Below are 56,754 nucleotides of genomic sequence, written 5' to 3'. Positions count from 1 at the left end.
GAGGAGACCCGGACGACGACGGCGATGAGGATGGGGATCAGCGCCAGTGCGCCGATCATCGCCCAGGTGCGCAGCCGCCGGAACAGGACGGTGATCTCGGACAGGACGAGCGAGAGGCCCAGGGATCGGTCAGCCGGCAACGTCGAACCCCTCTCCGGTGAGTGCGACGAAGCGGTCCTCGAGCGAGGCGCCGCTGGCCTCGAAGCCGCGGACCCGCACGTCGGCGCGGACCAGGGCGGCGTTGACCGCCTCGGGCAGGAGCCCGGGGACGGCCAGTTCGGCGGCGACGACGTCGTCCCGCCCGTGGGGTTCGGGGCGGAGGCCGAGGCCGGTGAGGACCCGGCGGGCATCGGTGACATCGGGGGTGGTGACGCGGACCCGGACGGTGCCGCCGTCCCTCAGCTCGTCCAGGGAGCCCTGGGCCACGAGCCTGCCCGCGCTCATGACGGCGATCATGGTGCACATCTGCTCCACCTCGGCGAGGAGGTGGCTGGAGACGAAGATGGTGGTGCCGTCCTCGGACAGGGAGCGGATGAGGCTGCGGACCTCGCGGGTGCCCTGCGGGTCGAGGCCGTTGGTGGGTTCGTCGAGGATCAGCAGGTCCCGGGGGGCGAGGAGCGCGTTGGCGATGCCGAGGCGCTGCTTCATCCCGAGCGAGTAGGCGTGTGCCCGCTTCTTCGCCGCGTGGCTCAGCCCCACGCGCTCGAGGGCGGCGTCCACGCGGCGGTTCCGGGTGGCGGGGGAGGTGTGGCGGTCGGCGGCGTCGAAGCGCTGCAGGTTCGCCCGCCCGGAGAGGAACGGGTAGATGGCGGGACCCTCGACGAGGGCACCGACGCGCGGCAGGACCGTGCGCGCGTCCTTCGGCATGGCGCCGTCGAGCAGCCGCACCTCGCCGCTCGACGCCGCGGCGAGGCCGAGGAGCACGCGGATGGTGGTGGTCTTCCCGGACCCGTTGGGGCCGAGGAAGCCGAACACCGTGCCGCGGGGGACGGCGAGGTCCACACTGTTCACGGCCTTCTGGCGGCCGAACGCCTTGGTCAGTCCGCGCGTCTCGATCGCGAGCCCGCCGCCACTCACCCGCGGACCTGCACCGGCTGTGCGGGGTCCGCGGGGTTCCTGCCGGTCACCGCTGGGCTGCGGCGACGAGCTGGTCCACGCCGACGGCGCCCGCGAGGATGCGGCCGTCGTCGGTGACGAGTACCGAGACCAGTGAGGTCTGCAGGGCGCTGCCGCCGTCGACCTCGGTGAGAGCCTGGTCCAGCATCGCCTGGGCTCCCGCGACCTCCTGCGGGTCCATGCCGGGCTTGATGTCCATGATGTCGCCCATCCCGGCGGCCTCGCCGCCGCCCGGGGTGACCCCGAGCTTCGTGGCGGTCCCGGCGGGCAGTTCCACGATGGTGCTCCAGCCCTCGCCGAGGACCACGGGCTCGTCCGTTGCGACGGGTGCGTCCTTCGCTTCCATGCGGGCCCTGGCGTCATCCACCGGGGCCTCGGTGACGGTGGCGTCGGCGGGCGGCGTGAACGCGAAGATGTCGGCGTCGGGGGTGCTGAAGTCGACGGCGCTGAACCCTGCCTGGAACGCGGCGTCCTCCTGGCCCTCGGCCTGGACGGTGACGCTGAGCGGGACGCCCGTCTCGGAGTCCACGGCGATGGCGATGGAACCGATGAGGGTCGCGGTGTCCTCGGGGGTCAGCAGCAGCTCGTACGCGCTGCGGCCGGCCACGCGACTGGTGCCGTCGACGGTCACCTCGGTGGTCGGGTCGATCGTGGAGAGGAACACCTCGGCGAGCTCCGCCGGGGTGCGGGGGACGTTCTGCAGTTCGGGGTATTCGGCGGCCTTCTCCTGCAGCTTCGCCTCGACCTCCGCCTTCGCGGACTCACGGTCGGGCAGGACGGCGTGCGTGGCCTCGTTGGTGCTCGAGTCGTAGAACCAGACGTCGTCCTGGTTGACGACGACGTCGCGCTGGGCCAGCTGGTCGAGCACCTGGACACGCGCCCGGTCCGGTCCGTCGACGTAGACCTGGGCGGTGTGGTCGGCGGTCAGGAGTTCGAGCGCGGTGGAGGTGGGGTCGGAACCGGAGGTGGCCCCCGGAGGGGTCGCCATGCTGATGTCGGGGAGGCCGAGATCCGAGGACTGCTCGACGGTACCGGAGTATGCGTCATCGGTGCTCGTGGCCACGAACTCGAGCAGTTCCTGGGCGGTCTTCGCGGGGAGCTGCGGTTGGGCCTCGGCGACCGCGGAACCACTCACGGCTGCGGTGACGATGACGACCGGGACGATGCCGGCGGGGAGCCAGCGCCAGTTCTTGTTCATGATTGAGCCTTCCGAACGAATCTGTGCCCCATCTGGTACCTACGCTACACCCGCAAGCTGGACGTTCTGCGGGCACGGGTACTGGGTGAACGAGCGGACGGGCCGACACGTGCCGGGCACGAAAAAGGGGCGGCCGCAGCCGCCCCTTCGTCCGTGCCCGGGAGGAATCAGCGGGTGACGCGACGGCGACCCGAGAGGCTCTCGGCGACGCCGATGAGGAGCACGGCGGCGATGACCGAGACGATGAAACCGAACACGTTCAGTTCCATGATCTGGCCGGTCCCGACGAAGCTCGCGATGGTGCCGCCGATGAGGGAACCGACGATCCCCAGCAGGAGCGTGGCCACCAGGCCGAGGTTCTGCTTGCCCGGCTTGATGAGTCGAGCGAGTGCGCCGATGATGAGACCGGCGATGATGAATCCGAACACGATGAATCTCCTTCTGAGGACCCGCGCTGCGCGGGAAGTATGTGGTCCTGCCGATCGGGACCGTCTGCCGGCCATGCGCCGGGCGGTATGGCAAGCCCGGGATGCGCAGCCGTGGTCCTTGCCGCCGGCATCGATCGCTGTCCATCATAGAGGAATGCCAAGCTTACTGAATAATTCGAATGCATCGACCTAGGCACCGGAGGAGGTCGAACGGCTCCAGTTCCGTCGGACGGACCAGGCCCCAGGGCGCCCATCGGGTCCTCGGCCTGGTGGTGGGCTGGCTGCTGGTGCTGGTCGGCCTCGCCGCCCTCGTCCTTCCGGGCCCGGGCCTGCTCGCGCTCGTCGCGGGCCTCGCCGTCCTGGCCCAGCAGTACGAGTGGGCGCGGCGATGGCTCCGGCCGGTGAAGGAGAAGGCCTTCGCCGGTGCGGCGCAGGGGGTGAAGACCACCCCCAACATCGTCTTCAGCTTCTCGGGCGCCCTGGTGCTCGTGCTGCTCGGGGTCCTGTGGGGCGTTCAGCCCCCGGCCCCGGGGTGGTGGCCCGTGAGCGCCACGTGGTGGATCCCGGGCGGCTGGAGCGTGGGTCCGGGCCTCGCCCTGTCGGGCGTGCTCGCGGCCGTCTTCATCGTGTACAGCATCCGCCGTTTCCGGCCCGGGCACCGATAGCGGCGTCACGCACAGCGCGGCGCCGCACCCCACCGGGTGCGGCGCCGTCGTTCCTCCTACCTCCTGTCGTAGTCCAGCCGGGTGCGCTCGAGGGCACCCTGCGGCTCGGTCGGAAGAGCGCCAGGTTCGGGATTGCCCGCTACCGCGTTGGTGGTCGCGTAGAGGTATGTGCCGTCGACCTCCACATCGGCGGGCCGGGGGACCTCACGGAAGGGCACCGCCTCGTCGGATCCCGCCGCGATGATCGAGATCCTGTCGGCGAAGAGCTCGGCGACGAACAGGTTGCCGCGGCGGTCGAAGGCCAGCCCGGTGGGCGAGGTCAGGCCGGAGACGACGAGCTCGACGTCTCCCGACCTGGGATCGAAGCTGCGCACCGACCCGAGCGTCGGATCCTCCGGAGCCCCGGGCAGCGACGTCAGGTACAGCAGATCGTCCGGACCGGACTCGATGTCCGTGGGGACGGGCTGGGAGTTGTAGGTCAGGCCGACGACACACTCGGGCAGATCGATCTGTTGCTGATCCTTGAGGTAGACGAGCAGTTCAGGCGTGACCGGCGTGGGCACCGGCTCGAGGACCGTCGCGTCGACCGTCCCGCGCCGCGTGTCCACGGTCCAGATGACGTTGGCCCCGGCGTCCGCCACATACACGTAGCGTCCCGAGTGGGACGCCGCCGTCGCATAGGGGTGCGAGTAGACCTCGCCTCCGTGCGGGAGCAGGAAGGGGAGCAGATCCTTGGGGAGCTGGGCCGCGCACTCCTCGGGGAGGTCCTGGAACCCGTACTCGCTGTCGAGGTCGTAGTTGTTCTCGGTCTCGAGCGCGGCGAAGTCGGCGAGTTCGCGCGTCTCGCCGTCCTCGAGGACGCTGACGTTCGCGACGAACGGGTCGGGACTGCCGGGGCCGCCGGAACTCTCGGTGTAGTACACGCGGCCCTTGGTGGTGGACACGCCGCCGATCTCGATGCCGGGACGATCGAGCACCGTGGCGATGGTCTTGTTGCGGTCCACGCTGGTGAGCTTGCCCGCGAAGTTCTGCGAGACGTAGGCGATGTTGTCCCGACCGATGGCCACGCGGAGCGGGCTGACGAGTCCGGTGGCCAGCTCGGTCGTGTCGCCGGCCGTCACTGATCCGCCGCGGTGCGCGGAGATGGTCACCGTGGGGGACGCCGTGGCGGCGCCGGCGGTGGACAGGAGGGCGACGGCGAGTGCCGCCGCCACGATGGGCGTGTTCTTACCCTGCATGATGGATGTCCTAGGGGGTGCGTTTCATCACGAGACGCTGTGACCGGCCCCAGCACCGAGAAGCGGCAGGTGGGCCGCTTTCCGACGAGCGCGGCCCTGACGCCCAAGGGCATTCGCGCACCTGCCATGGTAGGACCACACCGGGCCGGTGTCGACGGTCCTACGACCCTGAAGCATGGCCCGGTGGCTACCCGGGCGCGGCGTCGGGGAGTGGCTCGGCCGGTCAGTCGGAGAGCGCCCGGATCCGGTCCGTGAGCTCGCGGGCCTTCTCGTCCGCCCCGGCCTCGGAGTGCAGCCGTGCAGCGGCGGCCAGATGGTGGGCGGCCTGCCGGGGGGATTCTCGTGCCACGTAGTACAGGCCGAGGCTCTCCTCGAGGTCGGCCTCGGCCTCGAAGTGGAGCAGGTGGCGCTGGTCGATCAGCCGTTTCAGCAGCTCCTCGGCGGTGTCGAGGTCCGCCGTCAGCAGGGCGAGCTTGGCCTGCGCGAGTGCGAGCTCCAGCCTCTGGACGTCGGTGCCCACGAGCTGGAGCCCGAGTTCTGCGTTGGCGATGGAGGCCCGCACGGAGTCGTCCACGAAGCCGGCGAGCAGCCTGTAGATGGCGCTGGCGCAATGGAATTCCGTCCAGGCCTGCAGGTCCGCCTGAGGCAACAGCAGCTCGCTCGCGAGCGCGTAGTACTTCTCGCCGACCTCCGAGTCCCCGCGGCGGAAGGCGACGTTGCCGATCGCCCAGGCCCCCCGGGCGATGAGGAGCGACGGAGCGGGCGATACTCCCTCGGTGATGTCCAGGTTCGTCGCCACCTCCCACGCCTCGTCCAGTTCGCCCTTGACCGAGAGTGCGGCGATGAGGATGAAGGCCGCGTGCAGACGGGTGGGGGCATGGTCCGGGAGCTCGGCGGCGAGCTCCACCGACCGGCGTGCAAGCTCCACGCCTTCCGCCAGCCGTCCTGCACTCCGCGCGATGGTGGACAGCCGCCCCTGGACGATCGACTGCAGCTCGGGCGTGGCGACCATCAGCGACGACCTGTCCATGGACCGCAGGACGTTCTCCGCCTCCTCGAGCCGGCGCAGGTTGATCAGGGATTGTGCCTGGAGCATGGACATGTCCCACCAGGCCGGGGCGTTCCGCTGCTCGTAGGCGATACCCGCCGCGTGTTCCGCCTCGGATGCGGCCAGGGCGTCGTCATGCATGTCGCGCGCGTAGTTCGCGGCGAACATGGCGGACGTGAGGCCCGGCTGGTCGTCGGCGGGGGGCTGTTCCACCCACCAGGTCAGGGTCAGGGGGTCCATGCGGAGCCGCACGGCGAGATGCTGCACCATCTCGGGCGTGGGCTGGCGCAGGCCGCGCTCGAGCAGCGAGATGAAATGGGGGGAGTAGACCCCGTCTCCCAGTTCCGCCTGTGTGAGCCCTGCAGCGGTGCGCGCCTGGCGCAGCATGTCCCCGAATCGCATGTCGTCCATCCCCCAGAAATACGCCACGGCGGCCCGCCCCATGCAAAGGCCTGTCCGTGACTCCACTTGTCTAACAGATGCCGCGGACAATCCGGAAAACCGCCGCCGACTTCCTTCAGCCGAGCAGGCCGAGGTAGGTGGCGAAGCCCGCCGGGACCCGGCCGACCGTCCGCGACGACGTCGTGACGGTCAGCGACCCGGAGGCGGTCCACCGTGCGCCGGCTGCCTTGGCCCGCTCCACGAGGCCGACGTCCTCGTCCTGCTCCAGCGGCCCGAAGCCGCCGAGTTCCTGGTACGTGCTTCCCCTGATGCCCAGGTTCGCGCCGTGGACGTGGTGGTGTCCGTCGTCGGGCACGTAGGCGGCGGACCACAGTCGGAACCGTTCGCCGTTGTCGGGGGTCAGGGTGGGCCGGACCGTGCCGAGGACGAGATCGTGGTCGCTGCCGAGACGGTGGTGCCGGACGAGCCAGTCGCGCGGCACGGTGGTGTCGGCGTCGGTGTTCGCGATCCAGGTGCGGACGGGCAGGCTGCGGGACTTGGCGAGCGCGAACCTCGCGCCCGCGTCCCGGGCCGCACCCACGGAGCCGAAGCTGCCCGCGATGACGGAGATGCCCGGCACCGTGCGTGCTTCCGCGGCCGACCGGTCGGTGCAGCGGTCGAGGACCACGGTCACGGAGACGAGGATCCGCGGAACGGTGCGCAGGAGGTGCAGCCGAGCGGCGTCGAGCGAGGCGAGGCATGCGGCGAGCCGCTCCTCCTCGTTGCGGGCGGGGACGACGACCGCCACCTGGCCGGGGATCACACCAGGCCCTCCCGCCGGGCGACGGAGGCGGCGGGCGCGGGGACGAGGACCTCGAGGAGGAAGTCCTCCTCGGTGTGCAGGGAGAGCGTGGTGAGGCCGGACCGGTCTCGGACGCGCTCGTGGACGGTGTCCCCGTCCAGCTCCCAGCCCTCGATGGGGTGGCGCCAGTGGCACAGGACCAGCACGCCGTCGTCGTCGAGCGATGCGCCGATGAGCCGGATGACGTCGTCGAGCTGGTCCGAGGACAGGAAGTACCCGGTCTCCGAGAGCACGATCAGGTCGAAGGGCCCGTCCTCGTGCGGCCAGTCCCGCGGGACGGTGGCGAGCCGCGCGCCGGCGGCGGCGTGCATGATGACCGCCTCGTTGGTGCGGCGCACCGCCGTCTCGCTGGTGTCGAGCGCCAGCAGGTTGTCCGACACCGCGGCGAGGTCCTTCGTGAGGGCGCCGACGGAGGAGCCGATCTCCAGGGTCCGGCAGAAGCGGCGCCGCGGCAGGCCGGCGATGGTCAGGGCGCGCTTGCGCTGCTCGTAGAACCGCTCGGCGACCTCCCACGGATCCGCCCGGTCGCGGTGCAGGCGCTCGAAGGTGGACGGCGCGCCGGTGACGAAGAAGGACTCGAAGCTGCGGGCGAAGTGCTCGAGGACGCCGGGTGTCAGCAGGACCTCGTCGCCCGGCGCGTCGGAGAGGGGCAGGGTCTGGGACACGTGGGTGGCGAGGGCGGAGCCCTTGCGGGCGTGCTCGTCGGCGCCGAGGTGGTGCAGGGACAGGTCGGCGAGCTGCTCCGCCTGCTCCTCCGCCGTTCCCCAGTGCCAGAGCCAGATGGGGTATTCGAGCAGCGTGATGGCGCGGTCGCCGCAGAACCGCGCAGCGGCAGCACCGACGGCGTCGTGGTCGGCGTGTCCGTCGTGTCGCCACGGTGCGGCCACCAGGGTGCGGGCGGTCTCGCCGTCGGCGAGCTCGCGGGCCAGGACCGCCGTGACGTCCTCCGGCGTGATCCCGCCGTCGGGCAGGCCCTCGAAGACGAGCCGGGCGGCCGGGGCCAGGACCTGCAGGGCGGTGGTCACCTCGCTGCGCCGCAGCTCGGCGAGCTGGTGCGGTGAGTAGGTGGGGGAGGACGGGTGGGACGCCTCTCCGTCGCTGAGGACGACGACGTCGCACCGCACGCCGTCGCGTGCGAGCCGGGAGAGCAGGCCTCCGGCGCCGAGCGTCTCGTCGTCGGGGTGCGCGGCCAGGAGGACGAACCGGGAGGGGAGCCGCCCGTCGAAGAGCTCCTCGACCTGGAGATCCCGTGGTGCGCGGTCCTGCTCCCAGGTGCGCCAGTGGCTCTCCGGCGTCCCCGCGCCGTCGTGCGTGAACCTCACCACGCCGCACCGTCCTGCGGCGTCCCCTCGAGGACGCGCCGGCCCAGCGAGGCGTCGTCGCGCTCCGCGTGGTGCTGCCGCAGGTAGAGGTGCAGGTCGGCGACGCGGGCGGCGTGGCGCTCGTCGAACGCCAGGGGCGCCGGGCCGAGCCCGTGGGCGGCTGCCTCGAGCACCCGTTCCGCGCAGTCGAAGGCCAGGGAGCGCACGCGGGCCGCGAGCAGGGCGCCGTCCTGTCCACCGGCGCGTCCGTCGTCGACGGCGTCCGCGGCTGCGGCGAGTGCCGTCCGGGTGGCGTGCAGGGCGGCGTCCACGCGGCCGAGGTGCATGAGCGCGATCTGGTCCGGGGTGCGGTGCCGGGACGCTGCGAGGAGGGTGCGGGCGACGCCGAGGGCGCCCCCGAACCAGCAGGCCGCGACGCCGATCCCACCCCACGCGAAGCCGTCGCGGGTGAGGTACCAGTCGGCGTCCCCGACCGGGACGGCTACGGCGGCGTCGAAGCGCACCGAGCAGCTGGTCACCGCCGCGAGGCCGTGGCTGATCCAGGCCTCGGCGGGCTCCGGCGTGACGCCGTCGGCGCGGAGATCCACGGCGAAGGCCCGGCGTCTCCCCTCGCGCACGTGGGCGGTGACGATCGCGGCGTCGAGGTGGTCGGCGAGGGAACACCAGGGTTTGGTGCCCGTGAGGGTCCAGGTGCCGTCCGGCCCCTCCGACGCCGTGAGCGCGACGCCGGGCCCCTCCGCCGCGAACACGCCCCACGTCCCGGCGCCGTCGTACCGGCCGGTGGATCCGGCCGCTCCGGTGGGTGGGCCCATCCCGGCCTGGTCGAGGATGGCCAGGGCGTCGAGGTGGGGCTCGACGACGCGCGCCGCGGTGAGGTCCGTGGCGGCGAGGGTGGTGAGCAGCTGCCAGGTGAGGGCCGTCCTGCCCGATCCCGGCAGGGGCACCGCGGCGCCCAGCTCTCCGGCGAGGACCAGGGTGCGCGGGAGGGAGCCCCGCGCGGCATCGACGCGGTCGGCGAGGAAGTCCAGCGGATCGGCGTTGGTGGGCCGGGGCGCGCTGTGCTGGGGCCCGCTGGTCCGGGTCCCGGTGTGCTCCGGGGACGGAACTGCGGGGGATCGGTCGTCGGAGCGCAACATATCCGCAGTCTACTGAGATCCCGGCAGTCACTTGCGCACCAGCGCGGGGGTTGACGCCGTGAGCGCCACCGATGCCCCTGTCACCTCGCGCGGGTGACGCGAGGCGGCAGCACCTGCAGGACCATTCCTGTGTCAGCCCTGACAGGAGGATCATGATGCCGCGCTCGGAGACTGCACACACTCCTGCGCCGACCACCGGGGCGGGGCGGTCGACCGCGCCGGGAACCGGTGGCGGAGCCGGAGCCGGAGCCGGAGCCGGTGTCAGAGCCGGCGGCAAGGATCTGCGGAGGCGCGCACCCCGCAGGAGCCATGGCGGGTGGTCTGCCGCCCCGGACCGGGTGAGCCCGCTCGAGATCCTCCACGAGCAGGAGAAGGACCGCGTCCCCGGGCTCATCCCCCTCCGGCACGAACGGATGGCGGCGTCCCCGTTCGCATTCTTCCGCGGCGGAGCAGCCATCATGGCCGCCGATCTCCGCGACACCCCGACCACCGGGCTGGAGGTCCAGCTCTGCGGAGACGCCCACATCAGCAATTTCGGCGGCTTCGCGTCCCCGGAGCGGCGCCTGGTCTTCGACATCAACGACTTCGACGAGACGCTGCCGGGGCCGTGGGAGTGGGATGTCAAGAGACTGGTGGCCAGTGTCGAGATCGCCGCCCGGGACCGCGGATTCGCCGGGGCGGAGGGACGGGCCGCCGTCCTCGAGACCGCCAGGGCCTACCGGGACGCCATGAGATCCTTCGCGGCGATGACCCCGCTGGACGTCTGGTACGCCTCGTTCGACATCCAGTCCCTGCTCCCGGCCATCAGGAAGACCCTGGGCGGCCACGCCGTGAAGGAGACGGAACACGAGATCGCCCGGGCGGGGAGCAAGGACAGTGCACGGGCCGCCCGGAAACTGACGGAGATCGTCGACGGCAGGCCGAGGATCATCGACGATCCGCCGCTCGTGGTCCCGCTCCATGAGCTGCTGCCGGGCCTCGAGGCGCAGCACCTCGAGGACGGCATCCGCGCGGTGATGGCCGACTACCGGCAGAGCCTGTCCCCCGACCGGCAGTCCCTCCTCGACCGTTACGAGTACCAGGACGTCGCCCGCAAGGTCGTCGGTGTCGGCAGCGTCGGGACGCTCAGCTGGATCGTGCTTCTGGTGGGCCGTGAGCACGCGGACCCCCTGGTGCTGCAGCTCAAGCAGGCCGACACGTCGGCGCTGGAAGCCGGTCTGGGCCCGAGCCGGTACGCGAACCACGGCGAGCGGGTGGTCCAGGGCCAGCGCCTGATCCAGGCCTCGAGCGACGTGCTGCTGGGCTGGCTGCGGACCACGGGCATCGACGGCGTCGAGCGCGACTTCTACGTCCGCCAGCTCTGGGACTGGAAGACCTCCGCGGATCTGACCACCGCCTCGGCGTCGAGGCTCACGGCCCATGCCCGCCTGTGCGCATGGACGCTCGCACGGGCTCACGCCCGCACCGGCGACCCCACCGCGATCGCGTCCTACCTGGGGTCGGGAGAAGCCTTCGACCACGCGTTGGCCGTCTTCGCCGCCGTCTACGCGGACCGGAACCAGATGGACTTCGATGAGTTCACCCGGAGCCGGGGCGACGGCCCCGGGGGGCTTTGACGCGGCTGCTCAGGCTTCTGGCGGGAGCGCCTCGTGGTGCGGCCGGCCCTTGGTGCGGCGCTCCTCCTTCATCTCCGCTTCGAAGAGGTGGCGTTTGCCCCCGACGAGGGAGTCACGGGCCTCCTGCTCGAAGGACTTGAACGCGGAGAAGTAGTTGTCGTCGTAGTCCTCGACGATCTGGAACGTCCATCGGCCCTCGATCACGTTGCGGCCGATGATCTCGGTGGCGAGCCGGTCCGCGATCCCGGGGTGGCCGGCCTTGCGGAACAGCTCTTCGGCCTCGGAGAGGTTGAGATCGGCCTTGCCGGTGAGGCGGTGGAACCCGTACAGGTAGCCGCGGGCGTGCTCCGCGACCTCGAGGGCCTCGGAGAGCTTGCCGAGCGCCTCGACGGTGAGGTCGGAGACGCCGTCGGGACGCTGGTGGTTGGAATCGGGACCGGGGACATCTGGGATAGCCATACCGATCACGGTACCCAGATCCACCGGCATCCAGACAGTACTTTCGGGACGCGGTCAGCCCAGTTCGGGCTTCGCGATCACCGCGATGTCGTCGTCGCCCGCGCCGGCGCGCTGGGCGTCGGTGAGGGACTGCAGGACTGCCGTCACCGCAGGCAGGGGATCCGGCGTGGAGCGCAGCATGAGCCGGGCGTCCTTGGCGAGCAGGTCCGCGGAGAACCGGGTGTCGCCGAAGGTGCCCCCGGTGATGATCGGCCCCTTCAGCGCGGCGACCCCGCCCAGCCCCGTGCCCTGCAGCAGATCGAGGACCGCGGCGGCGTCGAGCCCGTTGGCCCTGCCGAGGCGCAGGGCCTCCACGAGCCCCTGGAGCGTGACGCCCAGGGCGAGGTTGGCGAGCAGCTTGCCGGTCGCGGCGTCCCACGGCGTCGCCACGCGGCGCAGGCGCCCTGCATCACCCCACAGCGCGGCGAGCGGCTCGACGACGTCGACATCCCCGGCCGCACCGCCGAGCAGGACCCCGAGCGTGCCTGCCCGCGCCGGGGCGAGGCTGCCGGTCACGGGCCCGTGGACGTAGCGGACACCGGCCGCCGCCGCGTAGTCGGCGAACTCACGGGCGTCCTCGGGGGACACCGTGGTGACGTCCAGCCAGACGGCCTCGGCCGGAATCCCGAGCCCGGAGAGCACCACCTCGCGGACCGCGTCCGGTCCGAAGAAGACCGTCATGACGACGTCGGCGTCCTGCACCGCTGCCTGGGCCGACCCGGCCCGGGCAGCACCGGCGTGGTGCAGGCGGTCGACGGCGCCGGCCGTCCGGTTCCAGGCCGTGACCTCGTGGCCGGCCTGCAGCAGGTGCAGGCCGAGCTCGTGGCCCATGCGTCCTACGCCGAGCAGTGCGATCTTCATGGTGGTCCTCCGGGTAGCTGTCGGTGTCCCCAGGCGGGCGAGGCGTCAGTCGGCGCTGATCTGGTGGCGGAAGGTGTCCCGCCGGGCGTGGAGGCCCCAGATGGCGTCCGCGAGGACCGTCGGGTCCTTCTCCGGATCACCCTCGATGATGCGGCCGCCGATGATCAGCTGCGAGACGTGGATGCCCTCCTCGCCGAGCACCTCGTGCAGCAGTTGCGCGTAGGCGGCCTGGCCGGCGAAGGCCACGGAGGTGCCGGTCACGGTGCGGCCGGGCTTCACGGCCGAGCCGCCGTTGATGAAGAGGATGGTGCCCCGGTTCTTGCCGAGGAACCGCATGCCGGGCAGGACCTGGTGCACGGCGGCCACGGGACCGTAGATGGAGAACTCCACCGGGCCCACGAGGTCCGCCGGCGTGGTCTCGAGGACGGGCCGCATGAAGTCCTTCTGCGGGAGGGGGCTGTACTGCAGCACCTCGATGGGGCCGAGGGTCTCGGTCGCCGCTTCGAGGGCGGCGGCGAGCGATTCCGGGCTCCGGACGTCCGCGGCGAAGCCACGGGCCTGGATGCCCTCCTTGCCGAGGTCCTCGGCGAGGGCGTCCATCTTGCCCTGGCTCCGGGAGATGAGGGCCACAGAGAAGCCCTCCGCTCCGAAACGACGTGCCACTGCGGCGCCGAGGCCGCGTCCTGCTCCGATGATCGCGATAGTAGTCATACCCGGTGCAATTCATCAGGGTGCTGAATAATTCCGGGCCGGGCGCGGCGTGCGTCAGCGCAGGGTCCCCAGGATGGTGCGCTGGATGACGACGGCGGCGGCCCCGCGCGCCCACTGCGCGAAGTCGGTCGGCTGCCGGCGCAGCCGGACGGGGGACGCCTCCGGGTCCCGGTAGTAGTCGATCGCGGCATGCAGTGAGGGGCCTGCGGCGTCGGCGAGGTCCATGCCCTCGCCGGAGAGGATCACGAGGTCCACCATCGTCAGGTTCGCGACGGCGGACACCAGCAGGCCGAGGGCGGCACCGGCGGCCTCCACCACGCCGCCCGCCACGGGATGCCCCTGGCCCGCGAGCGCGAGGATCTCCTCGTAGGAGCGCTGCTCGCCGGTGGAGGCCGCGAACTGGGAGCAGATGGCCGGGATGGTGAGGACCGCCGACGAGCAGCCGCGGTGGCCCTCCATGCAGCGCGGCCCGTTGGGATCGAGCGGATAGTGCCCCACGAGGCCCAGCCCGGCGTCCGGCGGGGCGATGACGACGTCGTTGATGACGAGCCCGTAGCCCACGCCGGCGCCGACCGTCAGGACTGCGAAGTCCTTCTCGCCGCGCCCGGCGCCGAACCACTGCTCCGCGATGGTGAGGGCCACGACGTCGTTCTCGACGACGACGGGCAATCCGGTCCGCTGCTGCACGAGGTGGGCAAGGGGGACGTCGCGCCAGCCGAGGAAGGGCGCGCGCAGCACCGAGGAATCGGCGTTGACCCTGCCCCCGATGCTGATGCCGATGCCGCTGAACCGGTCGATCGGGCCGAGGTCGGCCACGGCGTCGACGATGGCGCCGACCACGTCCGCCACGGCGTGCCCCGGCAGCGTGCGCTCGCCGGCCCCGACGACGTCGGCCTTGAGGTTGGTGGCGACCGCCGAGGCGGTGTCGCCGGTGAGCTTGATGCCCACGAAGCGGTGCGCGTCAGGGCTGATCTCGAGGGGCCGGACGGGGCGCCCGATCGAGGCGGCCCCGGCCTCCTCCGACTCACGGAGCACTCCCGCGTCGAGGAGCGGTTTGCTGAGGCGGGTGAGGCTGGCGACCGACAGGCCGAGCCGCGTCGCCAGGTCCCCGCGGGAGATGGGTCCGTGGATCAGGACCTCGCGCGCCAGCGCCCGGGCGGGACTGGAGGGGGCGAGCGACGTGACCGCGTCCATGGCTTCCGTTCCGGAGGGAGTAGTTATTTCCAAAGTACAGGTAAAGGTGCGGCGCGGGCGTCCGCCACCCGAGCGGCCTCGGGGAAAATCGCGTCGAAGGTGACGGTTGACACAGTTGTTATTTCTGTCGTAAAAATAACTCGTGTCGCTCGAGGGTTGTCCAGCCTGCGGCCGCCCATCACACCGCACGAAGGAGAGCCTGTTGTGAAGCTTCCCCCCGGCCCCGCGCTGCGAGCCGTCCGATGCCTGGCCGGAGGGACGGCCCTGGCGCTGGTCCTGTCCGCCTGCGCCCCCCAGGACGACGTCGTCACGCTGGACTTCTTCCAGTTCAAACCCGAGGCGGTGGCGAACTTCGGTGCCATCATCGACCGGTTCGAGGCGGCGAATCCCGGCATCCGGGTGGTGCAGAACCACGTCCCCGACGCCGACACGGCGATCCGCACGCTGCTCGTGAAGGACAAGACGCCGGACGTCCTGACGCTCAACGGGAACGGACGCTACGGCGAGCTCGCCGAGGCGTGCGTGTTCGCGGACCTCTCGGACCTGCCCGTCGTCGAGCAGGTCCGGCCGGCGGTCAGCGACATCATCGGCGACCTCGGTTCCTGCAGCGCCGACGAGGTGAACGCGGTGCCCTTCTCGAACAACGCGAGCGGCATCCTCTACAACAAGGACCTCTTCGAGCAGCACGGCGTCGAGGTCCCGACCACCTGGGACGAACTGCTGGCGGCGGCGCAGACCTTCGAGGACGCCGGCGTCACGCCCTTCTACACCACCCTCAAGGACGCCTGGACGGTGAGCCCCGCGTTCGTGAACCTCGGCGGGGCCCTCCAGCCGGAGGGCTTCTTCGACCGGCTCCGCGCCGAGGGACCGGACGTGGCATCGGGGGAGGTGTCCTTCTCCCAGGACTACCCGGAGGCCATGGAGAAGCTGACGACGCTGTACGGCTTCGGGCAGGACGGCGCCGCCAGCCGCGACTACAACGCGGGCAACGCGGCGTTCGGGGCGGGGGACTCCGCGATGTACATGCAGGGCAGCTACGCCATCCCCGCGATCCGTGCCTCGAACCCTGACGCCAACATCGGCTCCTTCCCCTACCCGGCCACCAACTCACCGGAGGACACCGTCGTCGTGTCCGGCGTCGACGTCGCCGTGTCGGTGGGACGCGACACCGAGCATCCCGAGGAGGCCAGGCGGTTCGTCGAGTTCCTCATGTCGCCGGAGGTGGTGCAGCAGTACGCGGAGGAGCAGAGCGCGTTCTCCCCCCTCGCCAGCGGCGCCGAGACCACCGACCCGGCCCTGGCCGGCCTCGCCCCGTACTTCGACGACAACCGGATCATCGGGTTCATCGACCACCAGCTGCCCGCGAGCCTGCCCCTCCCGCAGTACCTGCAGGAGCTGGCCCTCGGCGGATCGGTGGAGGACTTCCTGTCCGTCATGGACCGCGAGTGGAGCAAGATCGCCGCCCGCACCATCCCCAACGAGAAGGACTGACATGAGCACCGACGTGAGCCGACCCGCCCGCCCGGGCACGCCACCTCCCGCGCTGCGGCAGGACCGGCGGGTGCCGCGGGTCTTCTACCTGATGGTCCTCCCCGCGGTGGCGCTGTTCGCCGTGTTCCACACGCTGCCGCTGCTCACGGGCATGTTCTTCAGCCTGACCAACTACGCCGGGTACGGCGAATGGTCCTTCGTGGGCCTGCAGAACTACGCCAACCTGTTCGGCGACGACCGCATCTACGGGGCCTACGGGTTCACGTTCCTCTTCGCGATCGTGTCCACGATCGCCGTGAACATCATCGCGCTCGCGGTGGCGATCGCCCTCAACGGCAGGATCCGCTTCAAGACCGGGTTCCGCGGGATCTTCTTCATCCCGAACATCCTGTCCATCCTGATCGTCGGGTACGTCTTCAACTACCTGTTCTCGAACTCCGTCCCGGCGATCGCCGAGGCCCTGGGCATCACCTCCCTGACCACGAGCATCCTCGCGAGCCCGGACACGGCCTGGATCGGCGTCGTGATCCTGTCCGTGTGGCAGGCGGCGGCGTTCAACATCATCATCTACCTCGCCGGGCTGCAGACCATCCCGACCGAGCTCTACGAGGCGGCCGCCCTCGACGGCGCCTCCCCGTGGAAGCAGTTCACCTCGATCACCTTCCCGATGATCGGCGCGTTCTTCACCATCAACATGGTGCTGAGCCTCAAGAACTTCCTGCAGGTGTTCGACCAGATCATCTCGCTGACGGCGGGCGGGCCCGGGACGTCGACCGAATCGATCTCCGTGCTGATCTACCGCGGAGGCTTCCAGGGCGGGGAGTACGGCTACCAGACCGCCAACGCCGTGATCTACCTGTTCGTGATCATCGCCATCTCATTCATCCAGCTGCGCATCCTGCAGCGCAGGGAGGCCTCGTTCTGATGACTGCCACATCGCAATCCGCGGGCCGCGTGCTCGTCGACACCCCCCGGCCCGACGACGTCGGACCGGTCTACCGCCCCGACCGCCGCAGCGTGAACTGGTGGCTGACGGCGCTCGTCGCGGTCTGCGCCCTCACGGTGCTGATCCCGCTCTACTTCACCGTGGTGACGGCGCTGAAGACGCCGGACCAGCTCGGCGGCACGGGGTTCGGACTGCCGACGTCGGCCCGCTGGGAGAACTTCGCCGAGGCGTGGACGCTCACGAGCTTCCCCCGGGCCCTGCTCAACACCGGGCTGGTCACCGTGGGGGCGGTGCTGCTGACGCTCCTGACCAACTCCATGGTCGCCTACGCGATCGCCCGCAACCTGCACCGGCGGTTCTTCAAGGGCCTCTACCTCTACTTCATCGCCGCCTTGTTCGTCCCGTTCCCGATCATCATGCTGCCCGTGGTGAAGCAGACCGCCATCCTCGGGCTCGACAACCAGCTGGGGCTCATCCTGCTCTACACGGTGTACGGGCTCTCGTTCAACATCTTCGTGTACGTGGCCTACATCCGGTCCATCCCCCTCGAACTCGAGGAGGCCGCGCTGACCGACGGCGCCACCACGTGGACGGTCTTCTGGCGCATCATCTTCCCGCTGCTGGGCCCCATGAACGCGACCGTCGGCATCCTCACCTGCCTCTGGGCCTGGAACGACTTCATGCTGCCGCTGGTGATCCTCTCCGACCCGTCGGCGCAGACCCTGCCGCTGGCACAGTTCATCTTCCAGGGCCAGTTCAATACGAACTATTCGGTGGCATTCGCCTCCTACCTCATGGCAATGGCACCGTTGTTGATCGTGTACATCTTCGCGCAGCGCTGGGTCATCTCCGGCGTGATGCGCGGATCCTCGAAGTAGCCCCACCGACCGACCAACGAAAGGGACCACCTTCGTGACTTCCACCGTCAATCCCGACGTCGACTCCGCCGTGGACGCCGCCGCCGAGCTGCCCGCCGAGGCGCTCGCCGAACGCATGCAGGACCCGGACTGGTGGCGCCAGGCCGCCGTCTACCAGATCTACCCCCGGAGCTTCGCCGATTCCAACGGCGACGGCATCGGCGACCTCAAGGGCATCACGTCCCGCATCCCGTACCTGAAGTCGCTCGGCGTGGACGCCGTCTGGCTCAGCCCCTTCTACCCGTCCGCGCTCGCCGACGGCGGGTACGACGTCGACGACTACCGGGACGTCGACCCCAAGCTCGGCACGCTCGAGGACTTCGACGAGATGGTCGCCGCCCTGCACGCCGCGGGCATCAAGCTCGTCGCGGACATCGTCCCGAACCACACCTCCGACCGCCACGAGTGGTTCCGGGAGGCCCTCGCCTCGCCGAAGGGGTCCGCCGCCCGTGACCGCTACATCTTCCACGACGGCAAGGGCCCCGACGGCTCGGAGCCGCCGTCGGACTGGGACTCCGTGTTCGGCGGTCCCGCCTGGGAGCGCACGGAGGACGGCCAGTGGTACATGCACATCTTCGCCCTGGAGCAGCCGGACCTGAACTGGGACAACCGCGAGGTCCGCGACGACTTCCTGAAGACCCTCCGCTTCTGGTCCGACCGCGGCGTCGACGGCTTCCGCGTGGATGTGGCCCACGCCCTCACCAAGGACATGACCGAGCCGCTGCCGTCCAAGGCCGACCTCGGCCCCGAGGGTGGGAACAACCAGGGCAAGCACCCCTTCTGGGACCGCGACGAGGTCCACGAGGTCTTCGCCGAATGGCGCCGGGTGTTCAACGAGTACACGCCGCCGCGCACCGCCGTGGCCGAGGCGTGGGTCCACGCCGATCGCCGCGCCCGCTACGCGAGCCCCGAGGGGCTCGGCCAGGCGTTCAACTTCGACCTCCTCAAGGCCGACTGGAACCCCGGCCAGTTCCGCGACATCATCACCAAGAACCTCGCCGAGGCGACCTCCTCGGGCGCGTCGTCCACCTGGGTCTTCTCCAACCACGACGTCGTCCGGCATGCCACGCGCTACGGCCTGCCGCCCGCCGCTGCCGGCAGCGAGGACGGCCAGGACGGCTCGGCCTGGCTCATGAGCGGCGGCCAGGAGCCCGCGCTGGACCACGCGCTCGGCGAGCGTCGCGCCCGCGCCGTCTCCCAGCTCATGCTCGCCCTGCCCGGCTCCGCCTACCTGTACCAGGGCGAGGAGCTCGGCCTGCACGAGGTCGCGGACATCCCCGACGAGCACCGGCAGGACCCCACGTTCTTCCGCAACACGGGCGTCGACGTGGGCCGTGACGGCTGCCGCGTCCCGCTGCCGTGGACGCGCGACGGCGAGTCCTTCGGCTTCGGGTTCCAGGGTGCGCACCTGCCGCAGCCGGCGTGGTTCGGCGAGTACGCCGTCGAGGTGCAGGAGGCGGACCCCGCCTCCCACCTCAGCTTCTACCGCCGCGCGCTCGCCCTGCGCCGCGAACTGCAGGGCGAGGAGGACTTCGCGTGGGTCGACGAGCCCTCCGCCGACGTCCTCCACTTCACGCGCCCGAACGGCTGGCGCTCCGTGACCAACTTCGGGTCGACGCCGGTGGACCTGCCCGAGGGCAGGGTGCTGCTGAGCAGTTCGCCACTCGAGGACGGCAGGCTGCCGGGCGACACGACGGCCTGGCTCGTCTAGCATGCCTTCGTGCGGGTCACCCTCCCGGGGGTGGCCCGCCGTCGTCGTTCCTGCCCGCGGGAGTGCCGCGGCGCCCGTTCGTCCGCAGGGGAATCGGTTGCGGCCGGATTCGGCGCCTCGGAATACTGGAGGGACGGCACGGGCGAGGGAGGGCAGCGGCATGGGCGGGTCACAGGAACACGAGGAGAGGCTGCGCAGGGCAGCCCAGTACCGTGCTGCCCAGGGCGACGAGGGCGCCGCCATGGCCGAAATGGAACGCCAGAACGACGACGGCCGTGAGGCGGACGGGGAGATGGCGCCGCTGCGCCGGGGCGAGGACGAGACCAGGCGGGCCCGGCTCATCGTGGACCGCGCCGTGGCGCGCGGCGACTTCGACAACCTGGCCCTCGCGGGCAAGCCGATCCCGGGGCTGGGGGAGGCCCACGATCCGGACTGGTGGGTCAAGGGCCTGATCCAGCGCGAGAACATCACCGGCCTCGGCCCCCGCGCCATCCTGCTGCGCACGGAGGACGCCGAACTCGACGCCCGGCTCGACCGCCAGTACACCGAGCGCCAGGTCCGTGAGGTCCTCGAGGACTTCAACCACCGGGTGGTCGACGCCCGGCGCCAGCTCCTCGGCGGCCCTCCCGTGATCACTCCGCTCCGCGACGCGGACGCCGAGGTGCAGCGCTGGCGCGACCGCCGGGAGGCGGCCCGCCGCGCCGCCGAGGTCGAGTCCCCGCCGGACCAGCCCCCGACCTCGTTCTGGCGGCGTCTCTGGCGGGGCCGGAGCTAGCTCCCGGCGCCCTTCGCGGCCTGCCGGGCCTTCGCCGCCGCGATGTCCGCCTGGTAGTGCTCGTACCCGCGGTAGCGGACGGCCTCGATGATGACGCTGAAGATCACGAGGTCGAAGATCACCCACACGATGTTGACGGACGTCCCGAGGATGTCCGCCTGCCCGAGGACCATGCGGATGATGCCGACGACCGCCGCCCCGGCCAGCAGGCCCATCGCCCACAGCTGCGGCTTCACGAGGTCCCAGCGCAGCGTGGCGTCCTGCTGCAGGGTCTTCGGCGTCACGGCGAAGTCCAGGTCGCGGCCCAGGTAGACGTTGCCGAAGGCCGAGGTGATGGATCGGATCCAGACGGGGAACAGGGCGAGGGAGTACTGCTGGCCGCGCCACGTCCTCACGCCCTTCCCGACCACGAGGAACAGGAGCTGGTTGACCACCAGGAACGGGATCAGCCGCAGGAAGAACTCGGTGCTGATCGAGTCCACCGGGAGGATGCCGAAGACGAGGTAGATGATGGGCGCGGCGATGTAGACGATCGCGGCGAACCCGGAGAGGTAGCTCCACATCGTGGCGCCGTACATGAGTTTCTGGGCGAACGTCAGGCCCTTCTGCGCGAACGGGTTCTCGCGGAACAGCACCTGGATGGTGCCCTGCGCCCAGCGCAGCCGCTGGGTCAGCATGGAGCTGAGGTCCTCGGGTGCGAGGCCGTCGGCGAGCTTCTCGTGATGGTAGGCGGACTCCCAGCCCAGGGAGTGCAGCCGCATGCACGTGGCCATGTCCTCGGTGACGGAGATGGTGGCCATCGGCATGACCGCCTGCGCCTCGCCGGTGCGCTCCGCGCTGACCGACTCGATGAGGACGCGGACGGCGTCGATCGCCGCGAGCGGGGACCAGGAGCGCTGGGCCAGCTGGTCGAGGGCGGTGTCGTCGACGACGGCGAGGGCGGCGGTGCTCGCCGCTGCGCCCTGCAGTCCGGGCTCCAGGCCGTCGATGCCGAGGTCGGCCAGGGAGGCCAGGTCGTCGTGGAACGCGGCGATGTCCGCGGCGACCAGGCCGCGGGTCACCGCCACGACGCGCTGCTGGAACTCGTAGGTCACCTCGGAGATGCCGTGGCCCTTCTGCAGGCGGCGGCGGACCCGGCGGAGGTCCTTCGCCACCAGGTCCAGCGCCTCGGTCACCCGCTCGTTGTCCGCGCCGAGGTTCTTCTTGGCCCTCGCGATGACCTTGTCGGAGGTCCGGAGCGCCTTGTGCAGGGCGAGTTCGACCTCCGTGACGTAGCGGGTGACCCCCAGCTGCATGAGCGCCTCACGGCGGATGATGGCGTTCGAGCCGCAGAAGAAGGCGGCGTTCCAGCCGTCCTTGCCCTGCTGGATGGGGCCGTAGAAGAGCGGCGCCTGGCTTCCCAGGGGGTCCGCGTCCGGCACGTTGACGAAGACCTGAGGGGTCTGGACCAGGGCCATCCTCTCGTTGGTGAAGTACCCGAGGGTCCGTTCCAGGAGGAGGGGATCGGGAATCTGGTCCGCATCGAGGATGACGAGGAACTCGCCGTCCGTGGACATGAGCGCGTTGTTCAGGTTGCCGGCCTTGGCGTGGCGCGGCATGTCCTTCCAGTCCGCCGAGCGCGTGATCCAGCCGATGCCCTCCGCCTCCGCGGCCGCCCGGACGTCGGCGCGGTCGCCGTCGTCGAGGATCCAGGTCTGGTGCGGATAGCGGATGGCCTTCGCGGCCCGCGCGGTGGTCAGTACGAGGTCCAGCGGCTCGTTGTAGGTGGTGATGAAGACGTCCACGGTGAGGCCGGCAGGTGCCTCCGGGGGCTCACGCCTCTTGAGCCTCCACACGGTGAAGCCGAACAGCAGCGAATCGACCAGGGAGTACGTCTCCGCCAGGACCAGCGGGATTGCGATCCACCAGGCGTCCCAGCTGATCGAGAAGAGCCATCGCCAGACGATGTAGTTCAGGCCGAGGACCGCCGTCACGAGCACGATGGCCCGGATCAGGAGGGTACGGCCCCCGAAGGAGCGGTCCCGGCGTGAAGGATCCACGGAGCGATCGGTTGTCACTGTCCCCATGCGGCAGCACGTTCCACTTCTGCTTCCGTGCACGCAGGCACTGTCGGTGACTTGTGTGCGCCGGGGTGGCCGCACTGAGACGCTCACCGGGTCCCGGGGACCATGAAGCACTGGGACCAAGGTACCCGAGGACCCGCCGGGCCGGGCGGAGGTCCCTCACCGCGGCTCCTCAGCCGCGGGTAGCGCCGTCCGTCCACACGTAGAACTTCTCGGGCCTGCCCGCGGATCCGTACTGCGGCACGATCCGCGCCTGCCCGCGCGAGACCAGGAACTCGAGGTAGCGACGGGCACTCACGCGGGCCATGCCGAGCCGGGCCGCGACCTCGGACGCCGACGTCCCGCGGCCCTGCCCCGCCAGGTCCAGGACGACGGCGTCGAGCGTCGGCGCGGAGAGTCCCTTCGGGGGCGCGAGGGCGGTGGTCCCGGTCGGTTCCCTCGGCCCCGACAGCGCACCGCCCGCTCCCGCCGTCGTGCCGAGGAGCTGGTCGATCCGGTGCTGGTCCAGCGCCGGCGCGCTGTCCCCGGCGTGGGCGTCGAGCTCCCGCCGGTACGCCACGTAGTGGTCGAGCCGCCGGTTCAGGACCGCGGCGCCGAAGGGCTTCACGAGATAGTGCAGCACGCCACCGGCCACCGCGGCCCGCACTGTGTCGAGCTCGCGGGCTGCGGTGATCGCCATGACGTCGAGGGGCTCGCCCGGCCGGTTCCGCAGGGCCCGGAGCACCTCGATCCCGGACATGTCCGGGAGGTGGATGTCCAGCAGCACGAGCCGGGGCTGCAGCTCCTGCACGAGGTCGAGGGCGCGGGCGCCGGTGTGCGCGGCGCCGACGACGTCGAAGGCGCCGTGGGCCAGCAGGAACCCGGTGTGGATGCCGGCGACCTCGCGGTCGTCGTCGACCACGAGGGTGGGGATCAGCGCGGGGGTGCTCACGGCACCTGCAGGGTGGGGCGGGGCACGTCGGCGAGCGACGGCGCGAGCCAGACCGTGAACTCGGCACCGCCGAGCTCGGAACAGTCGACGACGACGTGCCCGGAGCGCCGGCGCGCGATCCGGTCCACGAGCGCGAGGCCGAAGCCGCGGGTCCCGGTCCGGCCGCCGTCCTTCGTCGAGTACCCGGAGGAGAAGATGCCGGCGACGTCCTCGGGCGGGACGCCGGGACCGTCGTCGGAGACCGTGACGCGCACGCCGTCGTCGGTCGTGTCGAGGTGCACGGAGACCTGCCCCGGACCGCCGTCGGCCACGGCCTCCAGCGCGTTGTCGATCAGGATGCCGAGGATGGTGACGACGTCGGTGGTGCCGTCGGACTGCAGCGTGGAGGTGTCGTCGATGGACAGGGTGATGCCTTTCTCCGCGGCGATGGTGCTCTTGGTCATGAGCAGGCTCGCGGCGTCCGGGTCCTGGATGCCCGGGGCGATCGAGCCGGAGACCAGGGACCCGCCGTGCCCGGACCGCTGGATGAAGTCGACGGCCTGCTCCGTGCGGCCGAGCTCCAGCAGGCCGGAGATGGTATGCATGCGGTTCGCGAACTCGTGTGCCTGCGCGCGGAGGGCCTGCGTGGCGTCGCGCTCGCCGTCGAGGTCGGTGAGCAGCTGGTAGAGCTCGGTGCGATCGCGGAGGATCATGACCCGCCCCACGCGGACGCCGTCCACGAGGGCGTCGGAGGTGCGGGCGAGCAGCACGCGCTCCCCGGAGAGCACCGTCTCGTCGGTGTCCGCGGGGTCGGTGAGGAGCCGGGCGAGGGCGGGTTCCATGACATCCGCGGCGGGGCGGCCGGTGGCATCGTCGTCGAGGCCGAGGAGCCGCTTGGCCTCGTCGTTGAGGAGCGCGATCCTGTGGTGGGCGTCGACGGCGACCAGGCCCTCGCTGATGCCGTGGATCATGGCGTCGCGCGTCTCGAGGAGGGAGGCGATCTGCTCGGGTTCGAGGCGGTAGATGCGCCGCCAGACGAGGCGCGAGATCCAGATGGCGCCGGCGGAACCGACCAGCGCCGCGACGATCAGCCAGGCGAGCAGGCGCGGGAGGTCCTCGTAGAGGACGGCGTCCAGCTCGGACTCGAGGACACCCACCGAGGCGGTGCCGATGATGTCTCCGGTGGTGGTGCCGTCCTCGTACACGGGGACCTTGACGCGCCACGACTCGCCGAGCGTGCCGGTCTGCGTACCCACGAAGGTCTCCCCCGAGAGCGGGACGGAGGGATCGGTGGAGACGGGCTCGCCGATCAGCGCCGGGTTGGGGTGGGAGTACCGGATGCCCTCGGCATCGGTGACGACGACGTAGGTCACCCCCGTGGACTGGCGGATGAGGTCGGCGATCGGCTGGATGGTCGCGCTGGGGTCATCCTGGCCGAACGCCTCGATCACGGAGGGCAGCTGTGCGACGGACTGCGCGACCCCCACCATGCGGTCCTGGTACTGCTCCCGGATCTGCAGCCGCTGCATGGCGACGGCGGTGGACCCGGCGACGGCGACGATGACGAGCACGATGGCCAGCTGCAGCAGGAACAGCTGCGATCGAAGCGGCAGCGTCCTGATCATCCCCATAGTGTGACACGCCCCGTCGCGTCACAATCGTCTGTTTCGTCGAGCGGTCGTGACCACAAAGACCACTACGAGCACTACGACCGCATGCTTTACCGCCGCTCCGCAGGGTTCCTAGCCTGAGGTCAGCAGTGGTGACCCGCATCACATCTGGCAGTCCATTCGCAGTACCTCTCAAGGAAGAGAAGAACCATGACGATCGATCGCACAACGGCGCGCCGTTCGACCCTCACCGCCCTCGCCCTCGCCTCCGCACTCGCCCTCTCGGCCTGCGGCTCGATGACGGAGAGCACCACCGCCGGGGAGGCGGAAGGAACCATCGAGAAACTCAACATCGTGGTCCCCGCCGACCCCGGGGGAGGGTGGGACCAGACGGGCCGGGCCATGGAGACCGACCTCAAGGAGAACGACCTCGTGGGCAACGCGTCCGTCGTCAACGTCGGTGGCGCCGGCGGCACCAACGGCCTCGCGAAGCTCGCCACCGAGACGGATCCGAACACCCTCATGGTCATGGGCTACGTCATGGTCGGCGCCGTCGAGACCAACAACGCCGCCAACCGCATCGAGGACACCACGCCGATCGCCCGCCTCACCGAGGAGCCCCTCGTGATCGTGGTGCCCGCGGATTCGCCCTACCAGACCGTGCAGGACCTGCTCGACGACATCGAGGCCAAGGGTCAGGGAGTCTCCATCACGGGCGGCTCGGCCGGCGGCGCGGACCACATCCTCGCCGGTTCCGTCCTGAAGGAAGCGGGCATCGCGCCCGAGAACCTGAACTACATCCCCTACTCGGGCGGCGGCGAGTCACTCGCCGCCCTGCTCGGCAATAAGGTCAACGCGGGCATCTCCGGCGTCGGGGAGTACGCCGAGCAGGTGAATGCCGGCAAGCTGCGCGCGCTCGCGGTGTCCGGCGAGGACGCCGCACCCCAGCTGCCCGACACCCCGACCCTCACCGAGGAGGGCATCGACCTCGTGCTGACCAACTGGCGCGGCGTCGTCGCCCCCGGCACCATCGACGACGCCCAGGCGGAGGCCCTCACGCAGCTCGTCACCGACCTGCACGCCACCGACACCTGGAAGGCCACCCTCGAGGAGAACAACTGGGCCGACGCGTTCCTGGCAGGCGAGGAGTTCGAGACCTTCCTCGACGAGGACATCGCGAGCGTCAAGACGACCCTCACCGACATCGGACTGCTGTAGACCATGAGTACCTCGGTCCAGAACGCCGGGAGCGGCACGGCCGCCGCTCCCGGGAAGCCGATCGGCGAGCTGGTCTTCGCGCTCGTCATCGTGAGCATCGGTGTGCTCGGCTTCGTGGCGGGCGCCGGTATCCAGACGCCGCCGTCGGCCAGCGACATCGGGCCACGGGCCTTCCCCTTCGCCGTCTCCGCGCTGCTCCTCGTGGTCGGGGCGGGCCTGGTGTTCCAGGTGCTCCGCGGCCACCGGGGTGCGGCGGACGAGGGCGAGGACGTGGACCTCGAGGCGAAGACCGACTGGGTGACCGTCGGGAAGCTCGCGGGGTTCGTGCTGCTGCACGCCTTCCTGATCGTCCCGCTCGGCTGGCCCCTCGCCGCCGCGATCCTGTTCTTCGGTGCCGCCTGGTCCCTCGGCGCCCGCCCGTGGTGGCGCAACCTGGTGACCGCCGTCGTCCTGGCCCTGGTGCTGCAGTTCGTCTTCGCCGGGCTCCTCGGTGTCTCGCTGCCCCCGGGGTTCCTCGAAGGGTTCGGTGTGTTCGGTGGATAACTTTTTCCTGCTGATGGAGGGCTTCGCCACGGCGATGCAGCCCATCTACCTGCTCTTCGCGCTCGGCGGCGTGCTCGTCGGCACCGCGGTCGGCGTCCTGCCGGGCATCGGCCCGGCCATGACCGTCGCGCTGCTCATGCCCATCACCTACAGCCTCGAGCCGACGGCGGCGATCATCGTCTTCGCCGGTATCTACTACGGCGGCATGTACGGCGGGTCCACGACCTCGATCCTGCTGAACACCCCGGGGGAGTCGTCCTCGATCGTCACAGCGCTCGAGGGCAACAAGATGGCCAAGGCCGGGCGGGGAGCGGCGGCGCTGGCGACGGCGGCGGTCGGCTCGTTCGTGGCAGGCACCATCGCCACGGTGCTGCTCAGCTTCGTGGCACCGTACGTGGCCGCGTTCGCCGTGCAGATCGGCCCCGTCGAGTACGTGGCCCTCATGGTCGTCGCCTTCCTGACGGTCGGTGCGCTCCTCGGATCCTCCGCGCTGCGCGGCCTGGCGTCCCTGGGGCTCGGCCTGTTCATCGCGCTCGTCGGCTTCGACGCGCTCACCGCCCAGCAGCGGTACACGTTCGGCAGCCCGTTCCTGGCGGACGGGATCGACGTCGTCCTCGTGGCCGTCGCCCTGTTCGCCGTCGGCGAGGCGCTCTACGTGGCCTCGCGTCTGCGCCACGGACCCATCAAGGTCATCCCGGTCACCGGGGGCTGGGCCAGCTGGCTCCGCAAGGAGGACCTCCGCCGGTCCTGGAAGCCGTGGCTCCGCGGCACCCTGATCGGGTTCCCCGTGGGCACCATCCCTGCGGGCGGCGCCGATGTGGCGACGTTCCTCTCCTACGCCTCCGAGCGCAAACTCGCGAAGGGAGAGCACAAGAAGCAGTTCGGCAAGGGTGCCATCGAGGGAGTGGCCGGTCCGGAGGCTGCGAACAACGCGGCGGCCGCCGGCGTCCTCGTGCCGCTGCTGACGCTCGGCATCCCGACGACGGCGACCGCCGCCATGATGCTCGTGGCGTTCCAGCGCTACCAGATCCCGGTGGGGCCGCAGCTCTTCGAGTCCAACAGCACGCTCGTGTGGGCGCTCATCGCGAGCCTCTACGTCGGCAACCTGATGCTGCTGGTGCTGAACCTGCCGCTCGTGGGCATCTGGGTCAAGATCCTGCAGATCCCGCGGCCCTACCTGTACGCGGGCATCCTGGTGTTCGCGGTGCTGGGTGCGTTCTCGGTGAACTTCACGCCGATCGACGTCATCATCCTGCTGATCGTGGGCATCCTCGGGTTCTTCATGCGCCGCTACGGCTATCCGATCGCGCCGATGGTGGTGGGCCTGATCCTGGGACCCATCTTCGAGAGCCAGCTGCGGCGCTCGCTCGCGATCTCGCAGGGTGATCCTGTGGCGCTCATCCAGTCACCGGTCGCGGCGACGATCTACGTGGTCCTGATCGTGATCTTCGCACTGTCCCTCCTGCTCAAGCGGCGTCAGCGCCAGTTCGAGGCCATGGTGGCTGCCGGTGCCGACACGGAGGTCTCCGCAGACTCCGACACGAGCGCTCACGCCGGCGCCGACTCCAGTGCTCACGCCGCGGCCGATTCCGGCGCTCATGCCGCGGCCGATTCCGGCACTCCTTCCGTCGCGCGGGGAGGCGGATCCGAGGCCGGGGTCACGACCACCGCGACGCCGACGACCGCGACGTCGGCAGACCAGCCCAACCGAGAGGACACCGACCGATGAGCACGATCGTGGTGGGCTACGTGCCCAACGCCCTAGGCGAGGCCGCCGTTTCCGCGGCCGTCGAGGAGGCCGGCCGGAGGGAGGCCGACCTCGTGGTCATCAACACCACGCGCGCCGACCGCCTCGTGAACCCGGCCTACGCCGACGACGAGGACGTCTCGAAGCTCGACGCCCTGCTCCGGGCCACCGGCGTGCCGTTCTCGGTCCGCCACAGCATCTCCGAAGCCACGGCGGCCGAGGAGGTCGTGGACACGGCGGAGGAGCTGGGCGCCGAGCTGATCGTGATCGGGCTGCGGCACCGGACGCCCGTGGGCAAGCTGATCATGGGCTCGACGGCGCAGACCATCCTGCTGTCGGCGCGCTGCAACGTCCTGGCGGTGAAGCTGCCCTGACGGTTGGTTCTGACGGTTGGTTCTGACGGTCGATCTTGGCGGCTGATTCCGCCGGCTGACCTTGATGACACGACGACGGCGGGTTGCCCCTGGGGCAGCCCGCCGTCGACGTCTGCCGTCGTCGCTCGTCGCTCGGCGGACGTCCGCGCCCGCGTCCGTCGTACGACGCTGCCGTTCACGGTGCCGGGGCTGTCCTCGCTCCTGCCGTGTCCTTCGTGCCGTGTCCTTTGTGCCGTGTCCGTTGCCATGCAACCGGACCCTCAGGATCTGTCGGCCATGCTTCCATCGGCGGGTGATGCGGTCCGCCGGGCGGTCCCGCGATTGAGAGCGAGATGGCCGCCGAGGAACCCGGATCCTGCCACGATCACGTTTCCGGCGAGTCCCAGGCTCGTGCCCAGGGCGAAGCGTCCACGCCTGCGGGCGATCAGCGACCCCAGGAGAAGGAAGACGGCGAGGTCTGTGCCCAGTGCGTGCACTGCAGCGATGCGGCGTTCCGCTCCCTCCATGCCCGCCCAATCACCGGCACCCGACAGGGCCGTCGGCACGGCGGCCACCACCCCGGTTCCGACCAGGAGCGTGGCGCCGCTGCGGGACTGTTCCCCGCCGGCCAGATCGAGGATGGATGCACTCAGCCAGCACCCGAGCGTCACATCGGTGAGCAGCGGATGGATCGAGTGGCCGAGGACGCCGGTGTGGAACGGGCTGCGCCGTGCCCAGCCGATCAGCGGGCCGTACAGGACCTCCTGCGTGTGTGCCACCTTCTCCGAGAGGGGGCTCACCCCGACGGACCGGGCCAGGCGTTGCGGAAGCGGCAATCCATTCACGCTGCAGGACTATAGGCGCGTTCGGCGCGGCGACACAGAGCCGGAAGTCCCGCGGTGCCGCGGGGCTGCTCATCCGACGCAATGGGCCCGGGACGCGGGGGTCCACTGCGCGGTCGTCACGCGGCGAGCGGAGGGAGGATGAAGTCGATCACCGAATGCACCGGCCGGGGTGTCCTCCTCGACAGGGGCGTTCCCGGCAGGGGTGGCGCTTCCGAGACGTACGCGTGCCCGGTGGGGGTGCGCCGTTCGATGGCGTGTCGTGCTCCCGGCAGCGGTTGTGACGACCAGCCGAGAGCCTCCTTGATGTAGTTGCAGCTCTCGCACAGTCCCTGTCCACCATCGGCGCTCGTGGTGCCGGAGAGGCGCCACGGGACGATGTGGTCGGTATGCCGGATCGGCGCGTCACAGTACGGGGTGCGGCAGGTCGCGTCCCTCGCAGCGATCAGGCGGCGGAGCCCGGGTGGAAAGAGCCGGGCCCGGGAGTCCATTGCCACCAGTTCTCCGGTGTCCGGGGCGGTGTAGAGCCGACGGAGCCATGCCTGAGCGGCACGGTCGGAGGCCCCGCCGGCGCTGCTGGTACTGGCGGCCCCGCCGGTACTGCTGGTACTGGCGGCCCCGCCGGTACTGCTGGTACTGGCGGCCCCGCCGGTACTGCTGGTACTGGCGGCCCCGCCGGTACTGCTGGTACTGGCGGCCCCGCCGGTACTGCTGGTACTGCCGGCCCCGCCGGTACTGCTGGTACTGCCGGCCCCACCGGTGTTGCTGGTGCCCCGACTGCTCATACGGCCGGTCGTGTCCTGAGCGTCCTGAGTGCCCTCCGCGTCCCGGGTTCGCCGTGTTCGCACCCGACCCTCCGTGCCTCCCGGGACAGCCCCGGAGGAGGTCCCGGGCGTACTGCGCCGGAACAGACCCGTACCCCGGCAGGTACGCCGGTTCACTGTCGCCTTGCAGCAGGGTGCGGTCGGTCATGATCAGCTGCACGTCGGTCCGGACCGAACCCGCGGGTGCGCCGGTCAGGCGTTCGACGACGGCATCGGCCATCAGCTGCCCCCGTCCGCGCCCCCGGTCGTCCCCGGCAGTGAGCTGGGTGTCGGCATGGCGGGACAGGGCAGAGTAGGCGCTGATGGCTTCGGCGGCGGGAAGCAACGCAGTCAGATAGGCCATGGTGTCCGGGGCAGGCCGGCAGCTGACGTAGCGCTCAGTGGCAGCCTTGCGGGCCCTGGCAACAGCGGCTTCGGGCTCCAGGCGCAGGGCGATCTTCCGAGCCCTGTTCTTCAGTCCCTGGGTCCCGACGCCTTCGAGGGCTCCCGGGTGAGCGGCCAGCTCCGTGTCCATGGCGTGCCGGTTCTCGGCGCTGAGGCAGATGGTCTCACGGACGATCAGGGTTGCTCGCCACTCGTTGATGACGCCGGAATCCAGGGCCGCGAGGGTGTGGGGCATGCCGGTGACGAGCGTCCGGGCCAATCCCAGCAGTCGCGAGCCCTGGTGCGGGGACTCCCTCCTTGCCAGGGCGACTTCTGCGCCCACACCCCGGCCGCGCTGGTCGGCCGGCATGCCGGCGGCCGCCTCAGCCCGTCGTCGTGCGGTATCCAGCGCCAGGGCTGTGCGTGCCTGGTCTGCCGCCACCGCACTCTTGAGGTCCTCGAGCGCTCGCAGGCGCGAGACCAACGACTCCTCGTAGCCCTCGGCGGGTTCTGCAGGGTCGGCGGAATCTGCGGTGTCGGCAGGTCCTGCAGGGGAGGGGGCAGGCATGGAACCACGAGCCGCGGACGGTCGAGGGGCCAGATCCGTGATCCACCCGCGCACGGTGGAAGCGGTCACTGCCGGCATGTAAGCACCGGAGGAGGACTTCTCAGGCGTTTCGTGGAACATGTGTTCTATTCTATCCCGTGTGAAATAGAACACAAGAGCGATTACTGACAGCCTGTCCCGCCGGCCTGGCTCAGGCAGTCAGGGCAGTATGCAAGGAAAGGTTCGCCAAAACTTCAGGTTCGCAGTGCCGTTTGCGGCCGTCGGCTTGAGGTCGGTCAGCCAGTATGGGTACATCCGTTGCTTTGGTCAACGGATGGTCTCCCACCCCCCCCACTTGAGCGGACTTCTTCTTGCCCACCCCCTTAGCCCTTGTCGCACCGCGCCCACCGGAACTGCCGGCGTCGCTCACGGCCCGTGCGGCCGAACGCGAAAGGCTGCGTTCCCTTCATCGTTCGAACCTCCTCGATTCCGGCGACGAGGAACGCTTCGACCGCCTGACGCGTCACGCCCGGATCCATTTCGCGGTGGCGACGGCGATCATCTCGCTCATCGCCGAGGACCGGCAGTACCTCAAGTCCTTCGTGGGGTCCTTCCCCCGCACCCTCCCGCGGGAGGCCGCATTCTGCAATGTGACCATCGAGAGCGAAGACACGCTGGTGGTGCCCGACCTGCTGGAGGACGAGCGCTTTCAGAACAGCCCCTTCGTCGTGGGTCCGCCCTTCATCCGCTTCTATGCGGGCGTGCCGTTGCGCGGACCCGGCGGCTGGTTCGTGGGCAGTCTGTGCATCCTCGACACCGAGCCCCGGCGTCTGGGCCCCCGTGAGCTCCTGCAGCTCCGTCGCCTCGCCGACCAGGCCGAGCTCGAGGTCAACAGCGCGAGCTGATCGTCCGGCCGAGGACCGGGCGGACGGGTTCCGTCCCCAGGCCGCGGGTGTGAAGAGCTCGAGCGCGATGCCGTCCGGGTCACGGAACTCCAGGATGTGCCCCATGCCGATGTCCTTCACCCCGGCGTGCTGAATACGGCGGTCGTCCCACTGCTTCACGGCGTCGTCGAGCACGTCCTTGTCCTCCACGGTGAAGGCGAGGTGGTCGAGGCCCACGCGGTTCTCGTCGAAGGCGTCGTCCGCCATCGGCCGTAGACCGAGCAGGGTGTCCCCGAGCCGATAGATCACGCCGCCGAACAGGAAGCCGAGCTGTTCACGCGTCTCCGCGTCCGCGTCCTCCGGTACCTCGAAGGCGACGGGCAGCCCGAAGAGGGCGTCGTGGAACGCGCGGGAGGCGCCGATATCGGTGACCGTGAGACGGACATGGGCGTAGGCCTTGATGGGGATCGACATGGTCGGAGTCCTGCACGCCGGGCCGGTGGACGGGGGAGCGGGGTCGGACCTCGCGCAGGCCGCCGACCGCCAGGCCCTGCTCGTGCTCACGGCGCAGGGGCTGCCATCAGGGCAGGAGGAGCGCTGCAGCCACGAACGCCAGGCATCCCACGGCGTGGCCGGCCAGGACCTGCCCTGGCGTGTGCGCGCCGAGCCGGATCCTCGACCAGCCGACCGATGATGCGAGCAGCAGGGCGAGCGCCGGACCGATGAGCGGAACAGGGGCCAGCAGGGTCAGTGCGACGTACGCAGCGACAGCGGCATGCACGGAAAGCTTCCATGCGAGGTTCACCAGGAGGCACAGCACCAGGCCGATGAAGACGCCACCGATCTCGCCGAAGAGTGCGGCGGGCGCGTCCTGGAGGGCCAGCAGAAGAGCTCCGGCCCCCAGGGAGAGCGCCGCCGCGACCAGGATCGGCGCGCGCTGCTCGCGGACACTGACGTGGTGATCGGTCACGGTGCCGCGGTGCTTCAGCACGAGGACCAGCGCGAAGGGCAGGCCCACGGTGAACACTGCCGCCGTCGCAGCCTGAAGCAGGGTGACTCCGGACGTGAGCCAGGGCTGGGCGAGGAGCAGGACCCCCACGAGTACGGTCGGCGCGAAGAGCTCGGTGATGATCCGCGCCAGGGTGAGGCCCCCCGTGCCGGTCTCGGCTGCAGGAAGCTGCTGGATCTCAGGCATCAGACGATCATACGAGGTGCCCTCACATCGCCAGGTGGGATCGTCCGGACGGTCGGGCCGGTCGTGGTGACGATCGGGCACCAGGGCGACGGCTCGGTGAGCGGTGCGCCCCGTCGCCCTGTTCGGGGGCGACCGACTCCCCTGATCCGGGAGCGGTCCGCAGTATTCACCACTCGTATACGTGGTCTGCACGGCATAACAGAGTGGAATAAAAAAACTGGGCACGTGCCTGCCTCAGAACTTTAGGTACTACCTACTCGTGATCGGATCTACTCACACCTCCAAGCTGGGTAGACAAGGCAAGTTCAATTACCGATCGTCCACTTTCTCGTCGGATCCCCAGTACCCACCGTGCAGATACGCGTAGGAAGCACCAGTACTGGTACCCGCAGCTCTGAGTGGCGGTCGTCAAGAATGCCGTGGTCTTGAATCTCACATCGTCGAACCATGCAACCACCCCTCTTCGGTGGGTGGGCATGCAGGTCTTGGGAAGGGTTTCGAAATCTATCGGTTTCGAGGAGGTCTCATTGAATTCCACTATTAGTCCGCCGACTGGCCGTCCAGTCGACACGCTTCACTCCGCTGTCCTCGATCTGTCCGGTCTGGACCGGCCCGGGCCCCGCATCGTGTCGCTCATCCCGGCGCACAACGAGGAGGACGGCATCGTCAAGACCGTCCGGAGCCAGTTCGCCCAGTCCGTTCAGCCGGCCCTGGTCATCGTGATGGCCGACAACTGCACCGATGACACAGTGCGCCTGGCCCGGGCGGCCGGTGCGCAGGTGGTGGAGACGGTGGGCAACAGGGCCAAGAAGGCCGGCGCGCTCAACCAGGGGCTCGCCCTGGTCATGCCCCTGCTCGAGGACGAGGACTACATCCTGGCCCAGGATGCCGACGGTGAGCTCAGTGAGGACTTCGTCATGAACGCCCTGTGGGCCTATGACGTGAAGCCGAACCTGGGCGGGGTGTCGGGCTGCATCGTCGCCCGGACCCCGAACAACTTCATCGAACGCGCGCAGGCCATCGAGTACGCCCGTGGTACGCGACTCATGGGGAGGCAGGGCGGCAAGGTGCATGTCCTGTCCGGTGCTGCCTCGCTGTTCCCGGTGCAGGTCTTCCGGGCCATTGCCGAGGCACGCGGCAAGAGCCTTCCCGGAGCCCCCGGGAGCGTCTATATGGAGGACTCGCTCACCGAGGACTACGAGCTGACCCTCGCGATCCGGCATCTGGGGTTCGACTGCACCAGCACCAAGCGCTGCCCGGTGGTCACCGACGTCATGCCGACCATCCAGGACCTCGAAGTCCAGCGCCTGCGCTGGTACCGAGGGGCCATGGAGTCGCTGTGGCTCTACGGCTGGAACAAGATCACGCGCCGCACCTGGGGCGGGGTGGCGTTCACGTTCTTCTCGTCCCTGCTCTTCCCGGCCGCGCTGCTCGCCCTGGTGCTGAGCTGGCTCCTGTGGGATATCGCACCCAACCCCATCTACTGGTTCCTGCTGCCCATCTTCATGGCAGAGAACATCGTCACGGCATACCGGACCAAGGACAGGGCCTCCATCCGGACGGCCGTCCTCTTCGTCCCGCTGTGGCTCTATGACAACGCCATGTTCATCGTGTACTGGCGTTCACTGTTCGGAGCCGTGCGCCGCGAGGCGCGCGTCTGGATCACCTGAGAGGAGGGAAATACGAAATGTACGGAGCAAACGGAAGTCTCGCTGCAACCGGTGCGTCGGCCACAACGCTGGCCGCCACGGGGTTGGACGCGTTCTGGATCATCGTCTCCAGTGTGGCGGTCGTCATGGCCGGCGTCGTCCTGACGCGGCTGCGCCCCAAGGAGGAGTTTTGAGCCGCGCGGCGGCCCTGCAGTCCAGGGCCGCTATCGCGGTGCTCATGCTCGCACTCACAGGCTGTGCTGGCCAGGAACCCCTGCCGCCGACGCCCATCCCACGCGTCGAGGTCCCGGCCGGGGCCGCTGACATGAGTCAGCTGCCGGAGCTCACGGCGCCCGCCACCTGTGCCGGCTACGTGGCACTGACGTTCGACGACGGACCCACAGAACTCACCTCGGACCTCCGGGCCGTGCTCGACCACTACGAGATCCCTGGCGTGTTCTTCAACACCGGCGCCCAGGAGCAAGCCCGTCCCCGGGAAGTAGAGCGCACGAAGGCGGCGGGTCATCAGTTGGGCAACCACAGCATGACCCACCCGGACCTCCTGGCCGGGGATCTGACGGCGGCACTGGCCGATATCGACGCGGCAACAGTGGTGCACCGCGACCTCGGTCACGACGCCCCGACGTTGTTCCGCCCACCGTACGGCAGCACCAGCTCCGCGCTCAGGGCTGCCGTCGAGAGCCGGGGGATGCTCGAGGTCCTGTGGACCGTCGACTCGAAGGACTTCGAGGCCGGGACCGCCGAGCAGGTGGTCGAGCAGTCGAAGGGAATGACCGACGGCGGGATCCTCCTCCTGCACGACGGCAAGCCCCTCACCGTAGAGGCGCTGCCCCGGATCATCGAGCACTACTACGCCCAGGACCTGTGCTTCGGCGAGGTCGTTGCCGCAGATACCGAACTTCCCACAGACGTCGGCCTGACCCACCGGGCACGAGCAACCAAGCAGGAGCCATGACCGCCACCACCCTGATGCGTCCCGAGGCATCGCAGACAACCCCCGCGGCCCGCCCGCCGATGAGCCGCGCACGGAAGCAGTGGTTGCTCCTGGTGCTGGTCCTCGGTTACGGCGTCGCACTCGCGGTCCGTCTCCGCAACACGGCCTTCATCGACGAGGCGCTGTACATCGACGCCGGCAACGCGTACCTGGACCATTGGTTCGAGGGTCGACCGCTCGGTGACGCCGGCGCGTTCTTCTCCGGCCTGCCCGTGCTCTACCCCGTACTCGCGGCCCTGCTCGACTCCGCAGGAGGCCTGTACCTCGTGCGGGCGTTCAGCCTGGTGTGCGTGCTCGGCACGGCCATGGCCCTCTACGCCACGGCACGCCACCTCTGGGGCAAGCGCGCGGGCCTGCTCGCCGCGACCACATTCATGCTCTCCGGCCCGGTGATCTTCACCGGCTGGCTGGGCACGTTCGACGCCCTGGTGATCCTCCTGCTCGCCCTGGGCCTGTGGGTGGGATTGACGCGCCACGGCTATCCCTCCTCCATCGCACTCGGGGGTGTGCTGACACTGGCCGCCCTGACCAAGTACACGGCCGGAATCTTCGTCCCGGTCGTGCTCGCGGCGACCCTCGCCCTGGGCGTCCTCGGGGCGCGCCGAGCACTCGTCGCCGCCGGGGTGACGCTGGGTCTGCTCACCATGGTCTGGGCGGTGTGGGGAGAGGGCCTCGTCCGGGACGTCGCGTTCACCACGACCGCCCGCCAGGCGCTGTCCCCGACCACCACCGGGTCGCTCGTGGCCCTGGCCGGCGACCATCTGGTCCTCCTGCTACTGCTCGCCGCGGTGTCGCTGGTGCTCATGTTCCGCACGGGGGACCGGCGGCTGCTCCTCCTGGGGTCCGGCCTGGTGCTCGCCTCGATGGCACTGCCCGTCGGCCAGATGATCCTCGGCGAGGCCGTCTCCTTCGAGAAGCACCTGGCCTACTCGGTCATGCTCCTCGCGCTGCCCGTCGGGTGGGGCCTCGCGCGTATCTCCCGCTACCCGCTGATGGTCACTCCAGTGGTGATCACGGTGATGATCATGGCACTGTTCCCGCTGGTCCGCGCCGATGCCATGTATCGGTGGACCAATGTCCAGAGCGTCGTGACGGCGATCGAGTCCGACCCTCGGGAAGGGCTGTACATCAGCTCGGCCACCGACGCGCTCGACTACCACACGCGCGATCTGCCCGGAATCGCCTGGGAGACGACGTTCGAGCTCTACTTCGAGGGCGAGGGCACCATCCGCTCGGCCGTCGACGACGAGCGCTACCAGACGGTGATCCTCCGCACCTCCAGCCTGGGGAATCCGGACCAGGACGCCGCGCAGGCCGTGCTTCTCGACGCCCTGGAAGAGAGCTCCACCTATTCCCTGGCCTTCGAGCCATTCCCTGCGTCTCCCACCCCGGGTGACAACTGGCTCATCTACACCCGTGGCTGATCCGTCGCAGGACAAGAAAGGGATCGAATGAACTCTCTACGAGCGCTGGCGGCCCGAAGCCTGGCCGTGTTGACCACCGTGCTGCTGGTGGGGCTGGTCGGGGTCACTCCCGCGAGCGCAGCGCCGTGTCCCTGGGGGACGCAGTGCGTCGCCGTCACCCTGTCCGCACCAGCCTCCGGTGCCACGCTCAGCGGCACCGTGCCGCTGGAGGCGACTGCCCGCGCCACCCAGTCCGCCCGCGGCGCAGTCGTCAAGGTCGAGTGGTGGCTCTACCATCCCGACTTCACCCGGCAGGTCCCCGAGAACAGCGAGGGCAGGATCCTGCTCGCCGAGGCGACCGCGCCGGCCACGGGGACCCGCACGGACGGTACCTGGCGCAGTTCCTGGGCCGTCGCCAACCGGATGACCACCAAGGACGGGGCCTACGGGCTGCCCGGTACCAGGACCTACACCCTGCCGAACACAGGGGGGTACTCCATCGAGGCGCACGTCCTCGACGAGGAGTGGTCGCGCACATGGGGCGGGCCTCCGGGCCGCAGCCCCGCAGCGAACGTCTCCATCGACGTCGGCGGCACCACCCCGCCGCCGCCGACGCCGACTCCTCCGGCCGCCAACGAGGTCCGCATCGGATCCGCCGTCCGAACCCTCACCGGCACGAACATCTACCGCGCGGCCGGGGCCCTCGTGCGCTACACCGGCACCCGGAGCCCGGCCAACCCGTACGGTGTCGAGGTAGCCGTGGGAGCCGACAACAAGGTGACCGCCGTCTCGCGCTACCGGGTGGGCATGGCGATCCCGGCCGGGGGCTACGTACTGTCCGGACACCAGGTCTCGGCCGCCTGGCTGGATGCGAACGCCCCGGTCGGTGCCACGGTCCAGGTGGGCGGTGGCACGCCGTCGCCGTCGCCGTCGCCCACGCCGTCGCCCACGCCGTCGCCGTCGCCCACGCCGTCACCCACGAGTCCGCCGACGGCGCCGGCCGCCAACGAGATCCAGATCGGCCCGGCGAAGCACGTGCTGAACGGGACCAACGTGGCCCGTGCAGCCGACTACCTGGTGCGCTACACCGGCACCGCGAGCCCGGCCAACATGTGGGGCTTCGAGGTCGCGGTCGGGGCTGACGGAAAAGTGGCCTCGATCAGCAGGCGCCAGCCGGGCATGGCCATCCCCGGGGGAGGCTATGTCCTGTCCGGCCATGGGGAGTCCGAGCGCTGGCTGGAACTCCATGCGCCGGTCGGCGCGACGGTCACCCTGCCGGGCGGCACGGCTCCGGCGCCCACGACTCCGCCCACGACTCCGCCCACGACGCCGCCCACGACGGCACCCACGACTCCGCCCCCCGCCACCGGTCTGGCGGCGACCGGTCGGTGGACCGTCGCGAACGCTCCGCTGCCCGCCCGGGCGATCCACTCGACGCTGCTGCGCGACGGCCGCGTGCTGCTGCTCGCCGGCTCGGGCAACAACACCGGCGACTTCGACGCCGGGACCTTCAAGAGCGCCGTGTGGAACCCCTCCACAGGGGCCTTCAAGGAGATCCGTGTCCCCTATGACATGTTCTGCGCGGGGCACGTCACCCTGGCGGACGGCCGGGTGCTCATCAGCGGTGGCACCGAGGGATACGCGGGCCACAAGAACGCGGTCGGGTACGTGGGGTCGAAGCAGTCCTACATCTTCGACCCCGGCACCGACAGCTACACGAAGGTCAACGACACGATCGAGGGCCACTGGTACCCGACGCTGACCAAGCTCGAGAACGGCAACATCTGGTCGGTGGGCGGTTACGACAACCGCGACGGCGTGGCCAAGGGATCGACCGCCGTCGAGATGTTCGACGCGGCCACGAACCGGTGGCAGCCGCGCACGGCCACACCCCAGACCAACCGGTACTGGGGTACCTACCCCCACTTCTTCCTCATGGCCAACGGCAACCTGTTCTTCACCGGCGGCTACACCTTCGGTAACTCGCCGTCGGCCACGGGGTCGGTCATCCACAACTGGCGCAACGCCACGAGTGGTGACGTGCCCGGCCTCCGGAACCGATCGTTGCGTGACCAGGCCAGTTCGGTCCTGCTCCCTCCGGCGCAGAACCAGACGTTCATGATCGCGGGTGGCGGCTCGACCGACCGAGGAGGGGCGACCAACAGCGTCGATCTGATCAACCTCAACTCGGCCAACCCCGCCTGGACCCCTGGGCCGGCCCTGCCCGGACCGGAGGGGCGGATGTACGTCAACCTGACGACCCTGCCCGACCGCACCGTCCTGTCCTCCAACGGCAGCACCGGACCCCGCGCGGGCAATGTGCTGCGGGCGGCGACCTACAACCCCGCGACGAATGCCTGGACGACGGTCGCGGCGGACCCGGTGGGCCGCAACTACCACTCCTCCTCGTTGGTCCTCATGGACGGCCGGGTCGCTGTGTTCGGTTCCAACCCGGCAGACGGTTCGTTCGAGATGCGGGTCTCGGTCTACGAGCCGGCCTACCTGTTCAAGGGCACGCGTCCGACCATCACGGCAGCCCCTGCGACGACCGGCTACGGCGCGGGCTTCGACCTCGGCGTCACCGGGGACGTCGTCAGCGCCTCGCTGACTGCCGTGGGTTCGGCCACCCACCAGACGGACACCAACGCCCGCCTGGTGGACCTGCCCATCACCGGTACCGGTGCGACCCGTCGCGCCACCGTCCCGTCCAACTCCGCGCTACTGCCGCCCGGTCCGTACATGCTCACGGTCCTGGACGCCAGCGGCGTTCCCTCCGTCGCCAGGATGGTGAACGTCCGATGAAAGCACGACTCATGGCCGCTGCAGCAGGACTGTTGCTGCTCACCGGGTGTGCCACCCACTCCGCAGTCGGAGCCCCCCCGGGCGCGGAGACCCCTCCCGTGGGGTCGGCGGACGCCCGACCGGATTCGCAGATCCCCGAGGCCGACGTCCCGATCGCGGACGTCGCCCCCGAGGCGGAGGAGGTCAACGATCCCGCGCCGCAGCAGGCCGAGGGCATCAGGATGACCCCCGACGATGCCAAGGGCCTGAACGCCGGTGACGTGTCCGACACGGCTCTTGCAGGCGGCTGCGTGCCGGGCTACGGAACGGACGGGCAGTGTCTGCCTCCCATCCCTCCTCGGCTTGCGGCCGAACACGCAGGCCACGCGGGCATGGACGGGCCCGAGATGGCTATGTTCTACACGTGCGAGGATGTGCGGGCGCTGCTACCACAGGGTGTAGCCGCAGTGGAGGACTCCCTCGGGCTCGACAGCAACAAGGACGGCATCGCCTGCGGAAAGGGTGACGACCATAAGTAGTCGGCAAGGACACCTACGAGCGGCGGGAACCGGTTCATGACCACTCGCCGCTCGTTCCTGCGCGGAGCAGCCTGGATGGCGGTGCTTCCTCACCTCGCCCTCGGAACGGACCAGGGCGCTCTTGACTGGTCCTCGCGAGGTGCGGAGCCCGTGCCTGCGGAGTATCCCTATGACGCGCCCATCCCCGACATGAGGAGCAAGATCACGAACCCACTTCCCAGGCGCGTCATCGCAGGCTACTGGACCTACTGGGGTTCACCGATCCGGCTGAAGGACATCCCGGCGCGTTACAACACCGTGTTCCTGTTCCACGCCACTCCTGTCGGTGGTGCCGGGGGTACCAGCGGGGCCGTGCAGTGGAACGCACCGGGCGACGGACGTGGGGCGGCAAGCAACTTCAGGGAGGATCTGGCCGAGTTCCGGGAGACCCGCACCGCAATCCTCTCGGTCGGCGGTGCCCAGGCCCACGTCGACCTTTCCACGCGTGCCCGGGCTCAGGCATTCCTGGACAGCATCAAGCGCATCCATGGCGACCTCGGCGGTTTCGACGGTCTCGATTGGAACAACTATGAGGGTGGCCAACGGCCCGACACCGAACAGATGATCTGGGTCTCCCTGCAACTCAAAAGTACCTATGGCAAGGACTTCGCGATCACCAGCCCGCCCGCTCCCTGGCGACCGGACGACATGACCCACTGCCGGGCGATGATCGATGCCGGCGTCATGGACATGGTCAGCCCCCAGTACTACGACGGCGCAGGCCTCACCACCGAGGGCTACATCGTGAACTCCGTGAACGAATGGGTTGCCCGCATGGGGGACGCCGGCCGCGTCGGTGTGGGCTTCGGCCTGGGCGATGCAGCGGACCGTTCCGATCAGGCCGTCGTGGAGGGCGCCTGGAAGAGCCTGGCCGCGCGCCATCCCGAGCTTCGAGGTGCCTACACTTGGGATCTTCCGATGGATGAGCGCATGGGCTGGCCGTTCGCCGAGAACATCGCCCCCCTGGTGATGCTCGACCTGGCCTCCGCGAGCCCGCCCCCCGTGATCATCCCGCCTGTCTTCCCCATCCGCGTTCGCGCCGCTGACCCGACTCATACCGTGGTCGCAGGGGACACGCTTCAGAAGATCGCCGTGCGGTACGGGGTGGACGACTGGCGGGAGATCGCTGCACTGAACGGTGATCCCGATCCTGAGTCCCTGAGGGTGGGCCATTTCCTGAGGCTGCCTCCGGGGAGCTGAATCCACCGAGGCTCGCCGGCCTGCCGTCGGCCGTCGCTGCGACCGTCCCGGCCGCAGCGGGAATGGGTCCGTCCTCCCGAGCGCTGCACCCGGCATGACGAACATCGGGTTCCTGTCCTTCGGCCACTACCAGGATGTGCGGGGCTCGCTCGTCCCCACCGCGCAGGAGGCCCTCGTCCAGGCCATCGAGCTGGCCGTGGCGGCCGAGGAGCTCGGCGTGGACGGCGCCTACCTCCGCGTGCACCATTTCGCTCCGCAGTATTCGGCGCCCTTCCCGCTGCTGGCCGCGATGGCCGCGCGGACGAAGACCATCGAACTGGGGACCGGCGTGATCGACATGCGCTACGAGAACCCGCTCTACATGGCGGAGGAAGCCGCCGTCACCGACCTCGTCAGCAACCGCCGCCTGCAGCTCGGGATCAGTCGCGGATCGCCCGAGACCGCCCTCGACGGCTGGCGCGCCTTCGGCTATTCCCCCGCGGAAGGCTCCGACGACGCGCGCATGGCACGCGACAAGGCGCTGCTCTTCCGCCAGGCGATCGCGGGCTCCGGGATCGCCGATCCCAACCCGCGGATGTCCGGCAGTACCGGCCGGCTCCCGATCGACCCGCTCTCGCCGGGACTGTCGGAGCGCATCTGGTGGGGGTCGGGCACCAGGGCCACGGCCCAGTGGGCGGGGGAGCAGGGGATGAACCTCATGAGCTCGACCCTTCTCACGGAGGACACGGGCGTCCCCTTCGACGAGCTGCAGGCCGAGCAGATCGCCGTCTTCCGCAAGGCGTGGGCGGAGGCGGGGCACGGGTGGACCCCGAGGGTCTCCGTCAGTCGCAGTATCCTGCCGATCGTCAGCGAGACCGACGAGTACTACTTCGGTGTCCGCGCCCAGCGCGAATCACGGGACCAGGTGGGAATCCTCGACGGCGCCCGGTCACGTTTCGGCCGCAGCTACATCGGTGCCCCCGACGTCATCGCCGCCGAGCTCGCCGCCGACGCGGCCGTGCAGGCGGCCGACACGCTTCTGGTGACCATCCCGAACCAGCTCGGTGTGGACTTCAATGCCGCACTCCTCGGGAACATCGTGCAGCTGGTGGCTCCCGCTGCCGGACTGCGCTGAAAACGAGCCCGTACTTCTCCTCGACCCGATCCTGGGCTACCGTGTAACCATAAGCATGCTGATCTTCTTGGGGGACAGCATGACCCAGTAGCTCGAGGAGAAGCCGTGCACCAGGTCCAACTGGAGCTGATGCTCACCGCGTTGTCGGCGGGCGGCTTCTCCCTCGAGCAGGCGTGGCTGCGCTACTGCGCGATGGGCGGACGGCTGACCGAGGCGCAGATGGTCCGCTTCCTGCACACCGATCAGAGCCAGGCCGACCCGGGCATCACCGATCTCGACCGGGACATCCTCGCGCATTCGATCAACGAGATGTTCTGGGACCGGGACCTGCCCAGCTGCGTGCCCTACGTGCTGGACTCGATGGGCAGTGCCCGGACCGCCGACGGCCCGAGCATCAGTGCCGCGGCGGCCTGGTTGCTCACCGACGCGGAGGCCGAGACCGAGCGCCTGCGATCGCTCACCGCGAGCGGCCTGCTCGCCTCCGGCCCGGCCCCGGCGCTCGACGCCCTCGTGGTCGAGGCCCGTGATGCGTTCGATGTGAGCTCGGCAAGCGTCTCCCTGATCGGCGCGGACCATCAGTTCCTCAAGGCGTCGGTAGGGCCGCTGTGCCGGCTCCTGCCCAGGCGGGAGAGCTTCTGCGACGAGGCCATCCGCACGTCCGCGCCCCTCGTCCTTCCCGACACGATGGGCGACGAGCGTTTCCGTCACCATTCGCTGGTGGTCAGCGAGCCCTCCATGAGGTTCTACGCGGCGTATCCGCTGCGGGGCCCCGGAGGGTGGAACATCGGGACCTTCTGCATCCTCGATCAGCACCCCCACGGCTTCTCCGCCGGCGACCGCCGCGTCCTCCACACGTTCGCGAACCGTGCACAGCGGGAAGTCAGGACGCACCTGCCTGCCGGCGCTGCCCTGCTCGACGACGCGGACGTTTCCTGACCGGACGAGCGGACGGCGTCAGCCGTCCAGCAGCGTCCGGGCCGCCTCCTCCGCCGCTTCCGCCTCCTCCACCGAACGCGTAGCGGCTTCCGTCTCGCGGGCCAGTGCGGAGCCCTGCTCGTCGGCGTCGGCCAGCTCCCGATGCAGGGCACCCAGGCGTTCCTCGAGGTCCTCGATCGAGGCGCTCAGCCCCTCCCGCCGCACCCTGACGCGTTCCGTCGCCTCGGCCGCCGCCGCCAGCCGGGCCCGCGCGTCGGTGAGCGTTTCGCGGGCAGTGGCGAGCCCCGCCTCGGCCTTCTCGCGCTGACGTGCGGAGGGTCTCCGCGGCGTCGTACGCGGCTCGCCGTCGTCGTTGCCGGTTCCCCCCGCTCCCGCCGGACCGGACGCCGGCGCCGTGAAGGGGCCCGCGACGGCGCCGTCGAGGTCCACCGGATCCCAGCCGCTCGCCTGGAGGGGGCGCACGAGCCGCCCGGTCAGGACGGCGGCCGCCGCCGCGGGATCGGCGAGGGCGGCGCGCAGGGTCTGCTCGACGTCGGGGAGCGCCGCGGGACCGACGTCGTGCCCCACCTCCGCGGCGGCGTCCAGTGCCTCGCGGGCGACGGCGGCGAGGAGCCGCTGCCGCTGCCGGCCGAGCGCGTGCAGCTGGGCCCGGTCGAGGCCCGCCTGCGCTTCCTCGAGGGACGCGGCGAGTTCCAGCACCTGCTCCACCTCGCCGCGCCGACGGTCGACGAGCACGTTGACGAGCCACGCGGCCGAGGACGGCTTGGGGAGCGCGCGGAGGGCGGCGGCGAGGTCCTTCTCGCCGTCCTTCGCCGCCTCCTTCGCCGCAGCGTTGCGCGCGGCCGTGAAGCGGTCGAGCGGCAGGACGTACAGGGCGCCGGCCCGTTCGGTCAGGTCCATGACCGCCTCCTACCCCTCGTCCCCGGGCCGCGCACCCTCCGGTGCGAGCTCCTCCAACCGTCCCACGGGCAGGGCGATCCAGCCCTCCCGGCACGCCTGCTCCCGATACCCGGGCGGCACAGGATGTGTCCGGCCGAGGGCGTGCGCCCGGGCGGCGAGGGCGGCGATCACGGCGTCGAAGGCGTCGTCCGAGGAGATCATGAGGTGCCGGTCGGCACTTTCGAGGTCCAGCCACGGCGCCCCTGCCAGGAGCCGGTCCAGGAGGGCCTCACGCACGCCGTCGTCGGTCTTGTACCCACGGGTGTCGAGGCCCCACCCCCGCAGTGTGGCCGCGGGATACACCTCCACGGCGGTCCCGCCGCCGGCGCGGTCCACGGGGGTGCCGAGGGCGTCACCGATCGCGTCCAGCAGCACGGCGCAGTGCATCGCCGTGAGGCCGAGCCGGTCCGTGGCGACACTCAGCGGCCAGCGGCCCGTGATCTCACGGGTCACGCGGTCCGTCGCCCGGTAGGACAGGCGGCGGCGCCACGCCATGCCCTCGTCCGCACCCCCGTCCACGCGCAGGCCCCCGGCGTGGCGCGTGACGAAGGTGACGAAGTCGTCGGGCCATCCGAAGGCGCAGTCGATCCCGAGGCGGGCGACGTCGGGGGCCACCCGTGCGATCTCGGCGTCCCGGACGCCGAGGCGTACGTCCACGGTGACCGTGGGCCGGGACCAGTCGAGCACTGCGAGGGCGGTGCCCTTCGATTCTGCTGCGAGATCCACGCCGGCTGTGAGCACGCCTGATTATAGGCACCCGGGGCGGAGCCCTCCAGTGACGATCGCTCCTGCCGCGGGCAGCGGCCCGGGGGGTAGAGATGGAGGGGACACGATCCGACAGGCACCAGGAGAACCGTGCGCCCGGGAGGATCTGCCGGTGGAACCCGCCGATGAACAGGAGACCCTGATGGATGCACGATGCCCCAGGTGCGGTTCCACGCTCGTGGAACTCGGCGAGGATCAGTGGCCCGCGGAAGGGCCGGTCCCACCCGGTACGCTCGCCGTGTTCCAGTGCGAGCAGAACCACAGGATCACCGTGGGGCAGACCCAGGTGCAGGCCTGACGGAGCCGCCCGGGGGCGCGCTCCCTCGGGTGCCGGACTACCCTGCGTCGGCCGGCCGGATCGCGAGATTGGGGTGCAGCAGCCCGAAGCCGTCGTCCGTGATGGCGTTGCGGTCGATGTCGTCCGGCAGCAGCACCACCGTGGCCCTGCTGTCGCGCATCACCGGGCCGGCCGTCCCGCGCTCGAGCGGGGCACATTCCAGGCCCACCCCGAGGCCCTCCTCCGCGAGGAGGCAGACGGTGTCCTCGCTCGCGCTGCCGGCCGTCGGGCGGGCCGCGAAGTACTCGACGCCGTCCTGCTCGGCGAGGAACCGCGTGGTCGCGAGGTCGATGCCGTCGAGGTCCGTCCGGATGGTCAGGACGTCCTGCTCCGCCTGGTCCTGCTCCAGCACGTCGAGCACGGGCCCGCCCGTGCAGCCGGACAGCCCGAGGACCGCACCCGCCATCAGGAGGCCGATTCTCGTGGTCGGACGCATGGATCTCCTCGGTGCGGCAGGACGATGGGTGGTGCCTCCAGCCTAGCGAAGCCGGCGCACCTAGGCTGGGGCCATGGACTCCACCTCCGCCCTGTCAGGACGTACGTTCGTGGTCACCGGGGTGAGCCGGCGCCGGGGCATCGGCTACGCCGTGGCCTCCCGCCTCGCCGCGATGGGTGCCGGCCTGTTCCTCCACCACTTCGCCCCGCACGACGACGAGCAGCCCTGGGGTGCGGACAGCATCGACGACGTCGTCGCCGGCATCCGCGGTCGGATGCAGGACGGCGCCGGGCTCGCGCACGCGGAGATCGACCTCGCCGAGCCCGACGGCGGCGAACGGCTCATCGCGGCAGCGGCGGGAGCCCTCGGCCACCTGGACGGCCTCGTCTGCAACCACGCGCGGAGCGGCGGTGACGGGCGGCTCGGCGAGATCTCGTGGCAGGACCTGGACGCGCACTGGCAGGTCAACACGCGGGCCACCCTCCTGGCGACGAAGCACTTCGCCGACCAGCACGACGGACGGGAGGGCGGCCGCGTGATCTGGATGACCTCCGGCCAGGTGGCCGGCCCCATGTCCGGGGAGATCGCCTACGCGGCGTCCAAGGCCGCGCTCGCCGGGCTGACGGCGTCGGTGGCCGACGACCTCGTGGACCGGCGCATCCTGCTCAACACCGTCAACCCGGGGCCGGTGAACACCGGGTACCTGGACGAGGACACCGCGGACCGGCCGTCGGAGGTGCTGCGGGGCGTCCTCGCCCACTGCCCGTCCGGGCGCTTCGGCGAGCCGGACGACCCAGCGCGGCTCATCGCCTGGCTGGTGAGCGACGAGGGCCGCTGGATGGTGGGTCAGGTGCTCAGCACCGAGGGCGGGTTCCGCCGCTGGTGAAAGCTACCGCTCGAAGACCACGCGCCCGCCCACGATCGTCAGGTCCACCGCCACCGTGTACAGTTCCGAGGCGTCGACGTCGAACGGGTCGACGGCCAGCACCGCGAGGTCCGCGGGCAGGCCGGCGCGTACCCGGCCCGCCGTGGACCGGGTGACCCGGGCGGAACCCGCCGTGTACGCGGACAGCGCCGCCTCGAGGGTCAGCGCTTCCCCCGGTACCAGGGGCGGGATGCCCGGATGGTCGGGGTGCGTCCGGTTGACCGCGACATGGATGGCCTGCCATGGATCGGCGTCGGACACGGACCAGTCGGAGCCCATGGCGAGTGGCGCCCCGCCGGACACCATCGACGCGAACGGGTACTGCCACCGCGCCCGCTCCTCCCCGATCAGGGGCACCGTGAGGGACCGCATCTGCTCGTCGCTGCAGGCCCAGAGCGCCTGCGCGTTGACGGTCACCCCGAGGTCGCCGAAGCGCGGGACGTCCTCGGGATGCACCAGCTGCACGTGGGCCATGGTGTGCCGCGGCCGCCAGGAGCCGTCGGGCGGCACGTGCGCCCGGGCATGCGCGACGGCGTCGAGGCCCGTCCGGACGGCGCGGTCGCCGATGGCGTGCAGGTGGAGGTCGAACCGCGCGGCCTGCAGGGCGGCGACGACGGCGTCGAGCACCTCCGGCGGCAGATAGGTGGGGCCGCGGTCGGCCTCGGCCGGGGAAGGAGCCACGCACCCGCAGCCGACGGGCTCGTAGGGGTCCAGGAGCGCAGCGGTCCGGTTCTCGGGCACGCCGTCGACCATGATCTTGGCGCTCGACGTCGGGAAACCCGCCTCCGCGTTGACGCGCCGGCGCTCGCGGAAGTCCTTGATCAGGTCCGGGACGTCCTGCACGGTGAGGCCCCGGGGCACCCAGAGCGCGCCGGTCGCCCGGCCCGTCAGCCGGCCGGAGGCCGCGAGCGAGCGGTAGGCGGGCGCGGCGTCGGGATAGCCGGCGTACTCGCCGATGATCGCCTCCTGCCACCCCGTCACGCCGAGGGCGTGGAGGTGGCGCTGGCCGTGCAGGATGCCGGCCTCGACGGCGGCACGGGTGATCGGCGGCAGGAGCCGGGCGACGAGGGCCATGGCCCCCTCGTGCAGGATGCCGCTCGCCGATCCGTCGGTGCGGCGGCCGATCCGCCCGTCCGGCGGGTCGGGGGTGCGCCCGTCGATGCCCGCACGCCCGAGCGCCGCCGTGTTGACCCAGGCGCTGTGGTGGTCCCTGTTGATGAGGTAGACCGGCCGGTGCGGCGCGACGGCGTCGAGCACGCGGGCGTCGGGGAACCCGCCGTCGTAGTCGCCCTTGTACCAGCCGGCTCCGGTGATCCAGTCCTGTCCGTCCGTCGCGTCGGCATAGGCGGCCACGGCGCGCTGCACCCCGGCGGCCCCGCGGTGTTCCGCGAGACTGCACGCGAGGGCCTCGATGCCGCCCATGAAGGTGTGCGCGTGGGCGTCCGTGAAGCCGGGCGTGAGCAGGCGTCCCCGCAGGTCGACGACGTCGGTGCGCGGTCCGGCCGCGGCGAGGGCCTCCGCGTCCGTCCCGACCGCCGAGAGGGTGCCGCCGGTGACGGCGACCGCCGTCGCGGTGGGGTGGACGGACCGGCCGTCGAAGACGCGGCCATTGTGGAGGACGAGGTCGGGGTGGAGGACGAGGCGGGCGGGCATGAGGGTCAGCGGATGCCGGGGCGGACCGGCATCAGAACCCGACGAGGGGGTGGGGCACGTAGTGCTCCTCGAGGGCGAGGACCTCGGCGTCCGTCAGGTCGAGGTCGAGGGACGCGAGGGCGTCCTCGAGGTGCCGGGGCTTGCCGACCCCGACGATCGGCGCGGACACCACGGGATTGCGCGACACCCAGGCGAGGGCCACCTGGGCGCGGGTGACGCCGCGGGCCTCCGCCACGGTCCCGACGGCGTCGGCCACGCGGCGGTCGGCGTCGAGGGTGCCGTAGAGCGTCCTGCCGAACTGGTCCGATTCCGAGCGCGACGTCGTCTCGTCCCACGGACGGGTGAGCTTCCCGCGCGCGAGCGGGCTCCACGGCAGGACGCCGATGCCCTGGTCCGCGCACAGTCCGTACATCTCGCGCTCCTCCTCGCGGTTGATCAGGTTGTAGTGGTCCTGCATGGTGACGAAGCGGGTCCAGCCGTTGATGCGCTGCAGGTAGAGCGCCTTCGAGAACTGCCAGGCGAACATCGAGGACGCCCCGAGGTAGCGCACCTTGCCCGCCTTCACGACGTCGTGTAGTGCCTCGAGGGTCTCCTCCAGGGGAGTCGCCGGATCGAACCGGTGGATCTGGTAGAGGTCCACGTAGTCGGTGCCGAGGCGGCGCAGGCTGTTGTCCAGTTCCGCCAGGATCGCCTTGCGCGAGAGCCCGGCGCCGTTCGGCCCCTCGTGCATGCGCCCGTGGACCTTCGTGGCGATCACGGTGTCCTCGCGGCGCGTGAAGTCGGCCAGCGCGCGGCCCACGATCTCCTCGCTGGAACCGTCCGAGTACACGTTGGCGGTGTCGAAGAAGTTGATGCCCGCCTCCACGGCGGCGCGGATCAGGGGGCGGCTCTGCTCTTCCGGGAGGGTCCAGGCGTGGTTGCCGCGGTCGGGGGAGCCGTAGCTCATGCAGCCGAGGGCGAGAGGGGAGATGTCGAGCCCGGTCGAGCCGAGTTTCACGTAGCGCATGCTTCACCTTTGCTGGCGGGAATGTCCCGCCAGCCTAGTTCGGGCGGCCCACGGTTGCGAAGCGCAACCGTGGGCGCCCGGGGCACGGTCCCTCGGGACCGGGCAGGGTGCTTCCCCCACGGAGACCCTGCAGTGCCAGCAGCAACAATAGCGATGATCGGCCGGAAAACAAACCGTTCGACCGGTTTATTCCGAGGGGCCGTCCCGGAACAGGGCCACGAGGTGCGGGACGCGCTCCTGCCGGTCCGGACCGACGACGCCCGGCAGGAGCATCTGCCACAGGTCGGCGAGCCGCTCGATCACGTCCGCCCGGCCCGTGAGCACGTTGGACACCATCTGCACACCGGTGTAGGAACCGACGACCACCTGCGCGAAGGCGTCGGAGTCCAGGTCCGGCCGCAGGTCGCCGTCCTGCTGGGCCATCCGGGCCAGCTCGCCGAAGCGCGCTGACCAGTCGACGTAGGGCCGGCGGACATCATGCCCGAAGGCCGACGCCTCGAAGGTCAGGCGGATCCCGGCGCGCATGACGGAGTGCTCGATCAGCTGCAGGGTGAAGCCCCGGCAGATCAGCACCATCGTCTCCAGCGGCGGCCGCCCCAGGGCCTGGACGCGCTCTCCGTCCGCCGAGGCGATCGCGTGCTGCTCCTCGATCACCGCCACCGCGAGGGCGTCCTTCGACGCGAAATGGAAATACAGCGCCCCCTTGGTGACCTCGGCCGCGGAGGCTACGGCGGCCAGCGAGGTGTTGCCGTACCCGTGCTCCTCGAAGACGCCGGCCGCGGCGAGGATGATCGCCGAGCGGGTGGACCGCGCGCGCGCCTGCTGTCGGACCGGGGGGAGTGTCGCTTGCCTCATGACGCAATTCTCCGGCACAACCGGGTGGTAGGGCAGGATGGCTGTGTGACACGCGAGAATCCCGAGAACGACAGCGCCCGGAGCGACACCGCCACCCCCGCCGACACCGGACCATCCGCCGACACCGGACCATCCGCCGTCGACGGCACCCGGGGTGCCGAACCGCACGGATCCACGGTGGCCCGCCGTTTCCGCCCCCGTGCGCTCGCTGACGGATTGCGCGTCAGCGCGGTCTGGACCGCCCGGGCGCTGATCGTCCTCGCAGGCCTCGTGGTCCTCTGGTACGTCACCGGGGCGCTGTGGTCGATCGTGCTGCCCACCCTCTTCGCGCTGCTCCTCGCCTCCGTCCTCTGGCCCGTCAACCGGTTCCTGCGCAAGGGCCTGCCGAAGGTCCTGGCGGCCCTCCTGACGCTGCTCGGTTTCCTCGGGGTCGTCGTCGGCATCGGGGCGGCGACCATCCCCGCGATCGCGAGTGGCGTCACCGAACTCTCCGGCCTGGCCCGCGACAACGTCGCCGACCTCGTGGACTTCGTCGCCGGGCCACCGCTGAACTTCGACGCGGCCAGCCTCGACGAGGTCGTCGACACCGCCCTGACCCAGCTCCAGGCGAACGTCGGGAACGTGGTCACCGGGATCACGGCGGGCCTGAGCGAGCTGACATCCCTGACCGTCGTCGTGCTGCTGGCACTCGTCTTCACGTTCTTCTGCCTGAAGGACGGCGACCGCTTCATGCCGTGGGCGTCCCGCTGGACGAACTCCGCCGCCTTCGGCCACGCCTCCACGATCGCCAGCGGGACCTGGAAGACGCTGTCCTCCTACATCTTCGCCCAGGCCACCGTGGCACTCGTCGATGCCCTCTTCATCGGGCTCGGCCTCGTGCTGCTGGACATCCCGCTCGCCATCCCGCTGGCCGTGCTCGTGTTCTTCTCCGCCTTCATCCCCGTGGTCGGGGCGATCGTGTCCGGGCTCGTGGCGACCCTCGTCGCCTTCCTCGCGTACGGCTGGGTGAGCGCCCTCGTGGTGCTGGGCCTCGTGGTCCTGGTCCAGCAGCTCGAGAGCAACTTCATCCAGCCGCTGCTGGTGGGCCGTACGCTCGAGATCCACCCCGCCGTCGTCCTCGCCTCCGTGACCGTGGGCGGCACCCTGTTCGGGCTGATCGGTGCGTTCCTCGCGGTCCCGACGACGGCGGTCGCGATCGTGGTGCTCCGCTACCTCCGCGACCTGTCCACCGAGAACCGGCCGGAGCGGGGCGCCGGTGCCGACGGCCCGCCGCAGCAGTCGCAGGGCACCGGGGTGACGACGACGGAAGCAGGACCCCTCGCGCACAGCCCCGAGCAGTCCGGTGCGTAGGCGGCCCGTGGTGGCCGTGCTCGAGGGGGCGCGGCCCGTGCGGGGGCTCGAGCGTGTCGCCGAGCTGGCCGAGGTGAGGGTGGCGCAGGCCGCCGACCTCGACCGCGCGCTCGACGGCGCCGAGGTGCTCTACCTGTGGGACTACTTCTCCGGGGCTCTGCCCGCCGCCTGGCACGCCGCCGGATCCCTGCGCTGGCTGCACGTCGCCGCGGCCGGCGTGGACAAGATGCTGTTCCCCGACCTCGTGGCCTCCGACGTCGTCGTCACGAACGCGCACGGCATCTTCGACCAGCCGATGGCCGAGTACGTGCTGGGCGCCATGCTCCACTCCGCGAAGGGCTTCGGCCCCCTGCGCGACCAGCAGCGGGCCGGGCAGTGGACGTGGCGCGAGGGCCGGAACATCGCCGGGACGCGGGCGCTCGTCGTGGGCACGGGCAGCATCGGCCGGCACACGGCGCGGCTCCTCCGGGCGGTCGGGGTGCGGGTCGAGGGGGTGGGCCGCACCGCCGTCGCGCACGACGACGACTTCGGCCGCGTCCACGCCTCCGCCGACCTGGCGGGTGTGGTGGGCGGCGTCGACTGGCTGGTCCTCGTGGCACCCCTGACCCCGGCCACCGAGAACCTCGTGGGTGCGGAGGTCATCGGGGCGCTTCCGGCCTCGGCGGTGGTGATCAACGTGGGCCGGGGCCGGCTCGTGGACGAGGAGGCACTCGTCCGCTCCCTCGCGGGCGGGGCGATCGCGGGCGCCGTGCTGGACACGTTCGCCGTCGAGCCGCTCCCGCCCGAGAATCCGCTGTGGTCCCTGCCCACGGTCCTCGTCACCCCGCACATGGCGAGCAACGCCGATTCCTGGCTGGACGACCTCGCCGCGCAGTTCGAGCGGAACTTCCTGCTGTGGCTGGAGGGCCGTCCGCTGCCCGGCGTCGTCGACAAGGCCCTCGGCTACGTGCCCTCGCGGGGGTAGTCCCGGTCGGAGGCCCCTGGGAGCGCCTACGCAGGCGCCTGGATGACCAGCAGCATGGTGCCCTCCGGGTCGCGGACGTAGGCCACCGTCTCACCCCACGGCATGGGCGACGGACGCAGTGGCACCTGCGCCTCCGCCTCGCGCGCGGCGTCGACGACGGCCGCGAGGTCCTCCACGTAGAGGCAGACGTCGACCGCGTGGCCGGTGGCCGGCAGGGGCGTGGCGCCGTACAGGGTCGGCGACGTGCCGACCCCGAGGGCGAGCTGCCCGTCCCCGATGCGCAGCGTGACGTAGACCGGCTCACCCTCCTCGGGGAACCGGTAGATCTGGCCGGCCGCGAACACGCGTTCGTAGAACGCGCACGTGGACGCCAGGTCGCTGCAGTTGATGATCGGGAACACCTCGCGCCGTGTCATCGCCCAAGGGTATGCCCCCGTGGTCCGGAGGGCGCCGGGTAGATTGGCGCGGGCCACGCGGCGGGTGAGACGATTGCCGCTGCCGCCACCCGCCGATCAGGAGCCATCCGTGCGCATCCGCCTGCCCCGTCCGGAGACCCGCAACAGCGCCCGCTCGGTCTGGTTGTTCTTCGCCCTCGTCCACGCCGGATTCCTCGCGCGGCTGCTGCCCTTCGTCATCGGCGGGGGAGTGCTCAGCGACGTCCGCTTCTACCGGGAGTGGGCGTACCAGGCGCTGGGCGACGGCGTGTGGCAGGGCATCGATACGGCGTGGGTCTACCCGGCCGGCGCCCTCGCCCCGATGCTCGTCGCCGCGGCGTTCGGGCCGTATCTGTACCAGCTCGCCTGGTTCGTGCTCTTCGCGGGCCTCAACGCCGTCGGTGTCGCCGCGCTGATCCGGCGGGGTACGCCGTCGTCGTCCACGGCCGCCTACTGGTGGCTCACCGTGACCGCGCTCCTCGGACCGGTGGCCGTGGGCAGGATCGACGGGCTGACCGCGCCGCTGGTCATCACCGCTCTGCTGATCGTCGCCGCGCGCCCGTTCGTCGCGTCCCTCCTGCTCAGCGCCGCCACCTGGATGAAGGTGTGGCCGGCCGCGGTGGTGCTCGCGGCGCTCGTCGTCGTCCGCGAGGGACGGCTCCGGATCCTCGCGGCGGGTGCGGCGCTCACGGCGGGCATCGCCGTCGTGGTGGCGGTGTTCGGCGACGTCCGCAACCTCACCGGCTTCCTGAGCGCGCAGGGCGCCCGCGGCATGCAGCTCGAGGCGCCGCTCAGCACGCCGGGCGTGTGGCAGGCGATCACCGGGACCTCCGGCGCCTACTTCTTCGAGGACGAGGTCATCAACACCATGGAGGTCCGCGGTGCCCTGAGCGGGCTGGTGGGGGACCTCATGTCCCCGCTGCTCGCCCTCACGGTGCTCCTGGTCGCCGTGTTCCTCGGGATCGCCCTGCACCGCGGCGCCGAGCCGGGGGCACTGCTCGCCACCGGGTCGCTGGCCCTCGTCAGCACCCTCGTGGTGTTCAACAAGGTGGGCTCGCCGCAGTTCATGCTGTGGATCGCGGCGACGATCGCGGCCGGCCTCGTGCTGGACCGGGCGGCGGAGTGGCGCTACCCGGCCGTCGCGATGCTCGCCACGGCCGCACTGACCACGCTCGTCTATCCCGTGTTCTACGACGCCCTGCGCTACGACCTGAACCCCGCCGTCGCCGTCCTGCTGACCCTGCGGAACCTGCTCGTGGTGAGCATCTTCGTGTGGTCGCTCGTGCGGTTGGGGCGCCTCACGGCGCGGGCGCGGTCGGCCGCGGAGGCCGCAGCACCTAGGAGTGCCTGACGCCCTGCCCGGCGAGCACCGCCCGGTAGCCCTCGCGGTAGGTCGGGTAGCCGAAGGTGAAGCCGGTGCCGCGGAGCAGGCTGCTGTCCACGCGGCGGGCACCACCACGGCCCGACGTCGGCTCGCCCCGGGGCGGTTCCGGCAGGTCCAGTTCGGCGGCCAGGAAGCGCAGCACCTCGCCGAGATCCACGGGCAGTTCGTCGCTGCCGAGGTAGATCGGCGCGGGGGAGGCCACCTCGGTGACCAGGTGCACGATCGCGGCCGCGGCGTCGTCGCGGTGGATCCGGTTGGTCCACTGCGGTTCCACCGGCAGCACCGCGCTCCCGTTCCGCACCTGGTCGATCAGGCGGGTGCGGCCGGGGCCGTAGATGCCCGAGAGCCGGAGGACCGTCCCGTGGACCGTCCCGTGGGCCGAGCCCTCGAGGAGGACCTGCTCGGCCTCCCGGACCAGCCGGGCCGTGGGGGCCGTGCTCTCCGCGGGTGATTCCTCGGTGACGAAGGCGCCGTCGAAGTCCCCGTACACCGCCGTGGAGGACACGAAGAGGATCCGCCGGGGCGTGACGCCGTCACGCTCGAGGGCGGCCAGGACGTTGCGGGTGGCGTCCACGTAGGCGCTGCGGTAGGCGGCCTCGGTGCGGTCTCCCGCGGCGGTGGCGATGAGGACGACGTCGGTATCCGCCGGGATGGTCGGCAGGTGCTGCGTCAGGTCGACGGACACGCCCTCGATCCCGGCGGGGAGGCGTCCGGCGGAACGACGCCAGCCGACCACGCGCTCGCCCCGTGCGGCCAGTCGCAGCCCCACCTCGGTCCCGAGATCCCCGCAGCCCGCTATCAGCACCGTCATCGCACCACTCTAGTCACGGATCCTCCAGTCACGGATCCTCCAGTCACGGATCCTCTAGTCACGGATCCGCACCGCGGTCTCGCGCAGGTACAGGTCCACGCGCGTGTAGGCGTCCCGGGTGAGCGCCTTCCAGAGCTGGACGGCGAGGTTCGGGTCCTCCTTCTCGATGGCCCGGATGGCCTGGGCCGTCAGCACCTTCACGTGCACGTCCTCCAGCGCCTTGACGGTGGTCTCCTGGCGGTCGTCGCTGCCGAGCGCCAGCTCGCCGAACGTCATGCCGGCGCTCAGGGTGGTCAGCTTGAGGCGCTCGCCGGAGGGCCCGGGCACCGACGTGACGATCTTGCCGGAGAGGATGAAGTAGACGCCGCCGAAGGACTGCCCCACGCGCCGCACCACGTGGCCCTTCTCGTAGCTGCGGTCCTCCATCCGGAGCGTCAGGGCCTCGACCTCCTCGCGGGTGAGCGGGCTCAGCGCCGGGCACTGGGACACCTCGACCTTCGAGGGGAGCAGGAGGTCCCCGCCGTACCGCGTGATGAGTTCGTTCTCGCACCACTCGACGGCGGCGGTGCGCGTGTCGAAGGTGGGGACGGGCCGGTCCACGTCCTTGAAGGTCTCCGCGAGGGTGCCCTCGCCGTCGATCAGCACGAGGTCGCACCCCACCTTCGTGAGGTTCTCCCGCACCTCGCCGAGCAGGCGCAGCGAGACGTCGGCGACCTCGTCGACGCGGCGCAGGTCGAGGATCACGAAGTCGACGTCGTCGTCGAGCCCGCTCAGCTCGCGCACCATGGACTCCGTGCCCGCGAAGAGCAGGTCGCCGTTGAGTTCGATCACCCTGGCCCGGTGCCCGTGGTCGCGGAGGACGTCCATCGCCTCCTCCGTCCGCCGGATGCCCGACGGCGCGGCCAGGATGTCGTAGGTGGCCCGGATGGCCGACTTCCCGGCGCGCGCGGCCCGGACGAAGTGCAGTTCCATGTCGCGGGAGAGGCGCTGGCTCGTGGCCATGCCG

General features: G+C 70.7%; 53 protein-coding genes and 3 pseudogenes (2 of these 56 cut by a window edge). 26 read left to right on the top strand and 30 right to left on the bottom strand.

The annotated features are described in order from the left end of the window. From RY94_RS08925 to RY94_RS08910, 4 genes are all read right to left on the bottom strand, one after another. Nucleotides 1-140, bottom strand: partial view of an ABC transporter permease gene (locus tag RY94_RS08925; RefSeq protein ID WP_043444243.1) — the 5' end (the start) only. The gene continues 694 nt to the left of window position 1, outside the view; 140 of the gene's 834 nt are visible here — the first part of the coding sequence; its start codon is at nt 138-140; its stop codon lies beyond the left edge, outside the window. Then, nucleotides 130-1,077: an ABC transporter ATP-binding protein gene (locus tag RY94_RS08920; protein ID WP_043444241.1), complete on the bottom strand. Its 948-nt coding sequence runs from the start codon at nt 1,075-1,077 to the stop codon at nt 130-132. The genes RY94_RS08925 and RY94_RS08920 overlap by 11 nt, the downstream gene beginning before the upstream one ends. 46 nt (nt 1,078-1,123) lie before the next feature. Further along, nucleotides 1,124-2,314 (bottom strand): LolA family protein, encoded by a 1,191-nt coding sequence (locus tag RY94_RS17790; protein ID WP_043444239.1) that lies wholly within the window; start codon nt 2,312-2,314, stop codon nt 1,124-1,126. 167 nt (nt 2,315-2,481) lie between these two features. Then, a complete protein-coding gene (locus tag RY94_RS08910) occupies nt 2,482-2,742 on the bottom strand; it encodes a GlsB/YeaQ/YmgE family stress response membrane protein (RefSeq protein WP_043444237.1) in 261 nt (86 codons plus the stop codon). A gap of 179 nt (nt 2,743-2,921) precedes the next feature. Between RY94_RS08910 and RY94_RS08905 the strand changes: the two genes are divergently transcribed. Then, complete coding sequence (locus RY94_RS08905; protein ID WP_082046197.1) at nt 2,922-3,407, top strand: PGPGW domain-containing protein; 486 nt, start codon at nt 2,922-2,924, stop codon at nt 3,405-3,407. A 56-nt stretch (nt 3,408-3,463) separates the two neighbouring features. Here RY94_RS08905 and RY94_RS08900 read toward each other — a convergent pair whose 3' ends face one another. The 5 genes from RY94_RS08900 to RY94_RS08880 form a co-directional block, all read right to left on the bottom strand. Beyond that, nucleotides 3,464-4,645, bottom strand: a complete 1,182-nt coding sequence (locus tag RY94_RS08900; RefSeq protein ID WP_052274174.1) for a ScyD/ScyE family protein — start codon at nt 4,643-4,645, stop codon at nt 3,464-3,466. 223 nt (nt 4,646-4,868) lie between these two features. Then, nucleotides 4,869-6,095 carry a helix-turn-helix domain-containing protein gene (locus RY94_RS08895; RefSeq protein WP_197060630.1) on the bottom strand — a complete coding sequence of 409 codons (1,227 nt, stop codon included), beginning with the start codon at nt 6,093-6,095 and terminating at the stop codon, nt 4,869-4,871. A 115-nt stretch (nt 6,096-6,210) separates the two neighbouring features. After that, nucleotides 6,211-6,897, bottom strand: coding sequence for a glycosyltransferase (locus tag RY94_RS08890; protein ID WP_043444233.1), 687 nt, complete (start codon nt 6,895-6,897; stop codon nt 6,211-6,213). Beyond that, on the bottom strand, nt 6,894-8,261 hold the full coding sequence (locus RY94_RS08885) for a bifunctional PIG-L family deacetylase/class I SAM-dependent methyltransferase (RefSeq protein ID WP_043444232.1): 1,368 nt from the start codon (nt 8,259-8,261) through the stop codon (nt 6,894-6,896). The genes RY94_RS08890 and RY94_RS08885 overlap by 4 nt, the downstream gene beginning before the upstream one ends. Further along, a complete protein-coding gene (locus tag RY94_RS08880) occupies nt 8,255-9,394 on the bottom strand; it encodes an acyl-CoA dehydrogenase (RefSeq protein ID WP_231554475.1) in 1,140 nt (379 codons plus the stop codon). Before RY94_RS08880 ends, RY94_RS08885 begins: the two co-directional genes overlap by 7 nt. 338 nt (nt 9,395-9,732) lie before the next feature. Here RY94_RS08880 and RY94_RS08875 point away from each other — a divergent pair, with 338 nt between their 5' ends. After that, nucleotides 9,733-11,010, top strand: a complete 1,278-nt coding sequence (locus RY94_RS08875; RefSeq protein ID WP_231554474.1) for a DUF2252 domain-containing protein — start codon at nt 9,733-9,735, stop codon at nt 11,008-11,010. 9 nt (nt 11,011-11,019) lie between these two features. Here RY94_RS08875 and RY94_RS08870 read toward each other — a convergent pair whose 3' ends face one another. From RY94_RS08870 to RY94_RS08855, 4 genes are read right to left on the bottom strand one after another with little or no spacing between them, the layout of a single operon-like run. Then, on the bottom strand, nt 11,020-11,469 hold the full coding sequence (locus RY94_RS08870; RefSeq protein WP_043444664.1) for a hypothetical protein: 450 nt from the start codon (nt 11,467-11,469) through the stop codon (nt 11,020-11,022). 54 nt (nt 11,470-11,523) lie between these two features. After that, the gene (locus tag RY94_RS08865; protein ID WP_043444229.1) at nt 11,524-12,369 is read right to left on the bottom strand and encodes an NAD(P)-dependent oxidoreductase; all 846 of its coding nucleotides are present in this window, start codon (nt 12,367-12,369) and stop codon (nt 11,524-11,526) included. 45 nt (nt 12,370-12,414) lie between these two features. Then, entirely contained in the window at nt 12,415-13,080 is a 666-nt protein-coding gene (locus tag RY94_RS08860) for an SDR family NAD(P)-dependent oxidoreductase (RefSeq protein ID WP_043444227.1), read from the bottom strand. A gap of 54 nt (nt 13,081-13,134) precedes the next feature. Beyond that, a complete protein-coding gene (locus RY94_RS08855) occupies nt 13,135-14,274 on the bottom strand; it encodes an ROK family transcriptional regulator (RefSeq protein ID WP_043444225.1) in 1,140 nt (379 codons plus the stop codon). A 204-nt stretch (nt 14,275-14,478) separates the two neighbouring features. On the opposite strand from RY94_RS08855, the gene RY94_RS08850 reads away from it, so the two are divergent. The 5 genes from RY94_RS08850 to RY94_RS08830 all read left to right on the top strand — a co-directional run bounded on the left by RY94_RS08850 (nt 14,479) and on the right by RY94_RS08830 (nt 20,114). Further along, nucleotides 14,479-15,765, top strand: a complete 1,287-nt coding sequence (locus tag RY94_RS08850; protein ID WP_043444223.1) for an ABC transporter substrate-binding protein — start codon at nt 14,479-14,481, stop codon at nt 15,763-15,765. Between the two features lies 1 nt (nt 15,766). Continuing rightward, nucleotides 15,767-16,690, top strand: a complete 924-nt coding sequence (locus RY94_RS08845; RefSeq protein ID WP_082046195.1) for a carbohydrate ABC transporter permease — start codon at nt 15,767-15,769, stop codon at nt 16,688-16,690. Continuing rightward, complete coding sequence (locus tag RY94_RS08840) at nt 16,690-17,589, top strand: carbohydrate ABC transporter permease (RefSeq protein ID WP_043444221.1); 900 nt, start codon at nt 16,690-16,692, stop codon at nt 17,587-17,589. The genes RY94_RS08845 and RY94_RS08840 overlap by 1 nt, the downstream gene beginning before the upstream one ends. Before the next feature lie 115 nt (nt 17,590-17,704). Then, nucleotides 17,705-19,339 carry a glycoside hydrolase family 13 protein gene (locus tag RY94_RS08835; protein ID WP_052274234.1) on the top strand — a complete coding sequence of 545 codons (1,635 nt, stop codon included), beginning with the start codon at nt 17,705-17,707 and terminating at the stop codon, nt 19,337-19,339. 160 nt (nt 19,340-19,499) lie between these two features. Then, nucleotides 19,500-20,114, top strand: coding sequence for a DnaJ family domain-containing protein (locus RY94_RS08830; protein WP_043444219.1), 615 nt, complete (start codon nt 19,500-19,502; stop codon nt 20,112-20,114). Here RY94_RS08830 and RY94_RS08825 read toward each other — a convergent pair. From RY94_RS08825 to RY94_RS08815, 3 genes are all read right to left on the bottom strand, one after another. Then, nucleotides 20,111-22,180, bottom strand: coding sequence for a glycosyltransferase (locus tag RY94_RS08825; protein ID WP_052274172.1), 2,070 nt, complete (start codon nt 22,178-22,180; stop codon nt 20,111-20,113). The genes RY94_RS08830 and RY94_RS08825 overlap by 4 nt on opposite strands. Before the next feature lie 169 nt (nt 22,181-22,349). After that, nucleotides 22,350-23,108, bottom strand: a complete 759-nt coding sequence (locus tag RY94_RS08820; RefSeq protein WP_052274171.1) for a response regulator — start codon at nt 23,106-23,108, stop codon at nt 22,350-22,352. After that, nucleotides 23,105-24,712, bottom strand: coding sequence for an ATP-binding protein (locus RY94_RS08815; protein ID WP_197060629.1), 1,608 nt, complete (start codon nt 24,710-24,712; stop codon nt 23,105-23,107). The genes RY94_RS08820 and RY94_RS08815 overlap by 4 nt, the downstream gene beginning before the upstream one ends. A 195-nt stretch (nt 24,713-24,907) precedes the next feature. Between RY94_RS08815 and RY94_RS08810 the strand changes: the two genes are divergently transcribed. From RY94_RS08810 to RY94_RS08795, 4 genes are read left to right on the top strand one after another with little or no spacing between them, the layout of a single operon-like run. After that, nucleotides 24,908-25,915, top strand: a complete 1,008-nt coding sequence (locus tag RY94_RS08810; protein ID WP_043444215.1) for a Bug family tripartite tricarboxylate transporter substrate binding protein — start codon at nt 24,908-24,910, stop codon at nt 25,913-25,915. Between the two features lie 3 nt (nt 25,916-25,918). Continuing rightward, the gene (locus tag RY94_RS08805; protein WP_043444213.1) at nt 25,919-26,458 is read left to right on the top strand and encodes a tripartite tricarboxylate transporter TctB family protein; all 540 of its coding nucleotides are present in this window, start codon (nt 25,919-25,921) and stop codon (nt 26,456-26,458) included. Beyond that, on the top strand, nt 26,451-28,187 hold the full coding sequence (locus RY94_RS08800) for a tripartite tricarboxylate transporter permease (RefSeq protein ID WP_082046194.1): 1,737 nt from the start codon (nt 26,451-26,453) through the stop codon (nt 28,185-28,187). Before RY94_RS08805 ends, RY94_RS08800 begins: the two co-directional genes overlap by 8 nt. Then, nucleotides 28,184-28,579, top strand: coding sequence for a universal stress protein (locus RY94_RS08795; RefSeq protein ID WP_043444211.1), 396 nt, complete (start codon nt 28,184-28,186; stop codon nt 28,577-28,579). The genes RY94_RS08800 and RY94_RS08795 overlap by 4 nt, the downstream gene beginning before the upstream one ends. Nucleotides 28,580-28,839: 260 nt before the next feature. On the opposite strand, the gene RY94_RS08790 is transcribed toward RY94_RS08795, so the two are convergent. From RY94_RS08790 to RY94_RS18710, 3 genes and pseudogenes are all read right to left on the bottom strand, one after another. Continuing rightward, entirely contained in the window at nt 28,840-29,337 is a 498-nt protein-coding gene (locus tag RY94_RS08790) for a DUF2231 domain-containing protein (protein ID WP_197060628.1), read from the bottom strand. 182 nt (nt 29,338-29,519) lie between these two features. Next, nucleotides 29,520-29,942: pseudogene (locus tag RY94_RS18380) on the bottom strand (HNH endonuclease); the annotation flags it as partial. A gap of 532 nt (nt 29,943-30,474) precedes the next feature. Then, nucleotides 30,475-30,957 (bottom strand): annotated as a pseudogene (locus RY94_RS18710) (DUF222 domain-containing protein); the annotation flags it as partial. A 722-nt stretch (nt 30,958-31,679) separates the two neighbouring features. Between RY94_RS18710 and RY94_RS18705 the strand changes: the two are divergent. Next, a complete protein-coding gene (locus tag RY94_RS18705; RefSeq protein WP_442853448.1) occupies nt 31,680-32,039 on the top strand; it encodes a GAF domain-containing protein in 360 nt (119 codons plus the stop codon). 66 nt (nt 32,040-32,105) lie between these two features. Here RY94_RS18705 and RY94_RS18700 read toward each other — a convergent pair. Continuing rightward, nucleotides 32,106-32,492, bottom strand: a pseudogene (locus RY94_RS18700) (VOC family protein); the annotation flags it as partial. A gap of 106 nt (nt 32,493-32,598) precedes the next feature. Further along, nucleotides 32,599-33,213, bottom strand: coding sequence for a phosphatase PAP2 family protein (locus tag RY94_RS08775; protein WP_052274168.1), 615 nt, complete (start codon nt 33,211-33,213; stop codon nt 32,599-32,601). Nucleotides 33,214-33,839: 626 nt separating this feature from the next. Here RY94_RS08775 and RY94_RS08770 point away from each other — a divergent pair. From RY94_RS08770 to RY94_RS16820, 9 genes are all read left to right on the top strand, one after another. Beyond that, entirely contained in the window at nt 33,840-34,883 is a 1,044-nt protein-coding gene (locus tag RY94_RS08770) for a glycosyltransferase family 2 protein (RefSeq protein ID WP_052274167.1), read from the top strand. Nucleotides 34,884-34,900: 17 nt separating this feature from the next. Next, nucleotides 34,901-35,056 carry a hypothetical protein gene (locus RY94_RS18135; RefSeq protein WP_197060627.1) on the top strand — a complete coding sequence of 52 codons (156 nt, stop codon included), beginning with the start codon at nt 34,901-34,903 and terminating at the stop codon, nt 35,054-35,056. After that, the gene (locus RY94_RS08765) at nt 35,053-35,838 is read left to right on the top strand and encodes a polysaccharide deacetylase family protein (protein ID WP_052274166.1); all 786 of its coding nucleotides are present in this window, start codon (nt 35,053-35,055) and stop codon (nt 35,836-35,838) included. Before RY94_RS18135 ends, RY94_RS08765 begins: the two co-directional genes overlap by 4 nt. After that, complete coding sequence (locus RY94_RS08760; protein ID WP_043444209.1) at nt 35,835-37,301, top strand: ArnT family glycosyltransferase; 1,467 nt, start codon at nt 35,835-35,837, stop codon at nt 37,299-37,301. The genes RY94_RS08765 and RY94_RS08760 overlap by 4 nt, the downstream gene beginning before the upstream one ends. A 27-nt stretch (nt 37,302-37,328) precedes the next feature. Beyond that, nucleotides 37,329-40,082 carry a galactose oxidase early set domain-containing protein gene (locus RY94_RS18130; protein ID WP_197060626.1) on the top strand — a complete coding sequence of 918 codons (2,754 nt, stop codon included), beginning with the start codon at nt 37,329-37,331 and terminating at the stop codon, nt 40,080-40,082. Further along, the gene (locus RY94_RS08750; protein WP_156135091.1) at nt 40,079-40,600 is read left to right on the top strand and encodes a hypothetical protein; all 522 of its coding nucleotides are present in this window, start codon (nt 40,079-40,081) and stop codon (nt 40,598-40,600) included. Before RY94_RS18130 ends, RY94_RS08750 begins: the two co-directional genes overlap by 4 nt. Before the next feature lie 36 nt (nt 40,601-40,636). Further along, complete coding sequence (locus tag RY94_RS08745; RefSeq protein ID WP_052274163.1) at nt 40,637-41,839, top strand: LysM peptidoglycan-binding domain-containing protein; 1,203 nt, start codon at nt 40,637-40,639, stop codon at nt 41,837-41,839. Nucleotides 41,840-41,933: 94 nt separating this feature from the next. Next, nucleotides 41,934-42,953 (top strand): LLM class flavin-dependent oxidoreductase, encoded by a 1,020-nt coding sequence (locus RY94_RS08740; RefSeq protein ID WP_043444206.1) that lies wholly within the window; start codon nt 41,934-41,936, stop codon nt 42,951-42,953. A gap of 105 nt (nt 42,954-43,058) precedes the next feature. Beyond that, nucleotides 43,059-43,889 carry a GAF domain-containing protein gene (locus tag RY94_RS16820; RefSeq protein WP_052274162.1) on the top strand — a complete coding sequence of 277 codons (831 nt, stop codon included), beginning with the start codon at nt 43,059-43,061 and terminating at the stop codon, nt 43,887-43,889. A gap of 18 nt (nt 43,890-43,907) precedes the next feature. Here the strand turns inward: RY94_RS16820 and RY94_RS16815 are convergent, their stop codons facing one another. Together RY94_RS16815 and RY94_RS08725 are read right to left on the bottom strand one after the other, a co-directional pair. Next, nucleotides 43,908-44,789: a hypothetical protein gene (locus RY94_RS16815; protein WP_052274161.1), complete on the bottom strand. Its 882-nt coding sequence runs from the start codon at nt 44,787-44,789 to the stop codon at nt 43,908-43,910. Nucleotides 44,790-44,798: 9 nt separating this feature from the next. Further along, complete coding sequence (locus tag RY94_RS08725) at nt 44,799-45,569, bottom strand: DUF429 domain-containing protein (RefSeq protein ID WP_043444204.1); 771 nt, start codon at nt 45,567-45,569, stop codon at nt 44,799-44,801. A gap of 136 nt (nt 45,570-45,705) precedes the next feature. Between RY94_RS08725 and RY94_RS08720 the strand changes: the two genes are divergently transcribed. Beyond that, nucleotides 45,706-45,891, top strand: a complete 186-nt coding sequence (locus tag RY94_RS08720) for a hypothetical protein (protein ID WP_043444202.1) — start codon at nt 45,706-45,708, stop codon at nt 45,889-45,891. Nucleotides 45,892-45,928: 37 nt separating this feature from the next. On the opposite strand, the gene RY94_RS08715 is transcribed toward RY94_RS08720, so the two are convergent. Continuing rightward, on the bottom strand, nt 45,929-46,366 hold the full coding sequence (locus RY94_RS08715; RefSeq protein WP_043444200.1) for a hypothetical protein: 438 nt from the start codon (nt 46,364-46,366) through the stop codon (nt 45,929-45,931). 73 nt (nt 46,367-46,439) lie between these two features. On the opposite strand from RY94_RS08715, the gene RY94_RS08710 reads away from it, so the two are divergent. Further along, on the top strand, nt 46,440-47,252 hold the full coding sequence (locus tag RY94_RS08710; protein WP_043444198.1) for an SDR family oxidoreductase: 813 nt from the start codon (nt 46,440-46,442) through the stop codon (nt 47,250-47,252). A gap of 3 nt (nt 47,253-47,255) precedes the next feature. Here RY94_RS08710 and RY94_RS08705 read toward each other — a convergent pair whose 3' ends face one another. The 3 genes from RY94_RS08705 to RY94_RS08695 form a co-directional block, all read right to left on the bottom strand. Then, on the bottom strand, nt 47,256-48,944 hold the full coding sequence (locus RY94_RS08705) for an amidohydrolase (protein WP_043444196.1): 1,689 nt from the start codon (nt 48,942-48,944) through the stop codon (nt 47,256-47,258). 31 nt (nt 48,945-48,975) lie between these two features. Further along, nucleotides 48,976-49,950 (bottom strand): aldo/keto reductase, encoded by a 975-nt coding sequence (locus tag RY94_RS08700; RefSeq protein WP_043444194.1) that lies wholly within the window; start codon nt 49,948-49,950, stop codon nt 48,976-48,978. A 186-nt stretch (nt 49,951-50,136) separates the two neighbouring features. Further along, a complete protein-coding gene (locus tag RY94_RS08695) occupies nt 50,137-50,805 on the bottom strand; it encodes a ScbR family autoregulator-binding transcription factor (RefSeq protein ID WP_043444192.1) in 669 nt (222 codons plus the stop codon). 45 nt (nt 50,806-50,850) lie between these two features. Here RY94_RS08695 and RY94_RS08690 point away from each other — a divergent pair, with 45 nt between their 5' ends. Then, a complete protein-coding gene (locus RY94_RS08690) occupies nt 50,851-52,155 on the top strand; it encodes an AI-2E family transporter (RefSeq protein WP_052274160.1) in 1,305 nt (434 codons plus the stop codon). Nucleotides 52,156-52,162: 7 nt separating this feature from the next. Then, nucleotides 52,163-53,119, top strand: coding sequence for a D-2-hydroxyacid dehydrogenase (locus RY94_RS08685; RefSeq protein WP_052274159.1), 957 nt, complete (start codon nt 52,163-52,165; stop codon nt 53,117-53,119). 26 nt (nt 53,120-53,145) lie between these two features. On the opposite strand, the gene RY94_RS08680 is transcribed toward RY94_RS08685, so the two are convergent. Further along, nucleotides 53,146-53,535 (bottom strand): VOC family protein, encoded by a 390-nt coding sequence (locus RY94_RS08680; RefSeq protein WP_043444188.1) that lies wholly within the window; start codon nt 53,533-53,535, stop codon nt 53,146-53,148. Between the two features lie 109 nt (nt 53,536-53,644). Between RY94_RS08680 and RY94_RS08675 the strand changes: the two genes are divergently transcribed. Further along, complete coding sequence (locus RY94_RS08675) at nt 53,645-54,904, top strand: glycosyltransferase 87 family protein (protein WP_052274158.1); 1,260 nt, start codon at nt 53,645-53,647, stop codon at nt 54,902-54,904. Here the strand turns inward: RY94_RS08675 and RY94_RS08670 are convergent. Further along, nucleotides 54,891-55,748: an SDR family oxidoreductase gene (locus RY94_RS08670; protein ID WP_043444186.1), complete on the bottom strand. Its 858-nt coding sequence runs from the start codon at nt 55,746-55,748 to the stop codon at nt 54,891-54,893. The two genes, RY94_RS08675 and RY94_RS08670, sit on opposite strands and share 14 nt — an antisense overlap. A gap of 54 nt (nt 55,749-55,802) precedes the next feature. After that, nucleotides 55,803-56,754 carry the 3' portion of a glutaminase A gene (glsA, locus tag RY94_RS08665; RefSeq protein ID WP_043444184.1) on the bottom strand. 863 nt of this gene lie beyond the right edge of the window, so 952 of the gene's 1,815 nt are visible here — the last part of the coding sequence; its start codon lies beyond the right edge, outside the window — the gene reads right to left on this strand; it ends in the stop codon at nt 55,803-55,805.

Source organism: Arthrobacter sp. L77, from assembly GCF_000816565.1.
GTDB lineage: Bacteria > Actinomycetota > Actinomycetes > Actinomycetales > Micrococcaceae > Arthrobacter_D > Arthrobacter_D antioxidans.
The sequence above is the reverse complement of the archived record's forward strand: the minus strand, read 5'-3'. Positions and strand labels throughout refer to the sequence as shown.

Bases quoted from the DNA above. Each gene is read 5' to 3' on its own strand.
- RY94_RS08740 (WP_043444206.1), top strand. From the start codon at position 41,934: ATGACGAACATCGGGTTCCTGTCCTTCGGCCACTACCAGGATGTGCGG.
- RY94_RS08760 (WP_043444209.1), top strand. From the start codon at position 35,835: ATGACCGCCACCACCCTGATGCGTCCCGAGGCATCGCAGACAACCCCC.
- RY94_RS08795 (WP_043444211.1), top strand. From the start codon at position 28,184: ATGAGCACGATCGTGGTGGGCTACGTGCCCAACGCCCTAGGCGAGGCC.
- RY94_RS08825 (WP_052274172.1), bottom strand. From the start codon at position 22,180: ATGGGGACAGTGACAACCGATCGCTCCGTGGATCCTTCACGCCGGGAC.
- RY94_RS08745 (WP_052274163.1), top strand. From the start codon at position 40,637: ATGACCACTCGCCGCTCGTTCCTGCGCGGAGCAGCCTGGATGGCGGTG.
- RY94_RS18135 (WP_197060627.1), top strand. From the start codon at position 34,901: ATGTACGGAGCAAACGGAAGTCTCGCTGCAACCGGTGCGTCGGCCACA.
- RY94_RS08680 (WP_043444188.1), bottom strand. From the start codon at position 53,535: ATGACACGGCGCGAGGTGTTCCCGATCATCAACTGCAGCGACCTGGCG.
- RY94_RS08715 (WP_043444200.1), bottom strand. From the start codon at position 46,366: ATGCGTCCGACCACGAGAATCGGCCTCCTGATGGCGGGTGCGGTCCTC.
- RY94_RS08810 (WP_043444215.1), top strand. From the start codon at position 24,908: ATGACGATCGATCGCACAACGGCGCGCCGTTCGACCCTCACCGCCCTC.
- RY94_RS08705 (WP_043444196.1), bottom strand. From the start codon at position 48,944: ATGCCCGCCCGCCTCGTCCTCCACCCCGACCTCGTCCTCCACAATGGC.
- RY94_RS08805 (WP_043444213.1), top strand. From the start codon at position 25,919: ATGAGTACCTCGGTCCAGAACGCCGGGAGCGGCACGGCCGCCGCTCCC.
- RY94_RS08860 (WP_043444227.1), bottom strand. From the start codon at position 13,080: ATGACTACTATCGCGATCATCGGAGCAGGACGCGGCCTCGGCGCCGCA.
- RY94_RS08840 (WP_043444221.1), top strand. From the start codon at position 16,690: ATGACTGCCACATCGCAATCCGCGGGCCGCGTGCTCGTCGACACCCCC.
- RY94_RS16815 (WP_052274161.1), bottom strand. From the start codon at position 44,789: ATGGACCTGACCGAACGGGCCGGCGCCCTGTACGTCCTGCCGCTCGAC.
- RY94_RS08905 (WP_082046197.1), top strand. From the start codon at position 2,922: ATGCATCGACCTAGGCACCGGAGGAGGTCGAACGGCTCCAGTTCCGTC.
- RY94_RS08865 (WP_043444229.1), bottom strand. From the start codon at position 12,369: ATGAAGATCGCACTGCTCGGCGTAGGACGCATGGGCCACGAGCTCGGC.
- RY94_RS08830 (WP_043444219.1), top strand. From the start codon at position 19,500: ATGGGCGGGTCACAGGAACACGAGGAGAGGCTGCGCAGGGCAGCCCAG.
- RY94_RS08815 (WP_197060629.1), bottom strand. From the start codon at position 24,712: ATGATCAGGACGCTGCCGCTTCGATCGCAGCTGTTCCTGCTGCAGCTG.
- RY94_RS08670 (WP_043444186.1), bottom strand. From the start codon at position 55,748: ATGACGGTGCTGATAGCGGGCTGCGGGGATCTCGGGACCGAGGTGGGG.
- RY94_RS08880 (WP_231554475.1), bottom strand. From the start codon at position 9,394: ATGTTGCGCTCCGACGACCGATCCCCCGCAGTTCCGTCCCCGGAGCAC.
- RY94_RS08695 (WP_043444192.1), bottom strand. From the start codon at position 50,805: ATGAGGCAAGCGACACTCCCCCCGGTCCGACAGCAGGCGCGCGCGCGG.
- RY94_RS08775 (WP_052274168.1), bottom strand. From the start codon at position 33,213: ATGCCTGAGATCCAGCAGCTTCCTGCAGCCGAGACCGGCACGGGGGGC.
- RY94_RS08870 (WP_043444664.1), bottom strand. From the start codon at position 11,469: ATGGCTATCCCAGATGTCCCCGGTCCCGATTCCAACCACCAGCGTCCC.
- RY94_RS08900 (WP_052274174.1), bottom strand. From the start codon at position 4,645: ATGCAGGGTAAGAACACGCCCATCGTGGCGGCGGCACTCGCCGTCGCC.
- RY94_RS08855 (WP_043444225.1), bottom strand. From the start codon at position 14,274: ATGGACGCGGTCACGTCGCTCGCCCCCTCCAGTCCCGCCCGGGCGCTG.
- RY94_RS08845 (WP_082046195.1), top strand. From the start codon at position 15,767: ATGAGCACCGACGTGAGCCGACCCGCCCGCCCGGGCACGCCACCTCCC.
- RY94_RS08750 (WP_156135091.1), top strand. From the start codon at position 40,079: ATGAAAGCACGACTCATGGCCGCTGCAGCAGGACTGTTGCTGCTCACC.
- RY94_RS08710 (WP_043444198.1), top strand. From the start codon at position 46,440: ATGGACTCCACCTCCGCCCTGTCAGGACGTACGTTCGTGGTCACCGGG.
- RY94_RS08700 (WP_043444194.1), bottom strand. From the start codon at position 49,950: ATGCGCTACGTGAAACTCGGCTCGACCGGGCTCGACATCTCCCCTCTC.
- RY94_RS18130 (WP_197060626.1), top strand. From the start codon at position 37,329: ATGAACTCTCTACGAGCGCTGGCGGCCCGAAGCCTGGCCGTGTTGACC.
- RY94_RS08835 (WP_052274234.1), top strand. From the start codon at position 17,705: ATGCAGGACCCGGACTGGTGGCGCCAGGCCGCCGTCTACCAGATCTAC.
- RY94_RS17790 (WP_043444239.1), bottom strand. From the start codon at position 2,314: ATGAACAAGAACTGGCGCTGGCTCCCCGCCGGCATCGTCCCGGTCGTC.
- RY94_RS08895 (WP_197060630.1), bottom strand. From the start codon at position 6,095: ATGCGATTCGGGGACATGCTGCGCCAGGCGCGCACCGCTGCAGGGCTC.